The organism is Candidatus Zixiibacteriota bacterium (genome assembly GCA_034003725.1).
Lineage (GTDB): Bacteria > Zixibacteria > MSB-5A5 > GN15 > FEB-12 > WJMS01.
Genome location: JAVEYB010000005.1, coordinates 115,343 through 172,603, shown reverse-complemented (window position 1 = coordinate 172,603; position 57,261 = coordinate 115,343). Strand labels below are relative to the sequence as shown.

54 protein-coding genes and 1 pseudogene (2 of these 55 only partly in view) are annotated in these 57,261 nt (G+C 59.7%); 24 read left to right on the top strand and 31 right to left on the bottom strand.

What is annotated here, in order from left to right:
- On the top strand, positions 1 to 875 hold the 3' end of the coding sequence (locus tag RBT76_08145) for an ATP-dependent Clp protease ATP-binding subunit (protein ID MDX9857743.1). 1,588 nt of this gene lie to the left of the window's left edge; 875 of the gene's 2,463 nt are visible here — the last part of the coding sequence; its start codon lies off the left edge, out of view; the stop codon is at positions 873 to 875.
- Between the two features lie 219 nt (positions 876 to 1,094).
- The gene (rpmA, locus tag RBT76_08140; GenBank protein ID MDX9857742.1) at positions 1,095 to 1,364 is read left to right on the top strand and encodes a 50S ribosomal protein L27; all 270 of its coding nucleotides are present in this window, start codon (positions 1,095 to 1,097) and stop codon (positions 1,362 to 1,364) included.
- Positions 1,365 to 1,450: 86 nt separating this feature from the next.
- On the opposite strand, the gene RBT76_08135 is transcribed toward rpmA, so the two are convergent.
- A complete protein-coding gene (locus RBT76_08135; protein ID MDX9857741.1) occupies positions 1,451 to 2,545 on the bottom strand; it encodes a hypothetical protein in 1,095 nt (364 codons plus the stop codon).
- 179 nt (positions 2,546 to 2,724) lie between these two features.
- Positions 2,725 to 3,900 carry a hypothetical protein gene (locus tag RBT76_08130; protein ID MDX9857740.1) on the bottom strand — a complete coding sequence of 392 codons (1,176 nt, stop codon included), beginning with the start codon at positions 3,898 to 3,900 and terminating at the stop codon, positions 2,725 to 2,727.
- 166 nt (positions 3,901 to 4,066) lie between these two features.
- Between RBT76_08130 and RBT76_08125 the strand changes: the two genes are divergently transcribed.
- The 6 genes from RBT76_08125 (at position 4,067) to RBT76_08100 (ending at position 13,152) form a co-directional block, all read left to right on the top strand.
- On the top strand, positions 4,067 to 5,371 hold the full coding sequence (locus RBT76_08125; GenBank protein MDX9857739.1) for a M48 family metallopeptidase: 1,305 nt from the start codon (positions 4,067 to 4,069) through the stop codon (positions 5,369 to 5,371).
- 5 nt (positions 5,372 to 5,376) lie between these two features.
- Positions 5,377 to 7,674: a M1 family aminopeptidase gene (locus RBT76_08120; GenBank protein MDX9857738.1), complete on the top strand. Its 2,298-nt coding sequence runs from the start codon at positions 5,377 to 5,379 to the stop codon at positions 7,672 to 7,674.
- Positions 7,675 to 7,718: 44 nt separating this feature from the next.
- Complete coding sequence (locus tag RBT76_08115) at positions 7,719 to 10,295, top strand: hypothetical protein (GenBank protein MDX9857737.1); 2,577 nt, start codon at positions 7,719 to 7,721, stop codon at positions 10,293 to 10,295.
- Positions 10,296 to 10,393: 98 nt separating this feature from the next.
- Positions 10,394 to 11,785: a class II fumarate hydratase gene (fumC, locus tag RBT76_08110; GenBank protein MDX9857736.1), complete on the top strand. Its 1,392-nt coding sequence runs from the start codon at positions 10,394 to 10,396 to the stop codon at positions 11,783 to 11,785.
- 284 nt (positions 11,786 to 12,069) lie between these two features.
- Entirely contained in the window at positions 12,070 to 12,516 is a 447-nt protein-coding gene (locus RBT76_08105; GenBank protein MDX9857735.1) for an NUDIX domain-containing protein, read from the top strand.
- Between the two features lie 168 nt (positions 12,517 to 12,684).
- Entirely contained in the window at positions 12,685 to 13,152 is a 468-nt protein-coding gene (locus RBT76_08100; protein ID MDX9857734.1) for a methylglyoxal synthase, read from the top strand.
- A gap of 158 nt (positions 13,153 to 13,310) precedes the next feature.
- Here the strand turns inward: RBT76_08100 and RBT76_08095 are convergent, their stop codons facing one another.
- Entirely contained in the window at positions 13,311 to 13,523 is a 213-nt protein-coding gene (locus RBT76_08095) for a TOBE domain-containing protein (GenBank protein MDX9857733.1), read from the bottom strand.
- A 64-nt stretch (positions 13,524 to 13,587) separates the two neighbouring features.
- Here RBT76_08095 and RBT76_08090 point away from each other — a divergent pair, with 64 nt between their 5' ends.
- From RBT76_08090 to RBT76_08075, 4 genes are all read left to right on the top strand, one after another.
- Positions 13,588 to 13,980, top strand: a complete 393-nt coding sequence (locus RBT76_08090; GenBank protein ID MDX9857732.1) for an NUDIX hydrolase — start codon at positions 13,588 to 13,590, stop codon at positions 13,978 to 13,980.
- 45 nt (positions 13,981 to 14,025) lie between these two features.
- On the top strand, positions 14,026 to 15,702 hold the full coding sequence (locus tag RBT76_08085; GenBank protein MDX9857731.1) for an NFACT RNA binding domain-containing protein: 1,677 nt from the start codon (positions 14,026 to 14,028) through the stop codon (positions 15,700 to 15,702).
- Between the two features lie 233 nt (positions 15,703 to 15,935).
- Positions 15,936 to 16,526 (top strand): TetR/AcrR family transcriptional regulator, encoded by a 591-nt coding sequence (locus RBT76_08080; GenBank protein ID MDX9857730.1) that lies wholly within the window; start codon positions 15,936 to 15,938, stop codon positions 16,524 to 16,526.
- A gap of 276 nt (positions 16,527 to 16,802) precedes the next feature.
- Complete coding sequence (locus tag RBT76_08075; GenBank protein ID MDX9857729.1) at positions 16,803 to 16,994, top strand: hypothetical protein; 192 nt, start codon at positions 16,803 to 16,805, stop codon at positions 16,992 to 16,994.
- Positions 16,995 to 17,132: 138 nt separating this feature from the next.
- On the opposite strand, the gene RBT76_08070 is transcribed toward RBT76_08075, so the two are convergent.
- The 3 genes from RBT76_08070 to ispG all read right to left on the bottom strand — a co-directional run bounded on the left by RBT76_08070 (position 17,133) and on the right by ispG (position 19,801).
- Complete coding sequence (locus tag RBT76_08070; GenBank protein MDX9857728.1) at positions 17,133 to 17,609, bottom strand: hypothetical protein; 477 nt, start codon at positions 17,607 to 17,609, stop codon at positions 17,133 to 17,135.
- A gap of 193 nt (positions 17,610 to 17,802) precedes the next feature.
- Positions 17,803 to 18,411 carry a diheme cytochrome c-553 gene (locus RBT76_08065; protein MDX9857727.1) on the bottom strand — a complete coding sequence of 203 codons (609 nt, stop codon included), beginning with the start codon at positions 18,409 to 18,411 and terminating at the stop codon, positions 17,803 to 17,805.
- Between the two features lie 298 nt (positions 18,412 to 18,709).
- Positions 18,710 to 19,801 (bottom strand): flavodoxin-dependent (E)-4-hydroxy-3-methylbut-2-enyl-diphosphate synthase, encoded by a 1,092-nt coding sequence (ispG, locus tag RBT76_08060; GenBank protein MDX9857726.1) that lies wholly within the window; start codon positions 19,799 to 19,801, stop codon positions 18,710 to 18,712.
- Between the two features lie 60 nt (positions 19,802 to 19,861).
- On the opposite strand from ispG, the gene RBT76_08055 reads away from it, so the two are divergent.
- On the top strand, positions 19,862 to 20,251 hold the full coding sequence (locus RBT76_08055; GenBank protein ID MDX9857725.1) for a hypothetical protein: 390 nt from the start codon (positions 19,862 to 19,864) through the stop codon (positions 20,249 to 20,251).
- A gap of 78 nt (positions 20,252 to 20,329) precedes the next feature.
- Here the strand turns inward: RBT76_08055 and RBT76_08050 are convergent, their stop codons facing one another.
- Positions 20,330 to 20,713 carry a YraN family protein gene (locus tag RBT76_08050; GenBank protein MDX9857724.1) on the bottom strand — a complete coding sequence of 128 codons (384 nt, stop codon included), beginning with the start codon at positions 20,711 to 20,713 and terminating at the stop codon, positions 20,330 to 20,332.
- Positions 20,694 to 21,365, bottom strand: a complete 672-nt coding sequence (locus tag RBT76_08045; GenBank protein ID MDX9857723.1) for a ribonuclease HII — start codon at positions 21,363 to 21,365, stop codon at positions 20,694 to 20,696. The genes RBT76_08050 and RBT76_08045 overlap by 20 nt, the downstream gene beginning before the upstream one ends.
- Positions 21,366 to 21,487: 122 nt before the next feature.
- Here RBT76_08045 and RBT76_08040 point away from each other — a divergent pair, with 122 nt between their 5' ends.
- Positions 21,488 to 22,081, top strand: coding sequence for an RsmD family RNA methyltransferase (locus RBT76_08040; protein MDX9857722.1), 594 nt, complete (start codon positions 21,488 to 21,490; stop codon positions 22,079 to 22,081).
- Positions 22,082 to 22,088: 7 nt separating this feature from the next.
- On the opposite strand, the gene RBT76_08035 is transcribed toward RBT76_08040, so the two are convergent.
- The 16 genes and pseudogenes from RBT76_08035 to RBT76_07960 all read right to left on the bottom strand — a co-directional run bounded on the left by RBT76_08035 (position 22,089) and on the right by RBT76_07960 (position 38,243).
- Positions 22,089 to 22,496: a hypothetical protein gene (locus RBT76_08035; GenBank protein MDX9857721.1), complete on the bottom strand. Its 408-nt coding sequence runs from the start codon at positions 22,494 to 22,496 to the stop codon at positions 22,089 to 22,091.
- A gap of 71 nt (positions 22,497 to 22,567) precedes the next feature.
- Entirely contained in the window at positions 22,568 to 22,960 is a 393-nt protein-coding gene (locus RBT76_08030; GenBank protein MDX9857720.1) for a hypothetical protein, read from the bottom strand.
- 160 nt (positions 22,961 to 23,120) lie between these two features.
- Entirely contained in the window at positions 23,121 to 23,534 is a 414-nt protein-coding gene (rplS, locus tag RBT76_08025; GenBank protein MDX9857719.1) for a 50S ribosomal protein L19, read from the bottom strand.
- 24 nt (positions 23,535 to 23,558) lie between these two features.
- Positions 23,559 to 24,314: a tRNA (guanosine(37)-N1)-methyltransferase TrmD gene (gene trmD / locus RBT76_08020; protein ID MDX9857718.1), complete on the bottom strand. Its 756-nt coding sequence runs from the start codon at positions 24,312 to 24,314 to the stop codon at positions 23,559 to 23,561.
- Positions 24,315 to 24,328: 14 nt separating this feature from the next.
- Entirely contained in the window at positions 24,329 to 24,853 is a 525-nt protein-coding gene (rimM, locus tag RBT76_08015) for a ribosome maturation factor RimM (protein MDX9857717.1), read from the bottom strand.
- 221 nt (positions 24,854 to 25,074) lie between these two features.
- Positions 25,075 to 25,323: pseudogene (gene rpsP, locus RBT76_08010) on the bottom strand (30S ribosomal protein S16).
- Between the two features lie 26 nt (positions 25,324 to 25,349).
- Positions 25,350 to 26,684, bottom strand: coding sequence for a signal recognition particle protein (gene ffh, locus RBT76_08005; GenBank protein MDX9857716.1), 1,335 nt, complete (start codon positions 26,682 to 26,684; stop codon positions 25,350 to 25,352).
- A gap of 255 nt (positions 26,685 to 26,939) precedes the next feature.
- Positions 26,940 to 27,761: a prolyl oligopeptidase family serine peptidase gene (locus RBT76_08000; GenBank protein MDX9857715.1), complete on the bottom strand. Its 822-nt coding sequence runs from the start codon at positions 27,759 to 27,761 to the stop codon at positions 26,940 to 26,942.
- A gap of 157 nt (positions 27,762 to 27,918) precedes the next feature.
- A complete protein-coding gene (locus RBT76_07995; protein ID MDX9857714.1) occupies positions 27,919 to 28,731 on the bottom strand; it encodes a PASTA domain-containing protein in 813 nt (270 codons plus the stop codon).
- 81 nt (positions 28,732 to 28,812) lie between these two features.
- Positions 28,813 to 30,180, bottom strand: coding sequence for a 16S rRNA (cytosine(967)-C(5))-methyltransferase RsmB (gene rsmB, locus RBT76_07990; GenBank protein ID MDX9857713.1), 1,368 nt, complete (start codon positions 30,178 to 30,180; stop codon positions 28,813 to 28,815).
- Positions 30,181 to 30,185: 5 nt separating this feature from the next.
- Positions 30,186 to 32,690: a TIGR03960 family B12-binding radical SAM protein gene (locus RBT76_07985; protein ID MDX9857712.1), complete on the bottom strand. Its 2,505-nt coding sequence runs from the start codon at positions 32,688 to 32,690 to the stop codon at positions 30,186 to 30,188.
- An 81-nt stretch (positions 32,691 to 32,771) separates the two neighbouring features.
- Positions 32,772 to 33,770, bottom strand: a complete 999-nt coding sequence (gene tsaD / locus RBT76_07980; protein MDX9857711.1) for a tRNA (adenosine(37)-N6)-threonylcarbamoyltransferase complex transferase subunit TsaD — start codon at positions 33,768 to 33,770, stop codon at positions 32,772 to 32,774.
- Positions 33,751 to 34,695: a CdaR family protein gene (locus RBT76_07975; protein MDX9857710.1), complete on the bottom strand. Its 945-nt coding sequence runs from the start codon at positions 34,693 to 34,695 to the stop codon at positions 33,751 to 33,753. The genes tsaD and RBT76_07975 overlap by 20 nt, the downstream gene beginning before the upstream one ends.
- 105 nt (positions 34,696 to 34,800) lie before the next feature.
- Positions 34,801 to 36,273 carry a hypothetical protein gene (locus RBT76_07970; GenBank protein MDX9857709.1) on the bottom strand — a complete coding sequence of 491 codons (1,473 nt, stop codon included), beginning with the start codon at positions 36,271 to 36,273 and terminating at the stop codon, positions 34,801 to 34,803.
- Positions 36,270 to 37,469, bottom strand: coding sequence for an amidohydrolase (locus RBT76_07965; protein MDX9857708.1), 1,200 nt, complete (start codon positions 37,467 to 37,469; stop codon positions 36,270 to 36,272). Before RBT76_07965 ends, RBT76_07970 begins: the two co-directional genes overlap by 4 nt.
- Positions 37,470 to 37,493: 24 nt before the next feature.
- Positions 37,494 to 38,243: an endonuclease V gene (locus RBT76_07960; GenBank protein MDX9857707.1), complete on the bottom strand. Its 750-nt coding sequence runs from the start codon at positions 38,241 to 38,243 to the stop codon at positions 37,494 to 37,496.
- 362 nt (positions 38,244 to 38,605) lie between these two features.
- Between RBT76_07960 and RBT76_07955 the strand changes: the two genes are divergently transcribed.
- From RBT76_07955 to RBT76_07930, 6 genes are all read left to right on the top strand, one after another.
- Entirely contained in the window at positions 38,606 to 39,091 is a 486-nt protein-coding gene (locus RBT76_07955) for a metal-dependent transcriptional regulator (GenBank protein ID MDX9857706.1), read from the top strand.
- A gap of 19 nt (positions 39,092 to 39,110) precedes the next feature.
- Complete coding sequence (locus RBT76_07950) at positions 39,111 to 40,034, top strand: zinc ABC transporter substrate-binding protein (protein ID MDX9857705.1); 924 nt, start codon at positions 39,111 to 39,113, stop codon at positions 40,032 to 40,034.
- Between the two features lie 2 nt (positions 40,035 to 40,036).
- The gene (locus RBT76_07945; GenBank protein ID MDX9857704.1) at positions 40,037 to 40,804 is read left to right on the top strand and encodes a metal ABC transporter ATP-binding protein; all 768 of its coding nucleotides are present in this window, start codon (positions 40,037 to 40,039) and stop codon (positions 40,802 to 40,804) included.
- 14 nt (positions 40,805 to 40,818) lie between these two features.
- Positions 40,819 to 42,138 (top strand): metal ABC transporter permease, encoded by a 1,320-nt coding sequence (locus RBT76_07940; GenBank protein ID MDX9857703.1) that lies wholly within the window; start codon positions 40,819 to 40,821, stop codon positions 42,136 to 42,138.
- Positions 42,135 to 43,037, top strand: coding sequence for a metal ABC transporter permease (locus tag RBT76_07935; GenBank protein ID MDX9857702.1), 903 nt, complete (start codon positions 42,135 to 42,137; stop codon positions 43,035 to 43,037). Before RBT76_07940 ends, RBT76_07935 begins: the two co-directional genes overlap by 4 nt.
- 82 nt (positions 43,038 to 43,119) lie before the next feature.
- The gene (locus tag RBT76_07930) at positions 43,120 to 44,223 is read left to right on the top strand and encodes a hypothetical protein (GenBank protein ID MDX9857701.1); all 1,104 of its coding nucleotides are present in this window, start codon (positions 43,120 to 43,122) and stop codon (positions 44,221 to 44,223) included.
- A 790-nt stretch (positions 44,224 to 45,013) separates the two neighbouring features.
- On the opposite strand, the gene RBT76_07925 is transcribed toward RBT76_07930, so the two are convergent.
- On the bottom strand, positions 45,014 to 48,004 hold the full coding sequence (locus RBT76_07925) for a S8/S53 family peptidase (GenBank protein ID MDX9857700.1): 2,991 nt from the start codon (positions 48,002 to 48,004) through the stop codon (positions 45,014 to 45,016).
- A gap of 143 nt (positions 48,005 to 48,147) precedes the next feature.
- Here RBT76_07925 and RBT76_07920 point away from each other — a divergent pair, with 143 nt between their 5' ends.
- On the top strand, positions 48,148 to 48,660 hold the full coding sequence (locus RBT76_07920) for a DUF6125 family protein (GenBank protein MDX9857699.1): 513 nt from the start codon (positions 48,148 to 48,150) through the stop codon (positions 48,658 to 48,660).
- A 45-nt stretch (positions 48,661 to 48,705) separates the two neighbouring features.
- Here the strand turns inward: RBT76_07920 and RBT76_07915 are convergent, their stop codons facing one another.
- Both RBT76_07915 and RBT76_07910 read right to left on the bottom strand, forming a co-directional pair.
- Positions 48,706 to 49,167, bottom strand: a complete 462-nt coding sequence (locus RBT76_07915; GenBank protein ID MDX9857698.1) for a GNAT family N-acetyltransferase — start codon at positions 49,165 to 49,167, stop codon at positions 48,706 to 48,708.
- 17 nt (positions 49,168 to 49,184) lie between these two features.
- Complete coding sequence (locus RBT76_07910; GenBank protein ID MDX9857697.1) at positions 49,185 to 50,135, bottom strand: SDR family oxidoreductase; 951 nt, start codon at positions 50,133 to 50,135, stop codon at positions 49,185 to 49,187.
- A gap of 273 nt (positions 50,136 to 50,408) precedes the next feature.
- On the opposite strand from RBT76_07910, the gene thpR reads away from it, so the two are divergent.
- The 3 genes from thpR to RBT76_07895 all read left to right on the top strand — a co-directional run bounded on the left by thpR (position 50,409) and on the right by RBT76_07895 (position 53,624).
- Positions 50,409 to 50,993 carry an RNA 2',3'-cyclic phosphodiesterase gene (gene thpR / locus RBT76_07905; GenBank protein ID MDX9857696.1) on the top strand — a complete coding sequence of 195 codons (585 nt, stop codon included), beginning with the start codon at positions 50,409 to 50,411 and terminating at the stop codon, positions 50,991 to 50,993.
- Positions 50,977 to 51,396 carry a secondary thiamine-phosphate synthase enzyme YjbQ gene (locus tag RBT76_07900; GenBank protein MDX9857695.1) on the top strand — a complete coding sequence of 140 codons (420 nt, stop codon included), beginning with the start codon at positions 50,977 to 50,979 and terminating at the stop codon, positions 51,394 to 51,396. Before thpR ends, RBT76_07900 begins: the two co-directional genes overlap by 17 nt.
- A 104-nt stretch (positions 51,397 to 51,500) precedes the next feature.
- Positions 51,501 to 53,624: a S9 family peptidase gene (locus tag RBT76_07895; protein ID MDX9857694.1), complete on the top strand. Its 2,124-nt coding sequence runs from the start codon at positions 51,501 to 51,503 to the stop codon at positions 53,622 to 53,624.
- A 72-nt stretch (positions 53,625 to 53,696) separates the two neighbouring features.
- Here RBT76_07895 and RBT76_07890 read toward each other — a convergent pair whose 3' ends face one another.
- The 4 genes from RBT76_07890 to RBT76_07875 form a co-directional block, all read right to left on the bottom strand.
- Positions 53,697 to 54,305 (bottom strand): hypothetical protein, encoded by a 609-nt coding sequence (locus RBT76_07890; protein MDX9857693.1) that lies wholly within the window; start codon positions 54,303 to 54,305, stop codon positions 53,697 to 53,699.
- 75 nt (positions 54,306 to 54,380) lie between these two features.
- A complete protein-coding gene (locus RBT76_07885) occupies positions 54,381 to 55,148 on the bottom strand; it encodes an ROK family protein (GenBank protein MDX9857692.1) in 768 nt (255 codons plus the stop codon).
- 81 nt (positions 55,149 to 55,229) lie between these two features.
- Complete coding sequence (locus tag RBT76_07880; protein MDX9857691.1) at positions 55,230 to 55,727, bottom strand: ferritin; 498 nt, start codon at positions 55,725 to 55,727, stop codon at positions 55,230 to 55,232.
- Between the two features lie 192 nt (positions 55,728 to 55,919).
- Positions 55,920 to 57,261 carry the 3' portion of a T9SS type A sorting domain-containing protein gene (locus RBT76_07875; GenBank protein ID MDX9857690.1) on the bottom strand. It continues 92 nt past the right edge of the window, so 1,342 of the gene's 1,434 nt are visible here — the last part of the coding sequence; the start codon falls outside the window, past its right edge; it ends in the stop codon at positions 55,920 to 55,922.

The window sequence follows — 57,261 nt, the reverse complement described above, 5'->3', positions numbered from 1 at the left end:
TCGGCGACCCCCGCCGGCCGATCGGCAGCTTCATCTTCCTCGGCCCGACCGGTGTCGGCAAAACCGAGCTGGCGCGGTGTCTCGCCGAATTTTTGTTCGACGACGTCGACTCGCTGATTCGGATCGACATGTCGGAGTACATGGAGAAATTCGCGGTGTCGCGGCTGATCGGCGCGCCCCCCGGCTATGTCGGCTACGAGGAAGGCGGGCAGTTGACCGAAAAAGTGCGGCGCAAACCGTACTCCGTCGTCCTCCTCGACGAAATCGAGAAGGCGCATCCCGACGTGTTCAATATCCTGCTGCAGTTGATGGATGACGGTCAGTTGACCGACTCTTTCGGCCGCAAGGTGGATTTCAAAAACACCGTCGTGATCATGACATCGAACATCGGCACCAAGCGTCTGCGCGATGATCGCACGGTCGGGTTCGACGCCGATGATTCCGTGCTGACCTTCGACACCATGAGCAAGAAGGTCCGCGAGGAACTGAAGAAAACCTTCAACCCCGAACTGCTGAACCGAATCGACGAAGTGATCGTGTTCCACTCGCTGGAAAAGGATCACATCAAGCAGATCATCGAAATCCTCGTGGTCGATGTCGCCAAGCAGCTCGCCGAGAAGGGTATCAGCTTCAAGCTGACCGCCGAGGCCAAGGAATTCCTGGTGGAAAAGGGATTTGATCCGGCCTACGGCGCCCGGCCGCTGAAACGGGCGGTGCAGAAATATCTCGAAGATCCGCTGGCCGAGGAAATCCTGCGCGGGCAATATGCCGGCGATCTGGACCTGATTATCGGGGCCAGTACGGAACGGCTGACCTTTACGTTTAATCAGGCCGAGCCCAAAACGAGCAAGAAGGGCACGCCTGCGACGAGCTAGTCGAAAATTCGATTGACTGATAGAACCGCAAGCGGCCGGAATCATTTGATTCCGGCCGCTCTGTTTGATCGCCGCAACTCGTTGCGTAATAACAGGCTATTAATTCCGCTTGCCAAAACGGACCCATCTGCTATATTAGCAGGCTCCGGGGCCGAGCTGTGTCTCGAACCGCCGGATTCGGATGCGACAAAAAAGAATAGTGGATAAAGGACCAGCGTCATGGCTCACAAAAAAGGTGTAGGATCGTCGAAAAACGGTCGTGACTCCAATTCCCAGCGGCGCGGCACGAAAGTCTACGGCGGACAGTTTGTCTCGGCCGGCTCGATTATCGTCCGCCAGCTCGGCACGCCGATCAAACCCGGCGTCAATGTCGGGCTCGGCACCGACTATACGCTGTTTGCCAAGGTCGACGGCTTTGTTACGTTCGAGCGGGTCGGCAAGAAGGGTAAACAGGTTTCGGTGTACGCACCCGAAGAAGGCAACGCGTAAGCGACGCTGACGATCCGAAAAGCACGAAGCCGCTCTCTGGAATCAGAGAGCGGCTTTTTGTATGCGTGAGTCTCCTCTTGAGGAACTCACTCGAAATGCCCCAATCTTTCTAACTCTCCGGTTGCCCAGGGATGAGACAGCCACCCCCAAATGAGGGTTATTGAGAACGCGTCTCCCGACAAATCGGTGCCACCGGCCGTCCCGAAATTTACCGGATTAAACCGCAGTGACAGCCCGAGGTACTTTGTTCGCGTTCTGTTGTAAGCGAATCGATAGGTCCAGCCAACATTGAGGTCAAGTACGTCGGCATAGGGACGACTGCTGTTGTCACCGCTTTCAGCATGGCCGAGCCAGCCGTAGCCTATACCCAGCAGCGGACCAAGTGAATGCCGGTCCGACCTCAGCAACTCGTATGAGCAGTCGAGGCCGCAGTATCCGCCGAAGAAACTCCTGCCGCTGTCTGGTCGGTCGTTGTCCATGATGACGAATTCCTCGCGGGCGCGGAGGAATCGGAGAACGAGCGTGGCGTCAAATCCAAATCGGCCGGCATACAGCCCGGCCCTGGCGCCCAGTTCGGCTTTTGGTCCGAGCACATCGGCCTCGTCCTGTGGAATCCACGCTCCCACGATAATACCCAGATGCGCACGGAAGTTGTACTGCTCGGTACAAAGCTCCGCTACCCTCGTATCGTAGGCGTCTTGCAGGCATGGCTCGGGGCAGTCTCGTGCTTTAAGGTGGCGGAGAATGAATGAATCGTCACCCGTGAAATGTCGCAACCAGTAATGAGCGACTGTGGTGCTGTCGGTCTCACGGAGCAGTTCCTTTGCGAGAGAATCCTCAAAGTCGGCGTACCTCTGAGACGGTGGACCGTTGTATCTCCTTTGAATCCAGTCAGAGGGAACATAGTAGATCCCGAAACACCCGTACCCCGGTACATCACCGATGAGGGAACAGACGGTAAGCCTGTCACACAGTGTGCCATCGAAATCACCGTGCGAGATGGCGATGAGCTCTCTCAGCGACGCAAACGTTCTGTAATCGCATTCGGATTCTATGAAACGGATAAGCTGCAAGACCGAGTCCGACTGGCCGCGTTGATACATGTCCGGTATGAGCAACATCGCGTTGAACACATACTCGTCGCACTTCTCCGTCGACCGCTCGGTCAGCAAAGCATGCATGCCGGTGGTGTCCTCCTGTGCCAACACGCCTGAGACAATTGCAAATGACAACAGGCATACAATTGAATGAATCGGAACTCCCCGCATAGGAACCCTCCCGGAGTTGAACATCAGATCAGTCGACCCAAGTATAAGACCCAGGTACCGGGATGGGTAGTGGAAATCTACCTCGCGCGAGATCAATCATAGTACTTCAACCGGTCCAGCCGACTCGAAGCCGCGTTGCTCAAACCACCGTAAACCAGCTCAAGCGACACGGTATTGCCCGACAAATCAGTCCCACCACCGGTTGCATAGTTCACCACATTGTAGCGCCCCTGCAAACCGACATAACGGGTTCGCGTGCGGTTGCAGGCCAGCCGATACTCGGCGCCGATATTCAGGTTCAGCGAGTTCACGCCGCCGGTGCTGGTGTCGTCGTCTTTCGATGACCCATGCCCGAACCCATCAAGCCCGATTCCCCCGATCAGGCTGACCGCATGAACCTCCGACCGAAATGCCTCATACGCCAGGTCAGCGCCTACATAGCCGCCGAAAAAACTCCGGCCGCGATCCTCTTTGTCGTCCTGACGCACCACGTACTCCCGTTTGGCCTCGAGAAAGCGAAATATCAACGTCCCTTCGGCCCCCCATCGATCTCCCCGCCAGCCGATCTTGAACCCGGCTTCGGCCTTGTTGCCGAGCGCACTCGCGGCCTGCTGAGGCATCCAGATACCGGCAAGCGCCGCCAGATGAATCCTCCCCCGATACCGCCGCTCCAGCCAGAAGGCGATCTCCCGGTCATACGCTTCCTGAAGGCAGGTGCCGGGGTATGCTCCCCGGTGGAGTCTCTCCCTGATGAATGCGTAGTCGTACGTCAAGTTCATGATGATAACATACGCGACGCTGCTAGAGTCCGTCTCCCGAATGAGCCGGGTAGTCAGGCTGTCGACCAGCCGCGAGTAGGCCGAGGTATCGATCATCGGAATCCGCTCACCCCATACCAGAAGTGTGAGCCAGTCGGGAGACCGATCGCCCCGACGGTAGTAGCCGTGAAGCACGTGATCGATCAGGGCCGAGTCGCACAGATCACTCTCGTATTCCCCCGATTCGATCCGAAGCAATGTCTTGAGTCGCCCGAATGAGCTCGTCTCGCATTCCTGTTCGACGAAGTCAATCACCAGCCAGATCGAGTCCAGCTTCCCATCGTCATACAATCGCGGAATCAAGTCATGGGCATTTCGGATATAGTTACGGCAGGTATCGGGGCGCGTCGGTGAAAGAAGCGCGCGGAGATCGGGCTGACTCTGAGCGGAAACACTGACGGCGGCAAGACACAGTAGCAGCAATACGACGCACGGTATCGCTGGTCGCATGGAAACCCTCCCGGGGAAAAAACCTGCTTCGGCTGTCCACCTGTTCTACCGCGAATCATTCGGATGGTTGCTCATTTTGTTGACTTGGACACGCCCGGCACCCTAGTTTCCTTTCAAATCCTGAGCATATCCGTACGTCTCCTCATGAGACAGGGAGAAACCCGATATGAAGACTCTATATGCCGTAATTTGGCTGGCGGCGGGACTCGTCCTGCTCTGTGCCGGTACGTTGGTCGCTCAAGCCCCTGGGTCTGAACCCGTACCGGTGGAATCCCCGGCCGACGAGATATCCGTTCCTGCGACCGAAACAAGTCAGCCGGACGAAGACGCGATCTACCCGCTCTCCCCCGAACGCAAAGAGCTGCTGATCGCCTACTCCCAGTTCAACAATCTCTGGCGGTTTGTCTCTTTCGGGATCGGAATCCTCACGCTCGCTATTCTGCTGTTCACCGGGCTCTCGGCGAAGTTCCGGTCCTGGGCCTTCGCCGCCCGAAAACGTTTCTTCGTCATCTGGCTCTTTTTCATCATGATAATGGTCGCCGACTACATCCTCGGCTTCCCCGCCAACTACTACCGCAATTTTATGGTTGAGCATGATTTCGGTTTCTCCAACCAGACCTTGCAGCAATGGCTGACCGATGACCTTCTGAATCTGGCAATCGTGCTGGTCCTTGGCAGCATCCCGGCCTGGTTTTTCTACTGGCTGGTCGGTTACATGAAACGGTGGTGGCTGGCGTTTACGCTTGGCGCCATTCCATTTGTCGTGGTCGTGGTCGTGATCTCCCCGGTGTTCATCAGCCCGATCTTCAATGAGTTCACGCCCCTGAAAGATAAACAGCTCGAGTCCGAAATTCTGGCGCTGGCCGACAAAGCCGGTATCCACGGCTCCGACGTGTTTGAAGTCGATGCGTCCCGGCAATCGTCGAAAGTCAACGCGTACGTCACCGGGTTGTTCAACACCAAGCGGATTGTGCTGTACGACACGCTGATCAAACACTTTTCGCTCGACGAGATCCGGTTCGTCATGGGCCATGAGATGGGACACTACGTCATGAACCACATCTGGTGGGGGTTGGGCGTCCTGATCGTGTTTATGCTCTTTGCGCTCTGGCTGATGGACCTGTTGATTCATCCGGTGATCAGGATGTTTCAGGGTGCGTTCAAATTCGACAAGCTCGAGGATATCGCCTCGCTGCCCCTGGTGCTGATATTCGTTTCCATCATCACCTTTGTCTTCCAGCCGGTTACCAATTCGGTCTCGCGGTACATGGAACACCAGTCCGACATTTACGGCATGGATATCACGGGCGTGTCGGGCGAGGATGCCGCGCGTGCGTTCGACAAACTGTCGGTTTTCAATCTGTCCGACCCGAATCCGCCGGCCATCATCGAATTCTGGTTCTACTCGCACCCGGCGCTGAGCAAGCGTATGGCATTCGTGCAATCCTACGATTCACCGCCCGGTCCGTAAGCACCATGCGCTGGCTTCGATTGACAGCCCTGATCCCGGCTTTCTGCGCGGTCGCCGCCGCGAAACCGCCGGCCGACAGCTCCGTGTGGACCGAGGCGCTCCGGCAGATGCAGCAAGCCCGCCTGGACACGGTCGCGCTCGAGATCGACAGCCGAACCATAGTCCACCACAGCTATACGTTCCATATCGACTCCGGGACCCTGTACCCGGCCCGCCCGGTGCCCACCGAATCCGGACCCGTCCGCTGGGCGTACTATTTCCGAGGGCGGGCACGTTTCCGGTTCGTGCCGCCGGTCTCGATCGAGCGTGACCAGCTTCGGCGATTCTACGATGTCGACTCGCTCGACGAGGCGGTCGGCGAGGCCTTGTTTCTGTGCGACGACTCGATTCGCAGTCTTCTCGAAGACGATGGACTCCCGGTTCAGATGCGCCCGGAGAAGTCGGTCCGCGAGGCGTTTGATGAATTCCTGGAGCCGCTGGTGCAAAACGAAAATCACGCTTTCACCTTCTCTGCGCTTCGCTCGATTGTCCACCCGCGATCCGAGCCGTTCCTGCTGTCCATTGTCCGGATCAAGCGGCGCGGTCTCACGGCATACATGTACGACCCGTACCGTCGGGAACCGGTCAGCCTCTATCGCGACCACGACATCCCCGGCGAGCGGTTTATGGAGCTCGTCTGCAGTTATGTCAGCGATATCGATGAAACCTACGCGACCATAAACGGCGCGTCGACCGACCAGCTGCTGGTACACCACATCGATATCGACGCAACAATCAGCGGCGGGGGAGAATATCGCGGCCGCGCGACTGTCGCCTGCACCGTGCGTGACAGCACGGTGCAATTCGTTCCGATGGCGCTGCATGAGAAACTCAAGGTAGACAGTATCCGCAACGAATACGGCTTGCCCGTGCCCTTCATGCGGTACACCAGCGACTCGCACAAGTCCGAAGCTCTCTTCGTTCTGCTGCCCGACGTCCGGCACGCCGGAGACTCAATCAGCCTGTCGTTATTCTACCACGGCGATATCGCGAAGCGCGAGGTCGGTGAATTCAAAGTCGAAGCGGGCGCATCGTGGTATCCCCGTTACGGTCTCGATCAGCGGCACACGTACAGCCTGAAGTTTCGGACGCCCCGCGATGTTACACTCATCGCCTCGGCCGAGCTGCTCGATTCCGCGACAACCGGCGACACCCTGTACACACGCTGGACGGTCGATCGGCCCGCGCGTAACATCTCCTTCAATGTCGGCTGGTTCACGCGGTACGATTTTACCGATTCGGGATTGCCGCCGGTTGCGCTCTACTACAACGAGTGGCTCCACCAGTACATCCTCAAGGGGTCGGGCCGCAACGTATATAAAGACGTTGGGTCAGATGTTGTCGGGGCCGTGCGGCTCTTCTCGAAGCTGTTCGGTGCGTTTCCCTTCGAGCAACTTGTAATCGGGGAAATCATCTATCCCCACGGCGAGTCGTTTCCCGGATTCATCCATATGGGCGCCAATACGTTCGTCAGCACCGATCACTGGGGCGAAGACCACCTGTTCCGCTCACACGAGGTCGCCCACCAGTGGTGGGGCAGCTCGCTTGATTACCAAACGTATCACGACCAGTGGCTCTCCGAAGGATTCGCCACGTATGCATCGCTATTGTATTTGCAACAGGAGAAAGGCGACGAGCGTTATTATGATAAACTCGGTGAATATGCGGACGAGGTGATTTCGGCCCGGAAATACCTCTTTTTCGATGGTGCTGAGTCGGGTCCGATTATTCTCGGCCGGCGCACCGCATCGACCAGGACCGAAGGCGACTATGATCTGATCATCTATAAAAAAGGCGCGCTCGTGCTGCACATGCTTCGCACCTGCCTGACCGATTGGACCACCCGCGACGACAGCCGGTTTTTCTCGATGTTGGCCGACTTCTACGGCACGTACGCGGGTCGGGCGGTGTCGACCACCGACTTTCGCCGTATGGTCGAAAAACACACGCGGACCGACATGGGTTGGTTCTTCGATCAATGGGTGTATCATAACGAGTTGCCCGAATACCGGTTCGCTTACGATATTGTAGCAGATACGGTGTCCGGCGGGTGGCAGGCGAATTGCAGGGTCACCCGCGACGGCGGCTCGGAGTCGTTTTGCATGCTGATGCCGTTTGAAATTGAGTACGCGGATCGAAGTAAAGACTACGCGGCGAAATGGGTGGACGAGCGGAGTTCTCCGTTTTCGCTCTATGTCAAAAAACCGGTCAGAAAAATCAAGATGAACCCGTTTGCTGCGGTGCTGGCCCGCGTGAAACAGTGACGTGACCCGTAGCGTGCGGTTCTGAGACGGATACGATGAGGTTGATGATGAAACGATTGGTGATAGCGACGGCCGTCGCGGTGACGGTGGGTGCCGGTCTCGGTACTCAGGTTCTTGGAGCGACAGCCGATGAACTGGCGGCGGTGTACCGGGTCATGGAAACTCTTCCGTCCGCACCATCCGAAGTCTACGAGTTGTCGGATTACGCCCTCGAGCGTCAGGATTTCGCTCTGCGAATCGCATCGGGGCGGATGTACTTCTTCGAACCGGTGACGATCGACGGCCAATCCCGATTCTGGGGCGCGCTCTTCGTGGGCGACGCCCTGTTCCAGTTTGCGCCGCCGCTGCCAATCGAACAAAACCAGCTTCAGTTGTTCTTCAAGTCCGACTCACTGAACCGACCGACACGATACGCGCTGCTGTTGTTCAACGACTCCATTGCCGGCTGGATCAGGCAGGCCGGGACGGCGCTGCCGGATAACCCGCCGTGGGACAAAGAGGCCAACGGGAAACTAAAGGAACTTCACGCGCACCTCGTCCGCAACGAAGCCCGGATGTATCTGTTCGAGACGCTTCGCAACCTCGCCTTTCCACAGCGACGTCCGTTTCTGCTGGTCGACGCCGACCTGGACGACGCAACCCACGTATTCTATCGCTTTAATCCCGCCGACCGCGAGGAAGTGGCGCTGCTGAAAGACTACAAGCAGTTTTTCGTCTCGTTTTTCATGGAAGAAGTGTGCAGTTACTCCGTGTACGCCGATCGAACGCACCGTCGCATCAACGGTATTAACCGGGAGCGAATCAGGCCCACCCACTACGTTATCGAGAGCGTCGTCGATCAGGGTGGCGGCATGCGATGCCGGGCGGACATGCGCTACGAAACCCTGCTGAGCGAAACCCAGATGCTGCAGCTGGACCTCAACGAGGAGGCCATTGTCGATTCGATAGTTGACGGCGACGGCCGTTCGCTGCCGTTTTTGCGCTACACGGACTGGGGCAATAAAACCGACTCGTTGTACCTTTTTCTCGACCGGCCGATGAATCAGGAAGAGAGCGGAGCGCTGACCTTCTATTACGGCGGCAAGATCGTTGAGCGGCGCGAAGGTATCATGAACGTGGAAGCCGGCGACAACTGGTACCCGCGTCACGGTCTGATGCAGCGTGCGACGTTTGACATGCGCTTTACGACCCCCTCGGTGTTTGCGTTTATCGCTTCCGGCGAAAAGACCGAGGATCGGACGGCCAACGACCAGCGCATCACCCGCTGGGTGGTTCGCGATCCGGTCCCCGCCGTTTCGTTTACGATCGGGGAATTCGAGAAATACGACTATGCCACCGATGTCGCTCCGATCGAGCTGTATATCAGCGAGACGCTCAAGCGCGATGTCTCGCGTAACCTCCCCGACAACAAAAGACTGGGCGGGCGCCAGATGCGTCAGCGCGTCGCCGAAGATGTCAGCGGGGCGTTGAAGCTGTTCACACATTATTTCGGACCCTACCGACTGCCCAAACTGATTGTTTCCGAGACGCTCGTTCCGTTCGGCGAGAGCCATCCCGGTATCGTCCACCTGAACTGGGACGCGGTACACCTCGCCGACCAGTGGGGGGAACAGCGCCTGCGCCGCTCCAACCTGGTCGCGCGGCAGTGGTGGGGCGACGGCGTGCTGATCGACGGCTACCGCGATCGCTGGCTCAGCGAGAGTTTCGCCGTCTATTCCTCGCTGCTGTACCTGCAGGCTGCCGAAGGAAACGACCGTTTCTTCTGGTGGCTTCGCGAGTACCGCAAAGACATCGAGGCCATGAGCAAGTTCGTGGGAAGTGATCCCGCCCGCTCCGTCCCGATCGCTCTCGGGCGGCGCGTTGCATCGACCGAAACCGACTACAATATGAAGGCAGTCGAGCCGCTGGCCGAAGCCGGTATCGCCAGTGTCTACACGCTGCAGGAACACCGCTCGAATGTCGAGGTCGAGGAGTTTACCACGACTCTGGGCGGAGGTGACGACAACCCCGACAACGATCAGGCGGGAGTGGTGCGGTTCCGCCGCTCGCCGGCCGAAATCCTCGGCGGGCAGGACCTCGCGACCGCCGCCGGCCGGGAAGCGCTCATCGACACGACCATCTCGCTGCAGGAGCTGAGCATTTACCGCAAAGGGGCCTATGTGCTCCACATGCTTCGCAACATGCTGATGGATCTGCAGACACTCGATGACAGCCGGTTCTTTGCCATGCTGAAAGAATGGCACGAGATCTTCTACGGCAAACGCGCCACCACCGATGACTTCAGGCAAATCGCCGAGAAATACTGCAGCATGGATCTGGGCTGGTTCTTCGACCAGTGGGTCTACGGGTCCAGCATCCCCACGTACAAATTCTCGTATACGGTTACGGACGGCGACGACGGTACGTACCAGGCTGTCTGCGACATCACCCAGTCCGGCGTCGGGGAGGGCTTCCAGATGTTCGTGCCGGTGGAGATTGAGTTCAAAGGGGGCGGCAAAGCATACCTCCGGCTGTTGGTAGACCGCCCGCAGCAGACCATCACACTGCCGCCGCTGGCCAAACAGCCGAATCGGATCACCCTGAATCCGTTCGAATCGGTCCTGGCGCGGGTGGAGCAGTAACCGGCCTTTTTGCCCCGCAATCTGACTTGCCCGGCCGTCGCTTTCCCGTATATTGGGCGGGTTGTTATGTGAATTCTGTGACAAAGCAGGAGAGCGCGATGGATTTCCGGACAGAAACCGATTCGATGGGCGAGATACAGGTTCCGGCCGACCGGTACTACGGAGCTCAGACCGCCCGGTCCCTCAAGAACTTCCGCATTGGCGGCGAACGCATGCCCCGCGAATTGATCCGCGCGATGGGCATACTCAAAAAGGCCGCCGCGCTGGTCAATATGGAACTCGGCACCCTGCCCAAAGAGAAGGGTGATCTGATCGTCCGCGCCGCCGACGAAGTTATCGATGGCAAGCTCGACGACCATTTCCCGCTGGTCGTCTGGCAGACCGGATCCGGCACCCAGACCAACATGAACACCAACGAGGTGATATCCAATCGGGCAATCGAAATGGCCGGCGGTGAGATGGGCTCCAAGAAGCCGGTCCATCCCAACGACGATGTCAACAAGGCGCAGTCCTCGAACGACACCTTCCCGACCGCGATGCATATCGCCGCGGTAGAAGAGATTCATCGCAGGCTTATCCCCATGGTGACCCGGCTCCGCGACACCCTTCACAAGAAGTCGGTGGAGTTCAAGGACATCATCAAGATCGGACGTACGCATCTGATGGATGCCACGCCGCTGACACTCGGGCAGGAGTTCTCCGGATACACGCAGCAGTTGACCAACGGACTGGCCCGGATCGACGACTGCCTCAAACGGCTTTATCCGCTGGCGCTGGGCGGCACCGCGGTCGGCACCGGCCTCAACACTCATCCGGAGTTCGCGGAACGATCCGCCAAAACGATCGCGCGTTTGACCGGCAAACCCTTTGTCACGGCGCCGAACAAGTTCGAAGCGCTGGCGTCACACGACGCGATTGTCGAAGCGTCCGGCGTCATGAAGACCATTGCATGTTCGCTGATGAAAATCGCGAACGATATTCGCATGCTGGGCTCGGGTCCCCGCTGTGGAATCGGCGAACTTCTTCTGCCTGCCAACGAGCCGGGCAGCTCCATTATGCCGGGCAAAGTCAACCCCACGCAGTGCGAGGCGATGACGATGGTTGCGGCGCAGGTGATCGGCAACGACGTAGCGGTTAATATGGGCGGCGCCACCGGGCATTTCGAACTGAACGTGTTCAAGCCCGTCATGATCTATAATCTGCTCCAGTCGATTCGCCTGATTGCCGACACGTGCGAGATGTTCGACGAAAACTGTGCGGTCGGTATCGAAGCGAACAAGACCAACATCCACAAGAACCTGCACGGCTCGCTCATGCTGGTCACGGCGCTCAACCCGCATATCGGGTACGACAACGCGGCCAAGGTCGCCAAGAAAGCGTATTCCGATGGCTCCACACTTAAAGAAGCGGCCGTCGCGCTGGGTCTGCTGACGGCGGACGAGTTCGACCAGAAAGTCCGGCCGGAGAACATGATTGGACCGAAAAAGTAGCGCGACGCTACCGACGCCGACAGTCATGTCATCGCAAACCCCGCCCGTTCCGGCGGGGTTTTTTCACTCGCCTTACCGGTGTACAAAGCATGTCGGTTTTCGGAAATGGACCTCGGCTCGGACGCAAAAGCACGGGCGGGATGACCGTCGACAACCTCCGGATGAACGTCGGCGACTCTACCATTCTCCGGAAGCTAACCGACATGACAATGGCGCGGTCCGCCTGCACGTACGCCGCCCACCGACTACTTGCACCTATACACCTTAGTTAATACATTTCTCTCATGCGCCTCCCCATCCAAATCGCCGTCTATGTCGTCCGACCGCACGGCGATACCTGCCAATACCTCATGCTCCACCGCGTCCTGAAGCGCCTTTCTTTCTGGCAAGGCGTGACGGGCGGCGTTGAATCGGGGGAGACGATCGAACAGACTGCTGCCCGTGAACTTGCCGAAGAGACCGGATTGCCTGCCGACACGCTCCGACCCATCGGCTACACCTACACGTTTCCGGTCGACGAATTCTTCAAAGACATGTACGACCAACCGGTCGAGACCATCACCCAGCATGTCTTCGTAGCGACCGCACCGTCCGACTTCGAGCCTGCACTCGATCCGAAAGAACATGACGACTACCGATGGTGCCTGTTCGGTGAAGCGCTCGCCTTGCTGTACTGGTGGGATGACAAGGAGTCGATCAAGCGGGTGGAGGCATTTCTGCGCGGGGAGTGAGATGGTGTCCGGGGTCCGCCCCCACGGTTCGTCCACCCTTGGCGGACTCCGCGTTCTGCAGGCCCGCCCCCGGTGACGACATCCTGCGATACGTCTTTATTCTCGCCCGACGCCCCTTTGCCGTTGTATCGTGAAGTTCAAAGACATCAACCTCCCGGAGTTTGAACAATGGCCGATCTGAAAATGCACACGCCCTCGCGCAAGCGCATCGCGCTCGTGGCGCACGATCACAAAAAGCGCGACCTGCTCGACTGGGTTCATACCAACAAGCCCCTCCTCAAGGGCCACACCCTGTTCGCCACGGGGACGACCGGCGCCCTCCTCAAACACGAAACCGGGCTCGACATCACGACCTTCAACTCCGGCCCGCTCGGCGGCGATCAGCAGCTCGGCGCGAAGATCGTTGAAGGGGAAATCGACACCCTGATCTTCTTCTGGGACCCGCTCGAAGCACTCCCGCATGATCCCGACGTGCGCGCGCTCCTGCGCGTTGCCGTCATCTGGAATATCCCGCTGGCATGCAACCGCATCACGGCCGATTTTTTGATCGCATCGCCGATTATGACCGAAAAGTATGAACGAACGATCCCGGACTACGAGGATTATCGAAAATCGCGAGCTGAGCGGAAGTTCTGAAAGGGAACCGAAAATCGGCCCATTAATGAGAAAGCGGGCGGGGCATCCTGCCCCGCCCGGCAATCCGACTATGCGACGCGGACCCATCCCTCAGGCCTCACGAACGCACACTCCTTAAACGTCAAAACCCGGCTGCGGGTTTCCCTCTTTCAGGCCGACTATCCCTCTTTTACCGGGAGAACATGGATTGCCTTGACGACGAGCATCACCTTGTCTCCCTTCTTGAGCTTGAGGTCGTTGACCGACTCGACCGTCAGTACCGAGGCCATGTCATGCGGCGCGTCGACCCGGAACTTGGCCAGCGCCATAATGTCACCTTTTTTTACCGACGTGACGGTCGCTTCAATCTTGTTTCGTGCACCGTGTTTCATAAGTTGCCTCCGTGCGATGATAATGGTACCAGCTCCAAATAACACCGTTCGGAAGGATTCGCCAGTGAAATCACCCGCCCTCACCGTCGGCGCGGTTATCTTATACCCCGATGGCGATATCGTGCTGATCAAGCGCGGTCATGCCCCGTTTGCCGGGTCTTGGGCCCTGCCCGGCGGATTCGTCGAAATAGGCGAGACCGTCGAACAAGCCATCGTCCGGGAAGCCCGCGAAGAAACGGGACTGGATATCCGCCTCGAGCGTCTGATCGGCGTGTACTCCGACCCCGCGCGTGATCCTCGCGGCCATACGGTTTCGGTTGTCTTTCTCGCGGCGCCGGTCGGCGGGTCGCTTCGCGCCGACTCCGATGCCGCCGATACCCTGAAAACATCGGACTGGCGATCGCTTTCGCTGGCGTTCGATCATGCAACAATCCTGACCGACACGTTCGATCGATAGCATCGCCTGCTTGAGTCCGATGGCCCCCGCACGTATATTCGCCCTATGCAAACGGCACTCCACATCCTGTCTCTCGTCGGCGAACTGAGCCGCGAAATTGTCGGCGGAAAGATCGTCGCAACGGAGTTCTTCAAAAAAGAACGCGCGGCTTTCTTCGTCGTGAAAAAGGATAAAACCGTTCAGACACTCGCGTTCGTATTTCATCCGGCAGGGTCCGGAGTCGTGTTGGCGCCGGCGCGGAAAGTCCGCCCGGATACCAAAGAGAAACCGTGGCCGATATTCGGACTCGACGGTTCGCTGGTCTCCGGCGTTGAGTTCCCAGCGCTCGACCGCATCTTCTACCTGTCACTCCTGCGTCCCGACAAATCCACGGTCCGGCTCGCCTTTGAAGCTATCGGACCCAACGGCAACGTCTGGCTGCTCGACGAATCACACGGCCTTCGGGGAACCCTGCGCAACCGCGAATACAGTGACGGCTCCCGCTATGAGCCGTCACCCCTTCCGGCGCATCGGCTCAATCCGCTCCAGATGACCGATGATAATCTCGCAACCCTTCTCCGCACCGTCACCGGAGCCGGTCTTCTTGCCATCGTGGATAAGCACATTCTGGGGTTTAATCGGACGATGGCTCTCGAGGCCGTTCGCCGGGCCGACCTGGACTTTGCCGAGCCGGCCGACCTGCGCGCGGAAGATATCAGCGCCCTGCGTGCGATCCTCGCCGAGATGGCCGGTCGTTTTGTCGCGGCGGATACCGGCTATCTGTACCAGATTCGCGGTGGACTGGAGGCCTATCCTTTCAAGCTGAAATCGCGCGAGGAACAACCCGAGAAGTTCAAGACTCTCTCACTCGCGGTGCTCGAAGTAATCCAGCGTCGACAGGTGAGCAGGGAGGAGGAAACCGAACAGCAGTCGGTCCTGCAGGCGGTCGGACGTGCGGTCAAGCGGCTCGAGAAACGCCTGACGAATATTGAAACCGATATTGCACAGGCCGCCGATTATGAAACGTTCAAAAAACTCGGCGAACTGCTCACCATCAACCGTCACCTGCTGCAAAAAGGCATGACGTCCATCACGGTGAACGACGTGTACGACGACCACACCGAGTCGATCACGATCAGTCTCGACCCGGCCCTTCCCCCTCAGGAGAACGTGGAATCGTATTTCCGCAAGTATCGCAAGGGCAGGGAAGGCCTCGATTTGCTGGTGAGGAGACGAGAGATTACTCGATCTGAACTCGACGAGTTGAACCGGATGCTGGCGGAACTGGAAGGCTCGTACGAGGCGGCCGCCCCTAAATACCGCGCGGAGATAGCGTCGCTGATGCCGAAGGAGGCCGCCAAAAGAGAGAGTGTGGCCCGCCTGCCGTATCGCGAGCACACCCTGTCCACCGGGCTGACGATATATATCGGTCGTGACGGCGCCGACAACGACCGCACGACGTTCGAATTCGCCCGCCCCTACGAATACTGGTTCCACACGCAGCAATGCCCGGGGTCACACGTCGTCATGAAGTTTCCCAACAAGTCCTTCGAACCGTCGAAACGCGAGATCGAGGAAACGGCGGCTATCGCCGCGTGGCACTCCAAAGCCCGCAATGACTCCCTCGTGCCGGTGATTTACACGCAGCGCAAGTATGTCCGCAAACCCCGCAAAGCTAAGCCGGGACTGGTTACCGTCGAACGGGAAACCTCGGTGATGGTCGAGCCACGCCCCGCCGAGTAAATCGCGCCGCCTTCGCTCCGCCCCAATTTCGTGATATTTTTCACATAATGCGCGGCGTTATCGGCCATCGGCAACGCATCGAGACCATGCGAGGATTTCTTATATTGTTGCGTATAAATTAGTTATAGAATCACAGTGGTCGATTTGCAGCCCCGAGAATAGATAAATCGGACGATTTTCGTTGACAGGTTGACGATATCTGGTTTAGTTAGTCCTAACTTACAAGGACTGCTATGTCGACTATCGACCGAAAAGCGCAACTTGTCGCGGAAGCGACCCGACTGTTCAGCCGGCGGGGATTCGACGAAGTGACGGTTAAAGAACTTGCCCGCGTCTGTGGCATCACCGAACCGGCGGTGTATCGGCATTTTGTATCCAAAGACGCCATCTACGACGCGGTGCTGGATTCGCTCGAGGAGCGGATGGATTGCGGTCCGCTGTTCGCGCGACTGGAATCGGAGAATGACGTCGAAGTGCTCTTGCACGCGGTCGCGACGCACGTCATCACGTTCTTCACCCGCCACGATGATATGCACCGCCTGTTGCTGTTTTCGGCCCTGAAGGAGCACACCAAGGCGCGGAAGGTCTACGACGTCATCCGCGGCACATACGTGCGATTCCTCGCGGCGCAACTCGACCGTCTGTATCGGGCAGGGGCGATCGTGGAAAAGAACAACGAAATCACGGCCCGCTGTTATATCGGGATGGTGTTCGACTGCGCACTGGGCCGGACGCTCTGGCGGGGGATGCAAGGCAAGTTGTTCGGGCCCGAAGAGGTGGTCGCAAACAACGTCCCGATTTACGCACGCGGCCTCCGCAAGTAGACTCCTCTGCAGTACCGCAAGGGAGCTGGAGCACACCCCCTGAGAGGATCGCATGGTCGGGTTTGACCGTGCTGGCCGGGTACGAGCGTATCAACCGGTACAGCTACCCTCGCGCGGCCCGTTCGAAGCGCGCCGACGCGAAATACTCGGTCGCGACCTGTGCAATTCGCCGGCTCCGTTCACGTTTTTTTACGAGCGGGAGGCACTCCGGTATCAGCCGATCACGACTGCGCTGACCGACGAACACGAAACAGGCAGGACTTCACGTTTGAAGAGATGAACGGGTACTCCGATTCCGACTACACCCTCATGCGGCTGACATTCGGCGGCGAATTCACCCTCGCCCCGAATGTGGTCTGGACCGCCGACCTCGACTACGCGGACCTCACCGACAACCAGCCCTGGGTCTACGCCGAAGGGACCGGTTCGATGATCATCGTTTGGTCAGGTGTACGGTTCAACTTCTAAGCACGACTCTGTTTAGCCGACAGAAAAGCCGCCTGGTTTGCCGGGCGGCTTCTTCTGTCGCATTTGTTGGCGATCTCTCACGGCCTATGCAGGGCTGCGCTGTTGTCTCACGGGTATACGACCGGTCGTTCAGCCCGATCACCCTGCGTCCGGCGTGAGCGGCGGTGGTACGAAATCCTGGCGGATTTCCGGATGACGAATCTCTCCGCCGAGGTTGGCCGTGTATGCCATCCACCCGGCCGCGGCGATTGAGGCCAGCAGAATGATCACCGCGGCGGTGATACGAAGACGGTTCATGAACCGAAACACCCAGAGCCCCGCACCAGCAAGCACGCCGACTGCAATCATAACCACCAGCGCCTTTTCTCCCGCCTCCTCGTGCGCATGGATGTACTTCTCGTCGATCCCCGGCAGGCGTTCGATAAGGTCCTCGGCCCCATCTCCGCTGACGAAGGCGGGGACGGTCGTGACCGCGGCGACGATAAACACCACAAAAGCCGACCGGATCAGCGTGTCCTTTCGTGCCAGCAGGCCCACCAGCAGAAAACCGCAGCCGAACAAAGTCGCGATGACCGGTACATGATTAAAGATCAAATGAAGATGCGCCGCGTTCATGATTCGACTCCTTGAAAGACGGGTGCGTGCTGAGCACAGTTAGTCTGGTTGGCCGCTCGATGTCAAGGATCAATCCCAGCCCTTCCGCGCGCTCGCCCGGGGGACGATGTATTACACAAAAACCCGCGACCGCCCGTTAAGGGCCGCCGCGGGTCATGTGTGATTCATCTCCCGTCGCTGACAGGTAATATCGTTACTGAGCGGTCACCGGGGGGACCGGCTGCGGTACCATGTTGTCGATAGCCGGCAGCGACTTCATATATGCGAAAATCGCCTTCAGGTCCTCTTCCGGCATGTTCGACAAATTCTGCCACGGCATCGGCGGCAGAATCGGCCGACCGGCGCCGAGATGCTTCCCGGTTCTCATGGCCTTGATGAATGACTCCTCCGTCCAGGCGCCTGAACCGGTCACCTGATGAGGCGTCAGGTTGGCCGCATAGGAGATCCCCCACGGCCCGGCCCACGCCGTTATATTGAGATTGGTCCGCACCATCCAGCCGTGCGGATCAAACGGCTCCGGCGTAAGCGGCGGCATCGTTTCGCTGGCCGGATGCCCCGACAACAGACGTGTCGGATCCGGCTGCGGGACGCCGTCAACCATCACCTTCGGCGAATGGCAGTCATGGCAGCCGCCCACGGTCACCAGGTACTCGCCGCGTTTCACCGGATCGGACTGCGCGGTCTTGGCCTCGCCTGTCGTGCTGCACGCAGCCACGAACGCAAGCACCGCCAGCGCTCCGGCGCACAACAGCACCGCAAAAAATCGACCTTCATGAATCCGACACAACAAACCGTGTTGCATGAATGGACTCCGCGTAAGAACTATGGGTTTTTGGATTGTGCGTCGGCTCCGGCCGCCGCCGTCCGACGCGTGCTCTACACAAAACAATCAACTCAACCGGGTACGCAATCTCCGGGGGAAGAGTTGCATTCCCGGCCCAAAAAATAGACGCAAATTATCCATAAAAAATACACGCGACGCCAGTCTAAAAATGAGGATTTTATATACCCTGTTTTACGATATTTGGCCGCCGGCCCCACCCATAAAAAAACGGCCGCGGTTGCTGCCGCGGCCGTGGCAATATCTGACAATTCGCCCGTCACCCCCGGGGAATCTTCTCTCCCGTCATCGATTCAATCTCGTCCAGAAGCCGACTCTCCAGCTCCGCTTCCTTGAATCGGGCTACCACCTCGCCCTTTTTGATAATCATCCCCTGACCCGCGCCCCCGGCAATCCCGACATCGGCCGCCTTCGCCTCCCCGGGACCGTTCACCGCGCAGCCCATAACTGCCACTTTCAGCGGTTTTTTGATATGACGCGTCTTGGCCGAGATGGACTCGGCCAGCGGGATCATGTCGATCTGGCACCTTCCGCACGTCGGGCAGGCAATCACCTCGACCCCGTCCGGACCAAGACCGCACGAAGTCAGAATCTGTTTGGCGACTCGCGGTTCGTGAATCGGGTCCGCCGCCAGCGACACACGAATCGTATCCCCGATACCGGTCATCAGGATCGCCCCGATCCCCACCGAAGACTTGATCGTACCCGTCTCGAGAATTCCCGACTCGGTTATCCCGATATGCAGGGGATAGTCGCACTCCCGGGCCAGCATGTGGTACGCCCAGAACGCCGTATGCGTATTGGTGGATTTCACCGAAATAACGATATTCTCGAAATTCATATCTTCGAGAATATGCACCTCGCGGAGCGCCGCCTCGACAAACCCGCGCGGATCGTCGTGACCGTGCCTGGCGAGCACATCCTCCGGCAGCGACCCCGAGTTGACGCCGATACGGATGGGAATCTCCCGCTCCTGGGCGGCTTTGGTGACTTCGCGTACCTTCCACTCCGCGCCGATATTCCCGGGATTGATCCGTATCTTGTCGAACCCGGACTCGATCGCCTTCAGCGCGAGCTTGTATTGGAAATGAATGTCCGCGACCAGCGGCCCCGTTATCCGCTCGCGGATCGCGGGCAGGCAGTCGGCAGCCTGGTGGTTGAGCACGGACAGCCGCACGATATCACAGCCCGCCTCAAACAGGTCGGTGACCTGCTTGACCGTGGCGTCCACGTTGCGCGTGTCCGTCGTGGTCATCGACTGGATCGCGATCGGAAAACCGCCGCCGATAATAACGTCGCCGATCTTGACCGCGCGGCTCTTGCGCCGTTGTATGGGATACGTCAGTTCCATGCAGTTTCCTTGACCGGGGTCAAACGAGCACGTAATTTATACCTGTAACGCAGAAAATCAATGGAAAGTTGGCCCCACATTATCTGGTTTAAACGAATTCTGCCCTTTGTCCTGATCGCTGCCGGGTGGTTTGGATGGCGCTTCTACGACCAACAACGCGAACGCGCGACTGCCCGGGCCGAACTCGACAACGCGCTGGTAACCGCCCAGCTATGGGTCGCCGCGACCAGGTACCGCCACGATCCCGCCCGGTACGAAACCTACCGCGACTCCCTGCTGTCCGCCCACGACCTGACCGATGACCAACTGACGCGCTTTCTTCGCCGGTACGAGAACTCCGACGATGACCCGTCGGCGTTTACCAAGCGGGTCAACACCTGTGTCGACTCGCTAATCGCACTGGAGCGGGGAGGGGTAGCCGCACACCCGGATACGTCCGGCTACGAGTAGACATCCCGCCGTCATGACCGAAGCCATGCCTGACGGCCGGTTGGGTTCCGCCACCACGCATTCCGCCTCTGCCGCGATCTAATCGGTGAACGGAAAAGCGTCGGGGTAATGTTCGAGTCGTCCCTCGAAGAACGTCACCACATCAAAGCGGCAGTCGCAGGTATCGATTCCTTCTTCGACCATGTAGGCTTGCGCCGCGGAAGACAGGTTTTTCATTTTGGTCGCGTCGATCCGGGCCGCCGGGTGACCGAATTCCTGCGACATCGACGCTTTCACCTCGACAAACACCAGCAGTTCGGCGCGGCGGACAATCAGGTCAATCTCCTTGTGGCCGCTTCGCCAGTTGCGCGCCACAATCGCAAACCCCTGCCGCTGATAAAACGCCGCCGCCTGATCTTCGTATCGACGACCCACGCGCTGCTGCCGGGAAGGTGGTTTTTTCTTATCCTTTGAAGAGCTCATACTGATCGAGCATTTCGGCGACCGGGCGAAACGAGCGCCGGTGTATATCGCAGGGACCAAATTCCCGCAGTTCCCGAAGATGCTCGGCCGTGGGGTACCCTTTGTGGGCGGCAAAAGAAAAGTGGGGGTAGATGTCCTGGTAGCGCGACATGATGCGGTCGCGGGTGACTTTCGCCACAATCGAGGCCGCGGCGATCGCGCGACACCGGCTGTCGCCCTTGACGATAGCGTACTGCGGCTGGCTGAGATTCGGCACCGCAAATGTGCCGTCCACCAGCACGACGTCGGGTGTCTGCGCCAGGTCCAGTACCGCTTTGCGCATCGCCATCAGGCTGGCCCGAAGGATATTCATCGTATCGATCGCGGCATGATCCATAATGCCGACCGCCGAGACGATGGAATCGTCGGCGAGTTCTTCGAACAGACGGTCGCGCTGGTCCGCGGTCAACTGCTTGGAGTCCTGCAATCCCTCGATTGCGCAGTCTGTCGGCAGGATGACCGCAGCCGCCACCACCGGCCCGGCCAGGGGGCCGCGCCCGGCTTCATCCACTCCGCAGAGATTCTTGTACCCGCGCTCACGAAGCATGAACTCTATGTCGATCTCAGCATCGAACGCGGCCAGTCGCGATCTTGACGTGGTAGGGTGAGCCATTTGGTTCTACATACCTCACGCAGGGTTCGATTTCAACAAATTTCACGTATTCACAGTATCGACTTGTTACGCGAGATTTCTTACTTTGCGGAGCCGGTCCGTCCGCCGGAAATGGCAGGGAAATGAAAAAACAGTCTGAAACGCCGCAGTTTGAGTTCACGATCATTGCCGGCACACTGAAGGGCCGACGCATCACCGCGCCGGATTTGGGGATTACGCGCCCGCCGCTGAGTCGTCTGAGAAAGTCTATCTTCGACTTTCTCAAGCCATATCTCGAGGACGCTCGCTACCTCGATTTGTTCAGCGGAACCGGATCGTACTTGTTTGAGTCCGTTTCCCGGGGGGTAGCCACTGCGGTCGGTGTGGAGCTGCATCCCGCACTGGCAGCCGCCATCAATGCGCAGGCCGGGCAGTTCAATATCGCCGACCGGTTACGATGCCTCGAGGCCGACGTGCGCTGGGCGGTGCCATCGCTGGCCGACACGGGGGAGCAGTTTGATATCATTATGGTGGCGCCGCCCCAATACCAGGGCTGGATTGACCGCACCCTGGAAATCATCCGGCGCACCACCATCGCGACCCCCGATACGCTCATACTGTGTCAGCACGATACGTCCGAGGTGAAACATCTTCGGCTGGAAGGGTTCGAAATCCTGCAGCGCCGCAAGTACGGCAACACGACATTCACGGCGATGCGGATGGAAAAGAGGGGCTGAGCTATTGTCACCGCCGGGCGGCGCGGTGTGTCCGGCGGTTGCCAGGTTTCTCTCGCATTCTCAGCAGAAACCGGCGGAATGGAGCGTAGCGGCACTCGTTCCGGCACACCGCGAGGTCTTCGATATGCGTGCAGTGCCCCGCGCAGTCGGCAGTGCCTGTCAGTATATTCTGCGGTATCGGTTCTTCAATACACGTGCGAAATGCCATCACATCCACCAGGAATGTCGTGCCGCAACCGGCGCACTCGTGGTTGAAATAATAGTAATTGAGAGTGGCGTCTTCCGGGTCGATCGACATGCCGATCGGCTCCACCTCGGAGTTGGTGAGGAAGTCGCCGAGCGTAATCCATCGCCCGCAGCACGGGCATTGCTTGAGCCGTGTTTCATCACTCGGCATGGGCCTGGCGTTGTCCATAATCATTGTATCGACCAATTCAACGCACTCCGCAGGCCGAGGTACTCACTTTCCTGCGTCTGCTCCGGAATTCACCCCGCGAGTTCAAACGAGAGCGCCCTGTCTCCGACCCTCGCGTCATTGTCGAAAATCTCCAGAAACAGCCGGCGGATCGGAGCGAAGCTGCATTCGGGCCCGCACGGGGTCAAATCGACCACATCGGTGCAGTGCCCCGGACAAGAACCCGGCCTCCCCGACCTCGGGACCTGCGGCCGTGCAATGATCGCCGGACTTATCTCCCGCGTGGGAATGACAAACGCCGTCTGGCACGTCGGCATCGCGTGAAAGAAATGGAGGTAACCATGTTCGTGATTCTCGGGATCGACATTGAGCCCCAGCGGGCGGATTGCAGGATCGTTGATGATCGATGACCACGAAAACCACTCCTTGCATCGGGGGCACTTCTTCAGGCGATGCAGCTTCATAGATGACCCCTCACACATGATGAATTGAACGTCCACCGTGTTATTCGGAGTGTGATCTCGTGCGCCTGACTGCGCGAACCTAGACACGCCGCAAAAAGAACAAAAAAACACCCCGAGATTGCTCGGGGTGTTTCAAGCCTGAATAGGACAAGCGGACTCTTTATTCTTTGTCCTGCCCTTCCTCGGAATGCGATGCCGAGGCGGTACCGCCGCCGGCCAGTTTCTGGGCGTCGGTAAGCTGTTCTTTGATACGAGCCGACTTGCCGGTCAGGTCGCGAAGGTACGACAGCTTCTTGCGACGAACCTGTCCTTTGCGGACCAGCTCGACCTTGTCGATATTGGGCGAAAGCAGCGGGAACACGCGTTCTACCCCAACGCCCGACGAGATCTTGCGCACGGTGAACGTTGCGCCCGTGCCGCCGCCGCGACGACCGATTACCGTTCCCTGAAAGACCTGGATACGCTCTTTGTCGCCTTCCTTGATCTTCACATGGACCTTGACCGTGTCGCCCGAGCTGAAATCGGGAAGATCATCCCGCATATAGCTCTGTTCGATCTGGGCAATCTGTTTCATCGAATCATCCTTTCCGTATATCACTCATTTCTTTTTTTCCATAACACTGCGGGCATATCGCCACTCGTCTTCCGATAAATCGGCGCGCTCGAGCAGCTCCGGGCGACGCTCGGCGCATCGGGCGATTGCGGCGCGACGACGGTACTGCCGTATTCTGGCATGGTCGCCGGAGAGCAACTCGTCCGGCACCGTCAGACCCTCATATTCGGCGGGCCGGGTGTAGCACGGCGATCCAAGCAGCTGATTCATGTACGAATCCTCCAGCGCGGATTCGAAATTGCCGAGCACTCCCGGAATCAGCCGGCCGATCGCATCTACCATCACCGCGGCCGCTGGCTCGCCGCCGGTCAGCACGTAATCACCGATGGACACTTCCTCGATGTCGTACAACTGCAACACGCGGTCGTCGACCCCGAGGTAATGCCCGCAGATGATTGTCACGCGCTCGGCAAGGCTGTACCGCACCGCATCGTCCTGCACCAACGGTTTGCCCGCCGCCGACGTCAGCACGAGATGCTCGCGCCGATCCGCGGCGGCCGCCCCGCGATGAGACCACCCCATCGCCGTCAGGCAGCGGTCAAGCGGTTCGACTTTCATCACCATACCGCCGCCTCCGCCGAACGGGGTGTCATCGACCGTGCGATGCTTGTCGACGGCATAATCCCGCAGGTTGATAATCTTTATGTCAAAGAGCCCGTTTTCAACCCCCTTGCCGACCAGCGATTGCTTCAGCGACAGGCTGAAGTAATCCGGAAAAAGGGTGACTATCTCAAACGTCATCTTGTCACTCGCCCTCAGGCGTCGTCAAACAACCCGGCCGCGTCGATCACGATCTTCTTGTGCGCGATATCGATCGACTTCACGTAGTGCCGAACCGCCGGGAACAGCACGTCGCTCCCGTCTTCCCGCCGTATCACGTACGCGTCGTTGGCCGGGTATTGCCGCACGTCGACAATCTCGCCCAGCCGCCGCTCCGTTCCGACTTCGTACGCCACGCACCCGACCAGGTCGAAAATGTAGTAGCTTCCCGACGGAAGCTCCACCACCCTCTCACGCGGCACCGCCACGTGACGGTTCGTGAGACGGGCCGCATCTTCGAGCGTCATGATATCGACAAACCCGATCACCGGCTTCCCGCCGATCAGTCGCGACGAACGAATCTCGTATCGCTCCCAGCGGCCGCGATTCTCGACGAAAATCTCGGTGAGATCGAGAAAGCGGTCCGGAAAGTCGGTCAACGGCGTGATATACAACTCGCCGTGCACGCCGCGCGTGCGACCCAGCCGTCCCACCGTGATGTACTGCTGCGCCTCGTTCACGAGCTGCTCCCTGTGACTGACCTCGACACGGCCTCAGGCGGTCACCCGCCCGGTGACGGTCATGTCGGAACCCGTTACGCTTCCGCGGGCGTCTCGCCGCCGGCCTCGGCCGTCTCCGTCGCAACCGCAGCTTTTTTCATGCGGCGTGTCTTTTTCGGACGCTCTTTGATCTGCGTCTTGATCGTCACCGTCGAAACGTCCTCGCCCTTCTTGGCGCGAAGATACTTCTCCGTAAACCCGACCTGCGTCATCAGCGAACTGACCGTATCCGAGGGCACCGCGCCTTCGTCGAGCCAGCGCGACATGAGCGCCTCGTCGATTTTCACCTCCGCGGGCCTGGTCACCGGGTTGTAGGTGCCGATCGTCTCGAGAAACCTGCCGTTCCGGGCGCGGCGCGAATCAGCCGCCACTATCCGGTAGTACGGCTGTTTCTTCTTGCCCATCCGGCGAAGTCTGATGTGTACTGCCAACCGTTTTCTCCTTCTGGTTCGTTGACTTATAGCGGGGGCATACCGCCCGGAAGCGATAACCCCTTCAGTTTCTTCTTATTCTTGCCCAATTGCGCGAACATCTTCTGCATGGCGCTGAACTGCTTCAACAACTGATTCACCGCCTGCACCGTGTTGCCCGATCCCATCGCGATCCGCCGCTTGCGCGAACCATCGATTATGCCCGGCTTGCGGCGCTCCTCCACCGTCATCGACTTCACGATCGCCGCCATCCGCTCCATGTCGCGCTCATCGACCTGAATCCCCTTGAGCTGTCTGCCCAGACCGGGAATCATGCCGAGTATATTCTCGAGCGGTCCCATCTTTTTCAACTGCGTCATCTGGTCGAGAAAATCCTCGAAATCGAACTGCGCCTTGAGCAGTTTCTCCTGCATCTTCGCAGCCTGCTCGATGTCGATCGCCTCCTGCGCCTTCTCGACAAGGGAGACGATATCGCCCATGCCGAGAATTCGCGAGGCCATCCGGTCCGGATGGAACGGCTCCAGATCCGACGGTTTCTCGCCCGTCGAGGCCAGCTTGATCGGACAGCCCGTTACCTTGCGAATCGACAGGGCCGCACCGCCGCGCGCATCGCCGTCGAGTTTCGACAACACCACGCCGGTCAGGTTGATCTGCTCGTGAAACTGCTGCGCGACATTCACCGCGTCCTGGCCGGTCATGGCGTCGGCCACCAACAGCGTCTCATCGACCGTGACCTGCTCCTGAATCTCCTGCAACTCCGCCATCAACTCGGTATCGATATGCAGGCGACCGGCGGTGTCCAGAATGACCAGGTCGACAAAATTCTTTTTCGCGTACGCCACCGCCTCGCGACAGATCTCCGGCGGCTTTTTGCCCGTCAGGTGGAAATGCTCCACCGCGAGCTGATCCGCAACCATCTTCAACTGCTGCACCGCCGCCGGGCGGTAAATATCGGCGGCTACCAGAAGCGGCTTTTTGTTCTTCCGCTTCGCCATAAGCGCGATCTTGCCGCACAACGTCGTCTTGCCCGAACCCTGCAGGCCGCACACCATGTAGACCGTGGGATGTTTGTCGATCGGGTGAAGGTCCACCGCTTCTTCACCGAGCAGCTTCACCAGCTCGTCGTGAACGATCTTCACCATCTGCTGGCCCGGCTCGATCGACTCGAGCACCTTCGTGCCCAGCGCCTGCTCCTGCACGGCGGCCACGAACTCGCGCGCCACTTTGTAATTGACGTCCGCCTCGAGCAGCGCCTGGCGAACCTCGCGCATGCTGTCCTTGACGTTTTTCTCCGTCAGCTTACCGCGGCCGCGAAGCTGCTTGAAAATGCCGTCGAGCTTGTCTGTCAGCGAACCAAACATAATCCGTTCATACAAAATGCTGCCGGGCAGACGTATCCCGGCAGGCCGTCTTTACGAAGGCGATTTTTCCGGTAAGCGTACCAACGGTTTACCAGAGCCAACTAATATATGGATTGTGACAAAATAGGCAAGGGGTTTATGGGGCTAAAAGGCGCTCTTCGGCCCTCGTAAGTGCCTGAAACAATTATCGTTACAGCTTCGATGAGATTAATCTGGGGCGGATGCGTGTCCGGCCCCTCACCACCGGACCTACACTCACAACAAATGCCTCTCCAGCCACTCCTTCCGCAACTCGTCGATTCGCTTGTACGAGCCGTCCTTCAGCGCCACATGCCCGCCCCCCTCAATCCGCTCATACCGATACGGCACGTCGTATCTGTCAAGCTGCTCGATCAGCGACTCGGTCTGTGACATCGGGACTATCTTGTCCTCCGTACCGTGCATCAGCAACAATGGCGTAGTTTTTGGCAGTTTGTCGGCGAAATGGATAGCGGAGATACTGCGAATCGCGTGCGCCTTCTCGGCCTCGCTCAAATCCGCCAGCAGACGGTCGGTATACGTACGAAATGATTCCGAATACTGCCGGATCGCCTCGATATCCGAGACCCCGGCGTGCACGATCGCACAGCGAAACCGATCGTCGCGGGCCAGCGCCCGGTAGGTGGTCATCCCGCCGCGACTGGCCCCTTCGATTGCTGTGCGGCTCATGTCACACTGCGGCAACTGCTCGGCGACCAGAAGCATGTTCAGCGCGTCGTCGACATCCCTGCCGCCCCAGTCCTCCTCGCCCTCGCCGCCTTTGTTGCCGCGATACTGCGACCCCACCACGGCGATCCCCCAGTCGGCGGTACTGCCGAGAATCAGCCACGACGTCAGATCGTCGAGCGCCCCGCGGTCGCCATGCCCGCCCCGACTCCAGAGCAAAACCGGAAACGGACCATCGCTTTTGGGCAACGCAATCACGCCTTTGACTTTGAGACCGTCGGAGATATAGGTGATCTTCTCAACCGTCACACGCTCAAGGATCGAGCCATCGTACATGCGTTTGAAGGTCTGTTCGAATATTTTCGAGAGCACAAGCGGCTCGCGGTCAATGAGAGTGCCGGTTGAATCTGTCATGGGGGGAAGGTAGGGGAGAGGCAATCGAGGTGCAAGTGCAGGTATCTTCGGGCGACGTTCTGTCGGATGCTGGCAAGAGCGCGATCGGCGCTCGAGCGACATCCGACAGTGATCGTCACGGCGTCGCGCTCACCACCAGGTCAATCTCCGTGTTCACGTCAAGCTCCGCCCCCTCAGGCTCCGACTGCTCCAGCACCGTCTCCGGCAGATAGTTCTCGTCAGTGCGATAACTGACCACCCCCACCTTCAACAGCTTTTCCTCGAGCTTCAGCTTCGCCTGCGACAGCGGCATCCCGGTAATGTCCGGCATGTACGTGAAGTTTGATGCACGGCCGCGATTGACCATCAGGTTCACCGGCGCACCGAGTGGAATCTCCGTTCCGACCGCCGGATACGAAAACACCACCACGCGCTCAGGGATCGTGTCGGAAAACGCCCAGGCGATGTCACCGAGCGCCAGCCCGGTCGCCTCCAGATCCAGCATCGCCTGGCGGACCGATTTGCCCGCCAGATTCGGAATGATCACCATCTTCTTTCCGAGCGATACGACAAACTTGATCGCGCGGTCAGCCTTGACTTTGGTTCCCGCCGCCGGGTACTGGTCGAGAATCACCCCGGCTTCCTTGCCCGGCGAGTACGTCTCGCTTGCGATCTCGTAGCGCAAATCGACCTGCGCCAACTCGGCGCCGGCCTGCTCCACGGTCAGGTCGCGGTAGTCGGGCAGCGGAAACTCGTCGCCATGACGGGTCATGATCGGCATGACGATCTTGTCGAATATCAGCACGATCGCCAGAAAACTGACAATCGGAACGACAACCCGAAGGACGACCTTGCGTTTGGTCGTGCCGTACGGAAGCCACCGGGTGAGAAAACCGATCCGGCTGCTCGCCGAACCCTGCTGAAGTCTGCTGGCGCGCGGTCTGTCCATATATCCGTTATACAATATCCGTTCAAAGAGAAATCGTTTCAATGCTGGGCATTGACGCGGCCCGATGCAACTTAAAACAAATCACGGGTTCAAGGTCCGCCTGAGACGCGCGCAAAAAGCGCCGTCGAGATCTTCGATATACGGGTAGGTCTTGACGAATCCACGGTCGTTGACGATCGTCTCATCGAAAAACTGAGCGGCCGAATCGATCTCGAACTCCTTGTTCCGAAGCAGGAACTCCTCGACAATCTGGTCGTTCTCCGCGCGAATGATCGTGCAGGTCGAGTAAACCAGTACGCCGCCGGGCTTGACCAGTTTGGCGGCGCGGTCGATCATCTTGGTCTGGATGTGACTCAAGTCAACGATGTCTTTTTCCGTCTTGGTCCAGCGAAGGTCCGCATTCTTGCCCGCCGTTCCCCATCCGGAGCAGGGAGGATCGAGCAGGACGCGGTCGAACTGCTTGCCCTTGAATTCGGTCATGTCGCACAAAACCGGCGCAACGATTTTGATCCCGAGCCGCTCGGCGTTTTGCACCACGAGCTTCAGCCGCTCGGCCGACTTGTCCAGCGCCGTCACCCGGCCCTTGTTGCGCATGCGAATGGCCGCATACGTGGTTTTGCCGCCGGGGGCGGAGGTCAGGTCGATCACGTTGCCGCCCGGCTTCGGGTTCAGCAGACGGACCGGCAGACCCGCCGACTCATCCTGAACGAACACCTTCCCCGTGCCGAGCAGGACTTCCTCCAGCGGAAGCCCGCCCTGATGGATGTGAATGAACTCGGGCAGATACCGCCCGAAAGAAAACTCGACTCCGGCCTCCTGCAGCGCGTGTGTGACCTCGTCGGGTTTCGCCCGAAGGAAATTCACGCGGTAGGTCACCTGAGGAGGCTGGTTGTAATAGTGCAGGAGCTTCTCAGCGTGCTCGAATCCGAACTCATCGAGGCAATACTTGACGAAATAATCGGGATAGCTGTAATAGTCCGCGAGATGCGTGCACGGATCCGTGCCCTTGTCCGCAAACGTCACTTTGCCCGGTTCGCGAAGCCGCGCCCGCATGACCGCGTTCACCAGCCGCGACAACCGATCATCGGTGAAATGCCGGCTCAGATTTACGGACTCGGATACCGCGGCCGCGTCGGGCACGCGGTCGGTGAAGATCAACTGGTAGAATCCGAGACGGAGAACCTGACGGATCTTCGGGTGAAGCTGCGCGGCCGGCCGGGTCAGATATGGATCGATCTCGTGGTCGAGACGGCGCCGCATTTTGGTCACCCCGTTGACGAGCTGCTGGATAAAACGATGATCGAGGGGGCGAAGCTGTCGGCCCGCCGTCACCGCCTTGATGGCCTCATCGGTCTGCGCGCCGTTTTCGATTTTTTCGATCGCCTCGACTACCAGCGCCCGCACCGGGTCGTAGCCCAATTTCTGCCGTATACCGTCCTGTCCGTCCATCGTCCCTACGCCTGCAGCCCTTCGACCATGGTCTGTTCGTCGATCACCCGGTACAACCCGGTGCGGTGACACGTGACCGCTTCGGTCGGCACGGTCAGCCCGTCTGTCAACTGCTCCAGGACCTCGCCGGGCCGCGCATACCCGCCCTCGCCGATCCCCAGCAACAACTCGAGAGCATCATCCGTCAGCTTCACTTCATAGACCGCCGGCCGGATATCGACCTCCTTGGTCGCGTCCTTGCCCTTGCGGTGCACCACGACCGTGTCGCGCGACACTAATGCAGCCACCTGCTCCCCGAGCAGTCCGGTATCGCTCCAGTAGGCCGCGTCGATCCGGTACCGGGCGCGATTCAGAATCGACGTCAGCGACGCTGACTTCGCGTGCACCACGCGGGCTTCATAAAGCTCGATACCGGGCGGAATGGCGCGGCGAAGCTGCTCCAGCATCGGCGGCGAAAACACCTGGTCCATCGTGATCTCCACCAGCTCGGCGTCCGACGTGTACCCGACCGTGAGCGGCGGTCCGAATGACAGCTTCATGGTCGGGTTGAAGCCCTGCGAGTATGCGACCGGAAGACGGGCGCGCCGGATCGATCGCTCCAGTAACCGCAGCGTATCGAGATGCGACATGTACTTGAACCGGTCGGTGCGCCCCCAGCGAATGCGTATCTTCGTCTTCGTCGGCTGTACCAGCGTGCGCGCCGCGAGCTTCTTCTTGCCGCGACCGAACGCCCCCGCCGAATCGACTTCCTGTTCCACTGTCGCTTCGCCGGGCTGCACCGGTACGTAGTCCCTCAGTTTGAGCGACGTGCGCTGGCGTTCCTCGCGAAGATGATCTTTCGATGGCCCTTTGTGGATATGGTCCCACGGCAGGGGACGGTCGAATCCGATCGCACGCAGGTTCTGCTCGATGTCGATTCCGGTCTCCGCGAATGCCTCCTGCCACCTGTCCCACTGAAAATGCTCCGTCCAGGCATCGAACCGGCAGCCCTTGCGGAAGGCAGCCTCGATCGCCCCGGCCACCGTGCGGTCGCCGCGCCCGATTATCGTTACCAGCTTCGCAAGAATGGTGCTGTTGTGCCGAACGGTCGTCGTACTCGTGCGAAGCTTCCGACGGACAAACTGTATGCGCTCGAACAACTCCTTCTCCGGAACCGATTCGTCCCACTGGAACGGTGTGTGCGGCTTCGGCACAAACGGCGACAGCGTCACGATTATGTTGCGCTTGCCCGCGTAGTCCCGGGCGATACCGTGGATCGTGCGACACATGTCGACGATACCGAGCAAATCATCCTGCGTCTCGGTCGGCAACCCCACCATGAAATAAAGCTTGATCGTGTTGACACTCGTATCGAACGCGAGCCGCACCGTGTCGTAGATCGCCCGGTCGGGAAAGTCCTTGCGAATGAACAAGCGAAGCCGCTCGGTCCCCGCCTCCGGGGCGATCGTCAGGCTGCCCACACGCATCCGGTTCACCGCAGCAAGCAGCCCCGTACTGATCGTTCCCGGTCGAAGCGAGGGCAGGCTCAGCGATGCGCCGTACGCTTCCAGCCGTCGCGACAGCTTCTGCGCAAGCTCCTCGATTTGCGGATAATCCGACGACGACAACGACAAAAGCGTCACTTCCGAATACCCGGTCGCGTCGAGCTGCTGCTGAACCTGCGCGAGAATATCGCCGACCGGGCGATGACGCACCGGTTTGTATATCGGCCCCGCCATGCAGAAGCGGCATCCCTGCGGGCAGCCGCGCATGATCTCGATCCCGAGGTGTTCATGCGCGATTTCAACCAGCGGCACCAGCGGCTGCCGGGGGTAATACTCCGGCTTCAGCTCCGGCACCAGGCGCGCGGTGATGCGCGGGGGAGCGAAATCCACGCGCGGCGCGCGATTGTCGTCATAAAATGCCGGTATGTACACCCCCTCCACGTCGCGGCACAGCCGTTCCAGCTTCTCGAGTCGGCTCGCCCTTTTCATCTCGTGGAGCAGCGCCAGCATGTGCGGCAAGCCGACCTCGCCGTCACCGATATAGAACAGGTCGATAAACGGCGCCAGCGGCTCGGGCGCGAACACGCCCGGCCCGCCCGCCATCACGATCGGATGCTCGTCGGAGCGCTGATCGCTGTGAATCGGCAGCCCCGCCAGATCAATCATGTTCAAAACATTCGTATACACCGTCTCGTCAACCAGCGTGAATCCGATCGCATCGAACTCCGAAGCCGGCCGGGAAGACTCCAACGAAAACAAGGGAATCTGCTTCTGGCGCATCAACGCCTCGGCGTCGGCGTCCACCGCAAACACCCGTTCGCACAGGAACCGCTCGTCCCTGTTCACGAGATGGTACAGCGTCTGCAACCCGACATACGACTGCCCCAGCTCATATTTGTCCGGATATGCATGGAGATAACACGTCCGCCCGGCGGGGTCCTTGACGATCTGGCCTATTTCGCCGCCGGCGTATCGACCGGGCTTGATGACAAAGGGGAAAAAAGTGTGGTCGAGTCGAGTTCTCATCAATTGTCGTAAGTGCTACGGTTTCCTGTACAGTGCGGCTATCGCGCAGACAATAGCGCATTCGCCCGGCGATCGCAAGCTTTAGTCGAGCGGCAGGTACGGTACCGCGTCGACCACAAACTCGGTCTTGCCCCACTTCCGATACCGGAAATACCCCGCCGCCGCGATCATCGCGGCGTTGTCGGTGCACAGAGACAGCGGAGGGACGAAGAACCGCTTGCCGGCCCGCGACAACTTCTGCTGCATCACCTCGCGAAGACGGGAATTCGCCGCCACGCCGCCCGAAATCGTGACATCGGAAATCTGTCGTTCCTGCGCCGCCTGAACGGTCTTGTCCACAAGGACCTCTACCACCGCCTCCTGAAACGAGGCGGCGATATCGGCCAGACGGCTTTCCCGCTCTGCCTCGGGGAGTTTGTCGAGATACTGTGTCACGGCCGTCTTGAGACCGGAAAATGAGAACCGGTATCCGTCGTGCCGCATCGCGCGCGGAAACCTCACGTACTTCCGGTCGCCCGTTTTTGCCAGGGCGTCGAGCGCCGCGCCGCCCGGATAGCCCAGCCCCATCACCTTGGCGACCTTATCGAACGCCTCGCCCGCCGCATCATCGACCGTGCGACCCATGATCTCATACTCCCCAAACGACCGCACATGGACCAGCATGGTATGCCCGCCCGAGACGATCAGCGTCAGGTGATTGTCATTCAGATCCGGCGCCGCCAGCAGGTTGGCGGCCAGGTGCCCTTCCATATGGTTTACGGCTACAAACGGCAGATTGAGCCCCCACGCCATCCCTTTCGCGAACGACAACCCCACCAGAAGCGGCCCGACCAGCCCCGGACCCATCGTGGCGGCGATCAGTTGAATGTCGTCGCGACCGACCCCGGCATCGGCCAGCGCCTGACGGTAGATAGGCAGGATCGTGCGAACGTGCTCGCGGCTGGCAACCTCGGGTACCACGCCGCCGAACCGGGTGTGCACGCTCTGCGAGAGTATCGCGTTCGACAGCACCCGCCGGCCGCTGTCGACCACGGCCACCGATGTCTCATCGCACGATGTCTCAATGCCCAGCGTCAGCATCGCTCTCCGGGGACGTTACGATGCGAACCGAATCCGTGGAAACGCTCCGGATTCTGAACGCGGGAGGACAGTCAACCTTCAGACCCGCCTTGCCGGATTTCGCCCGGGCGCGGTAGTTGGCTGATGCAGTTACGACCCCTGTCTCCAGAAGGTCGACATCCGACGGCGGGCCGGTAATCTCGATCCGAACCGTTGCCGGCTGTGACGCGACTTCCTGGTTCGGCGGGGCGTTGAATATGCGAACCGGCACGGACTCGAAAACGCGTGTCTTCACCGGCATGACATGCAGATTCACGGTCACGGACTCGGGCGCAACCGACAGCCCGTGCATCGGCGGACTGTCCAGCGCCAGCGTGAACACCACGTCGTCGCGAAGACCCTTGAGCTGCTTTGCTTCGGTTGCGATATCGTGGAACCGGCGGATCACCGAACGCGGTCCGAACAGAATAGCCGAATCCGGCGAGATGGAAAACGGCGTCACGATAGCGTAACCTTCGTCGGCTTCAGCTATGAAATTGGGCGTCACGGGCAGGGTGATGTCGGCGAGTATATCGATATTGAGCGTCACCTGCTTTGGTCCGACCACGTCCTCCAGCGCGAGTTCGCCGGTCAGTCCGACCAGCGCAACGTTATTCGCCGTCAGCGCGACCTGGTGCCGCCCCGTCGTGTATTGCGAGGCATTGATTCGCAGGCCGCGGTCCCGCCACTTCTGGCGCAGGAGCTGTTTCCCTGTCGCCGAGACGGTGACCGTCAGCGTGTCCGGCGGCGGCGATGCCAGCGTCAGCGAATCCCCAAGCGCGACATCCGTCACCGGCAGCCGCATCTCGTAGGAGTAATCTTTCTCCGTCGCCACATGCAGCCAGACCAGCAATCCAAGGGCAATCGCCGTCAGTTTCAGCCAGAAATTGTCGAGCAGCTTCCGCATGGTTCTCCGGATCGAGAGAAAGACGTTACCCTACATACACATATCGACCGAAGACTACGATAAACAACCATCGGAATCAATACAATTTCCGCGGCCGCACTCTCCTCAGTCAACCCGCTCGGGATTGTCCCAGAGAAACCTCGTGAGCCCGCGGCTTGTGCCGATCCAGAGATACCGTCCGTCCATCTTAAGGCTGTACACCGTACCGTCGGCGATTCCGTCCTCGACCGTGAACTCCCTGGAGAAGGGCTCGTCCCGATCGTGAAAGATCAGCGTCACCCCCCGGTCCGACGAGAGCGCCGCCACTTCGTCGTTCACCGCCAGCGCCCGCCCGCCCCGTCTCGCGGTGATCTCATGGTACGGCACGATATCGGCCGTGCGGAGATTGACCCGCACCACGCCGTCGTCCGACGCCAGCCAGAGAACGTCGCCGTTTCGCTCGATATCGTACACCGGGCCGAACAGCACGCTGGTCGGATCCTCGAATCGCTGCAGTGCGCCGTCCGACAAACGGTACCGGTACGCCCCCGACTGCGCGCCTATCCAGACATACCCCATCGCCGGCTCCATGTCGTACACGACCTGGTTGGCCAGTTCCTGCGGCGACACATAATAGATCGAGTCTCGCCCGAAACTGATCACCGTCAGGCCCGCCGCTGTGCCGACAAACAGCGAATCGCCGACTATGCGCAGACTGATAACATTGTCATCCGACAGTCCCCGGCGGTAGTCGTAGTGCTCGCGGACCGTCATGTTGTCGCGGTCGAGTATGTACAGCCCCAGCGGTGTTCCGAAGTACACGAACTCGTCATCACCCTCCAGACAATTGACATCGGTGGCTCGGATTGTGTTTGTCAGCCCGGTTTCGTAGTATTGGAATGAACCGGTGCGAAGATCGAAAGCGCTGATGCCGCTGCGGACGTCGGTCTCTATCGCCCCGGAAACCCAGAGCGTGCTGTCCTCCAGCCATATCGCATTCACGCGCCGCTGCAAAAGCCCGAACGGCAGCAATTCAAGGGCATTGGTCACGGCGTTGGCCCGGGCCGCGCCATACCCCCACGTGCCGATCCACAGCGTACCGGCGCCGTCGTCGAGCACGTCGGTCACCTGGTAGGCGTTTCCGTCCGGATCGATCAAATCGCCGTTCCCGGAGTAATTGTAACCGAACGGCGGCATCATGTTGCGCGGGATAGGGAGGTGGCGTATGTCGCTGTTGTTCACCTGCGGCATGTCGATCAATGAGTACCAGGCGTCCAGCGTCACGTCGTACTCGTAGTAACTCACCGGCGTCTCGATAAAAAGCCGCTGATCGAATACGTCGACCCAGACGCGCAGTACCTCGGTAACTTCCCGAGGAAGCACCAGCGGATCGTCCCAGCGCTGCAGGTCCTTGTTGTAGCGAATGACCCCGTTCGTGGTCGCGAAATAAACACGTTTCATCGAAGCCGTGACGTAATTGATATAATTGTAATCGGTAAACGTCACCGCCTGCCGGCTCAGGCGAACCGCTCCCGCGCCGGATGCGAACGCCACCACGAACAGCAGCGCAGCCGACACCACTCCGATTCGCCGCATCATCGTGTGCCGCCTATCGCGTCGAGTGCCGATGCCGCCAGCACCGCGGTGCCCACCGGCATGGCCGCCTCATCGACGGCAAACTCCGGCGAGTGCCACGGCTTGTCCGCCTTGATCTTCTTGTTCATCGTACCGAGTCGAAACATGGCGCCGGGGACATGCTCCAGATAACAGGCGAAATCCTCGCCGCCCAGTACCCGTGGCGTCTCTTCCAGTTTCCCCTTGCCGAACATCCCTTCGAATGAACGGGCCAGAATCCTGTTAGCGCGAGGGTGATTCGAAAGTACCGGGTACTCGGCAACCGGTCGAAGCTCGAATGTCGCGCCGCGCGCCTGACAGATGCCTTTCGCGGTGCGACCGATCAACGCCGGCAGTCTCTTGAACGCGGTCGTCGACAGACTTCGAGCCGTTCCCACGAGCCGGACTTCCTCGGCGATCACGTTGCGCGCCGTTCCGCCGCCGATCTCCCCAAACGTCACCGCGATCGGCTCCACCGGGTCAATCTCCCGCGATACGATCGTCTGTATCGACGTCACGATCTCCGCTGCGACGACGATAGCATCCACGGCTGCATGCGGACGCGCCGCATGACCGCCGCGCCCGCGTATGATCAAGTCGAAATCGAAAACCGACGCCATCGTGGCGCCGTCGCGCAGGCTGATCCTGCCGGTGGAAAGATGCGGGTCGACATGAAGGCCGAATATCATGGAAACGCCCCGTAACGCGCCGGCCGCTATCATCGGTCGCGCCCCGCCCGGCGGCATCTCTTCCGCCGGCTGAAAGACAAACCGGACCGTCCCGGGCAGCAGGTCACGCAGCTCGGACAAGACCGCCGCCGCCCCCAATACCGTTGCCATGTGGACGTCATGTCCGCACGCGTGCATGCAGCCCGGATGCTTCGACTCGTACGGCACACCCGAGCGCTCGACAATCGGCAGCGCATCGATATCGCTGCGGATGGCGACCACCGGCCCGCCTTTCTTTCCGCGCAGCTCAGCCAGCACACCGGTCTTCATCTTCAGCGGCAGAAGCGCAAGCCTCATGCCTGTGAGCTGGTCCTTCAACCACGCCGTGGTCTTGAACTCCCGGTTGGAAAGCTCCGGATATTGATGAAGGTGGCGACGCCACCCGACTTGTGTTTTCGCGATCTTTCGTGCGGCGGCCATGATTTGGGCGGCGACAGGGTCGTGTTTGGTCATAGGTGCCTGCTTCGGTTGCACTGGTCAGCCCTCCGACTGGTGGTCGGGATACTTCCGGTCTTCCATATGTCGTTTATACTTGTTTGCGAGCAAATGGGCCAATCGCATCGGCTCCGGCAGCCGAAAGCCCGTAAGAGACTGCCACACGAGCCGCCGGGCGTCGGACAAATCGCACCGGTGTCCCGCCGAGATATACAGGGGTTTGACGCCTTCCTTCGTCCGAAGCGCATAGCCGACCGTCTCCCGCTCGATCCGGATGGACTCGCAACTTCCTCGTCCGGTGGCAACGGGCCGGTGTCGCCCCGCCAGCAGCCGGCGGCTGCACCCGATTGTGCACAGATCCATAACGACGCCGATCATACTGGCCATCCCGCATCGGCGCATGTGCGATCTGCCATGCCCATGTACCAGTGCAACGTCGGGCCGGCTCGGCAGGTTCGCCAGCGCCTCCAGCACCGCCGGGCCCTCTCGAAAGTAAAACAATCCGGGAACGTACGGGAACACAACTTCTTTCCACGCCGATGACCGCCCGATTTCTTCCAGGGAGGGATACCGAAGCAGGACCGCCGATGCGTATATCCGGGTCGCCCCGGTACCGTACGCGGTCTCTATACCTGCTATCGACGCCGGCGTTTCTCGATTCGGACCGACCACAACCCGCTCCGCCAGCCGCCGCTCGATCGCCAGCGCCTCAGCGATCGTCTCCGGCCACTCGTGCATCCCGCCCCGCGGCGGCCGTTGATCCGTCGCCGGGCCTGTATTATCCGAGTACATGATTCGTCCCGGAACAGCCATTGCTGCCAACAGAAGCGTGTTGAGTGATAACTTTCGACTCCGTTCCGTCGGGTGGTATCCCAATGGAGTGGGCGACCGCCGACCGAAGCCATTGCATACCGATGGCGGTACTATCGGGCGCTGTCGGGCGACCCCGCCCGGGCAGCGCTCACTATGGCACTTTTCGATACGTCCAATAAGCGGGAGTCCCGCCGTGTTGTCAAGGCGGCCCGGCCCCGTTGGTATAATAGGCAACATGACTCCATAAAATAGATTTTGGTTGACGGAACCCGGCCGGGATATGATCTTGTTCCATACTTACCCACGGGTAAGTCAACGCCACTACCGACCATGGAGGATCGATGTTAACGGCCGCCCAGCAGGACTATATCGAAGTGATCTATCGGCTTGAGCAGGACGCGGGCGACACCGGCGTGCGCGTGACCGCGATCGCCGACGCGCTCGGCACGCGCCTGCCGACCGTCAGCCGCACCGTGCGCAAACTCGCGATCCTGAAACTGGTCACCCATGACGCCCGCCGGGAAGTGGCGCTCACCGCCGGCGGCCGGCGCATCGCACGCGAAATCGTTCACCGCCACGAAGACCTCGTGCGCTTTTTCGTCCTCGTCCTCGGCCTCAGCGAAAATGAGGCCGAGCGCGATGCCTGCCAGATCGAACACGGACTGTCCGGCAAAGCCTCGCAGCGACTCCACGAGTTCCTCGAACATGTGCAGCAACTGACCGCCGATAAACGCCGCGTCGTCACCGGCTACCTGCGTACGGCCAGCCCGAAAGCCAGGGACTTTGAAAACCTGCCGGACCGTCGCATCGACGGGTGGCGAAAATAACCGCACCACAGGATGTAACATGAAGTTCCGTGCTCTCGTAACCGTCGTCGCACTCGCGATTCTGGCTGTCGCGGGCTGCGGCCCCGAACCGCAACAAAACGCGTCCACGCGTCTGAAAGTCGTCGCCACGACTGGTATGATCGGCGACGCCGTGCGCCTGATCGGCGGCGATAAGGTAGAGCTTGCCGTGATGATGGGTCCCGGCGTCGATCCCCACCTCTACAAAGCAACCAGCGGCGATATCGACCGCTTCAACCACGCCGACGTCATTCTCTACAACGGCCTGCATCTCGAAGCGAAACTCACCGACGTCTTCCGGAAAATGTCCCGCCAGAAGACCGTGGTAGCTATCGCCGATGCGCTGGACAGCGCCGAGCTTCGCTACCCGACCGGCGCCGAGGGCCAGCCCGATCCGCACATCTGGTTCGATCTGGTGCTTTGGCGGCAGGCGGTGGCGCAGGTCACCGAAACGCTCGCTGCAGCCGACACCGCCAACGCCGAATACTTCCGGGCCAACGGCAAAGTATACGACGATTCGCTCGCCGCCCTCCATGACTGGGTAGTCCAGCAGATCGCAACCATCCCGGCCGACAGCCGCGTGCTGGTGACCGCCCACGACGCCTTTGAATACTTCGGTCGGCGCTACGGACTCGAAGTCCGCGGACTTCAGGGTATCTCCACCGTCACCGAGGCCGGCCTGCACGATATCACATCGATGGTGGACTTTTTGGCAGGTCGCGCCATCAAGGCCGTTTTCGTGGAGTCATCGGTACCCCGAAACACGATTGAGGCGGTCGTCGACGGCTGCCGCGAACGCGGCCACACGATAGCCATCGGCGGCGAGCTGTTCTCCGATGCCATGGGCTCTGCCGGGACTCCCGAGGGCACCTTTGCAGGAATGGTCCGCCACAACGTCAACACAATCGTAACGTCGCTGAGGTAACCATGGGCACCACCGCCGCGCCCCCCATCGAGGTGCACGATCTCACCGTCGCCTATCGCAAGAAACCCGTTCTCTGGGATATCGATTTCGAACTGCCCGAAGGAGCCCTGGTCGGACTGGTCGGTCCCAACGGCGCCGGAAAGTCCACCCTGATCAAGGCCATCATGGGTTTGTTGCCCGTGCTCTCCGGCTACGTACGCATCTACGGCCAGTCCCTCGAAGCACAACGGGAGCTGGTCGGTTACGTCCCGCAGCGCGAAACCGTGGACTGGGACTTTCCGGTAAATGCCCTCGATGTCGTCACTATGGGGCGGTACGGGCGCATGGGCCTGTTTGCTCGACCCTCCCAACGCGACTACGAAATCGCCATGGCGTGTCTCGACAAAGTCGGCATGGCCGATTTCGCCCGCCGCCAGATTTCCCAGCTCTCCGGCGGCCAGCAGCAACGCGTGTTTCTGGCCCGCGCCCTCACACAGGACGCCTCGATCTACCTCATGGACGAACCCTTCGCCGGCGTCGACGCCGCCACCGAGCAGGCCATCATCGACCTGCTCAAGGACCTGAAAACCCGGCAGAAAACCGTCATGGTCGTCCATCACGACCTCAACACGGCCGAAGAGTACTTCGATTACATCATGCTGTTGAATATGCGCCTGGTGAAATTCGGGCCGACCGCCGAGGTCTTCACCCCGGAAAACCTCCGCCTCACGTACGGAGGCAAGCTCCAGCTGCTGACACAGGCGGCGGAGAAGATGGCCCGCCAGGCATAACAGGCGTCAATGCCATGAACGAGTACTGGGAACTGACCATTCGCTTTTTCTCGCTGGCCGACGCCAACGTGCGCTGGGTTGCCGCCGGCTCGATCCTGCTGGGCGCCGCTGCAGGTTCACTCGGCGCGTTTGCCTACCTGCAGCGCCGCTCGTTGTTGGGCGACACTTTGTCCCACGCGGCGCTGCCCGGTGTCGGTGCGGCCTTCCTGCTGGCCGGGCACAAAAGCCTCCCCGTCCTGCTCGTGGGCGCCGCTCTCTCCGGCTGGGCCGGAGCGCTCGCCGTCAACGCCATCACCCGACTCAGCAAAATCAAGCAGGATGCCGCGCTTGGCATCGTCCTCACCGTCTTTTTCGGACTGGGTGTGGTGTTGTTGACCCACATCCAGAAAAGCGGCGCCGGTACGCAGGCCGGTCTCGACAAGTTTCTGTTCGGACAGGCCGCCGCCCTGAGCGGCGGCGATGTCGCTCTGCTCGCCGCCGTCGCCGCCGTCCTGCTCTTCATGCTGACCGCCGGCTTTCGCTCCTTCAAGATCATTTCCTTCGACCCCGCTTTCGCCGCATCGATCGGCATGCCGACCGGCCTGCTTCAGTTTCTGCTCACCACCATGCTCGTGGTCGCCGTGACGATCGGACTGCAGGCCGTCGGCGTCGTGTTGATGGCGGCTCTCCTGATCACCCCGGCTGCCGCCGCTCGACAGTGGACCGATCGCCTGGCCCTGATGGTTGTACTCGCGGGAATATTCGGCGCCGCGGCCGGCCTGCTCGGCGCATGGGTGTCCTTTCTGGCGCCGCGCCTTCCTACCGGCCCGTGGGTCGTCGTTGTCATCTCGCTCATCTTCCTCGTCTCGATATTGTTCGCCCCCGAACGCGGCGTCCTGTCGCGCCTCCGACGGCATCGAAACGGACGCGAAAAAATCGTCAGAGAACACATCCTCAAAGCTCTGTTCAAGTCGGGCGAATCAACTCAGGACTGGTCCGGCGCGCATGCCGTCCGCGATCTCGAACCGGTATGGTCGTTCTCTCCACGCGAACTCAACTCGGGACTCCGACACCTGGAACGACGCGCCCTGATTCAACGGCACAACGGCCACTACCGACTCACCGAGTCCGGGATTGCCGAAGGCGCCCGGATCATCCGGCGCCACCGCCTCTGGGAGCTGTACCTGACAACGTACCTCGACCTCGCCGGCGACCACGTCCACCGCGACGCCGATGAGTTTGAACATGTCATGACACCCGAAATGGAAGCGCAGCTCGACGAGCTGCTCAACCGTCCGGAGTACGACCCGCACCACCAGACCATACCGAATATCGGTCGGGAGGGAGTCTCATGAGCCCGGATCTCTGGGTCCTGCTTACCGCCGTCCTGGCCGCAGTCGCTTGCGGAGTAATCGGCTCGTTTTTGGTCCTCCGTCAGCACGCCATGCTCGGCGACGCCATCTCGCACTCGGTCCTGCCCGGTCTGGTCGTGGCGTTTCTGGTGACATCGAGCCGAGGCGTTATCCCGATGATCATCGGGGCGGCCGTCATGGGCCTCGCCACCGCCTACCTCACCGACCTGCTCGATCGCACCCGCCACGTCTACCGCGACGGCGCCCTGGGGATCGTGTTTACGTTTCTGTTCGCTGTGGGCGTTATTCTGATTGCCCTGTACGCCGACCAGATCGACCTCGATCAGGACTGCGTCCTCTACGGCGAGATCGCCTACACTCCCTGGGACCTTGCCTCCATCGGCGGCCGATCGCTTGGCCCCCGCGCCGTGTGGATCCTCGGCGGCGCCGTGCTGGCCAACATCGCGTTCATCGTCGCCTTCTACAAACAACTGAAAATCTCCTCGTTCGACCCGTCCATGGCACGGGCCGTCGGTCTCAATGAACGCCTCTGGCACTACCTGTTGATGACTATGATTTCACTGACCGTGGTGGCGGCATTTGAATCGGTCGGCGCCATCCTTGTGGTCGCCATGCTGATCGTCCCCGGCGCTACCGCTTACCTGCTGACTCACCGCCTGTCCATCCTGCTGGTGCTGTCGGGCCTCATCGGTGCGGCCGGTGCGATCGGCGGGTTTTTTGTCGCGAAAGGCCTCGATGCATCCATATCAGGCTCCATCACCGTCGTCAGCGGCATAATACTCGCCGTCACGATGGCTGCGCTGGCCCTCACTCGACGAATAAGTGCGCGCCGCTCCGCGAAGCTCTTGTCGGCCGAATTCGCACAGACGCTGAGAATGTGATACCTGGGCTGTTGACCGCGCAGCGATATCTGCCGTTATTGGTCCAAAACAGCGAACAAGATGTCCTCCGGGGGGAGCGGCCATGCCGACTACGGCGGCAATCCTGATATCCCGACAATCGCGATACCCCGACGGTTCAACCGGCTGGGTAAGACATGCTGCCCTCGCCGTCGACTGGATCCGGCACCGTGGATATACCCTTGTCTCCTCTGTCGGCCTGCAGACCTGGGAGATGATTACCTCGCTCGGATCGCTCGCACGCCTGCCCATGCACCTGCACGTGCCCTGCGGCGCCCACGATGATCCCTCCAGGATCGATGCCGATATCACCGCGCAGTTTGCGCTCGATCGGCGTTTGGTTTCCTTCCGGTGGGTAACCGTCGACTCGACCGCGATATCAAAACACGAACTCCTGCAGACACGTGATCGGTCAGTCATCGGCGCCGCCGACTTCCTCCTGCCGGTTGCGGTGCGAACGGGTGGCTCCATAGAATCGCACATCGCCACACGCCGCCCCGACCAGCTGCTGGATCGGTCCTTCCACTACGATGGGCAAGATCGATCGACTGTGAAAGGCTACGTGCTTGAGCCTGACAGATTGGACCCGGCCGTTGAATCCGCCGCCCGCGGTTTTCTCATTCACTGGACCCGAACGTCAAATGGCCCGTGGCCCGGAGAGCGTGCTGTCGACTACTATCGCGATGTCGTGCACTCGACGTGCTACCCGCGCTCGGCGCTGGATACCCTTCTACGCATCGCACACTCGCGCCTGCTGCGTCCGTCCGCCCGCCACATGCCCGGCAATACGCCGACCGTCTCCCTGAGCGGGCTCTCGCCGAACGACGCCGTGCCGCTGATGCGGTGGCGGACACGGTACGGGCAGATGAGCTTTGAACCATATGGTATCGGCATCCGCGAATCAGCCGCCCGTCGGCTGAGCGTCGTTCCGGTAACCTATTATGACGCCGACAACCGCCCAACAGGACTGCGCGGCGATACATGGATGACACAATCACGGGGGAGAATCACCGATTGGCGAAACGAAAATGAGTACCGACATCGAGGCGACCTGAACTTCTCCGACCTTGAACCGAGCGATCTCCGATTATTTTGCCGTCGCCCTGCAGAAGTACCTCGCCTCCACGATGCCACCGGCATCGATACATATGCTCTTTTCTCAGAGTAGACCCGGTTGCATTCTACGCGTCAACCATGTCGTAGACATCGTGCTTGTCGTACGTCCTCGTGCGCCACACAGCAATCCCCCGACCCGTGCGTGGTGTACGTCCCCGTGCACCACACAGCAATCCCCCGACCCGTGCGTGGTGTACGTCCCCGTGCGCCACACCGCAATCCCCCCGACGCGTGCGTGGTGTACGTCCCCGTGCGCCACACAGCAATCCCCCGACGCGTGCGTGGTGTACGTCCTCGTGCACCACACCGCAATCCCCCCGACGCGTGCGTGGTGTACGTCCTCGTGCGCCACACCGCAATCCCCCGACCCGTGCGTGGTGTACGTCCTCGTGCACCACGCGTCCCGCCGGTGCAGCGTCACGTGAGCCCCGAGTAGCCCGGGGTCGCCCATAGCTTGGCATGGGTTCTCTGACTAGACCTTCGTCGTCTGCGTCGTCACGCACGTGTCTCCGCAAATCAATCCCCCGCACTTTCGCTACGCCATCGATGGTAAAAACTTCACTACCCCCCTATGTAGAGACTGCGGCGCCGCATGGCGGCCGCGCCACCAAAAGAGGAAAACAAAAAAATGGGGGCCCCCTAAAAATGATAAAACGAACCTATTTCGATGTAACTCGCTCGCAATGAGACTTGTACAACGGTTTTTTTGTTCCGGGCGGTGCCATTGGGCGAAAGCAGCCGGACCTGTTCAGCCGCACCCATCCCGATCGCAACACACGTTGCGGCATGGGGATGCGCGGTATCTCACCGGCCGACCGAGGCGCGCGACAATTCGGCCGAACTTACTTCAGCAGAAGCATCTTGCGCGATGCCGAGAAATCGCCCGCCGTCACTTTGTAGAGATACGCACCCGATGCCAGTCCGCTGCCGTCCCATTCGATCACCACTGTGCCCGCGACCGAATGGCCGGCAATTTCATCCACTGTCTGGCCGAGCGCATTGAAGACCTGCAGGCGATACTCGCCGGCGCGCGGCACATCAAACGAGATCGTGGTGGTCGGGTTGAACGGGTTCGGATAGTTCTGACGCAGGGCAAAGGTCGATGGCACCTCCGGCGGATCGGGCTGGGCGACATCGGTCGCCGCCTTGATTTCGGCATACTTGACGGCCGACTGCGCGGCGGCCAGTTCGAGCTCACCCAGATTGTCGCCGGCGATCACGGCGAATGCGACCGTATCGCGCGCGCCGGGAGCAAGGTTCATCGGCCCCGCACCCATCACCTGAAGGAGATTCTGCCGTGCGGATGCAAACTTCGTGAACGACAGCGTATCGTTCAACAACTGCAGCGCTTTTTCCCGCTCGCTGAACCCGTCACCGCCGAACGAGGGTACGGCCACAAGACTGTCGAGAACCGTCTGCGCCGACGAAAACGTGCCTTCGAGCAGTTTCATTCCCCTGAAATGGCTCAGGTCCGGCGTGCCGAGACTCGCGTTGTACGCCATCCACGCGTACTCCTCAGTCGTATTGTAGCCGCCGGCGTTGTAGTTGTAGTCAAACACATCCCAGTCGAGCAGAAGCCCGAGGCGAACATTGCTGATCGTCGTGTCCTGTTCGTTGACGAGAATGTACCGAAGTATGACGAAATCATCGTCCGGTGCGGCGAAGCTGTAACTCTCCTGAATTATCCGCACGCCGATCGGATTGACCGCGTTGTCATCGATAAACGCCGACAACGACTGCTGGTCGGCCACCGGTCCGGGTTCGTAAAAACGCATGACGCCGTCGTTCGCCGGTTTGAAATCGTTATCCGATGCGTAGATGTAGCTGTGGAGGCCGCTCGATGCCTGCAGCAGCGAGGTGCTCAGGATCACCCCGGCTTCCCACAGGTAGTTGCTGCCACCCTTGTAGGTAAACCCCGCACCCTGCAGCGGCATCATCGAAAGCGGTCCCATCCCGTACGTGCCGAAATTCGAGACGCTGAACCGGATCGTCCCGTTGTCGTGCGTGACAACCGAGCGATAGCGACTGGGGGAGACCAGCACGCTCAGCGTCATCGGTATCGGGGCCTGACCGTCAATCGACAGATCAAACGGCAATGCGTAGATGGAACTGATCGGTACCTCGTCGGATACGGCGATCCGAATCGTCTGCGGCGCGCTCACCGTGTCACCTTCGCCGATCGTACCAAACGTCACCGAGCCGTTCAGCACGGTCAAAAGCGGGTTGGCGCTGGTCAGAAGGCCCGATACGTTTGCCGCGGCCGCACCCGTGTTCTGAAGCGTGAGGATGCCCTCCAAGGTATCGCCGGGGGCGACATCCGGGTGCGAGAACGCATATATCCGGACGTTGGGCTCGCTGTTGGTGACAGAAAGCGCGTTCAGCGCCGCCAGGCAGTCGACCTCGCCCCAGCCGCTCGAATCGTTCGCAGCGCCGGGGAAGTTGGTTCGGCTCGTCGATGTCAGGATAGCCGTCTTGATCTGATCGACCGTGGCATTCGGGTTTTTCTGACGAAGCAACGCGACAAGGCCCGCTACCTGCGGAGCCGAAAACGACGTGCCGTTCAAGCTGCTGTAGCCTCCGCCGGGCGTCGTCGTGCGAACCGCATACCCCGGAGTCACGACATTCGGCTTGTGACGGCCGAGATTGCAGTCCGATGGTCCCCGGGAAGAGAAGCTTGCGATTCCAACCGAGTCAGGAGCGAGTGGAGGACCGAAAACACGTGTCGCGCCGACAGCGAAGCAGTCTATCGAATCCAGCGCCCGGTTGGCGGGGTTGGCAATCGTCTGAGAACCCGGTCCGCTGTTGCCGGCCGCGAAGATATTCACGATTCCGAGAGCTTCCGTGTTCTCGATCGCATCGAAGAAAATGTCCTCGCAGCTGATACTGTGATCGTTGCGATTGAAGCCCCAGCTGTGGTTGATGACATCGGGTCGGTCGGCTACTGTGTTGGGGTTGCCGTCCGGGTCGGCTGCCCATTCAAAAGCCTCAAGGAGCGAGTGACTGACAGAACTTGGAAGATCAGTGACCGCCGCTGAGATCCACTGAGCCCCGGGCGCGACACCGGTCGTGTCGAACGTGACCGGGTCGCAGCCGACCGCTACTCCAAGCACCTGTGTTCCGTGAAACGCATTATAGCTGCCGGTCACCTGGTCGGGAAAGGTGTCCTGGTCGACCGGGTCAAACCAGGCCGCCCGCCAGTCGCCGTCGAGCCCTTTCCAGCGCGCCGCGTACCCCGGGTGGTCGCCGTCGATGCCCGAATCGAACGTGCATATCAACCGACCCTCGCCGGTATACCCGGCCGCCCAGGCCGAGTCGGCGCGGATGTAGCGCATGATGTTGCTGGCGGCGTTGACCTCCATCGCCGACGACCCCGCCGTGCGGCTGTCCTCGGGGACGATCGACCTGATCTCCGGAGACAGGTAGATCGTCTCGACATCGGATCGCGAGGCGAGCGTCGCCAGTTCGCCGGCCGCAACGCGCGCAACCACGGTGTTGGAGATCCAGAAGCTGTGGATATCGCGTGCCAGCCCGCGTTGCTCCAACGCGCGAAGCTCGTCCAGCAGGCCCTGCTGCGAACCGGCGTGATCGGATTTGAGACGTTGTATGATCGACGCGTGTCGCGCCTCGGCCGACAAAGAACTCTCACTCGCCATTCGCTTCACCTCGGCCCGATATCCGGCCGAAGGCAGCTTGATCCAGACCGTGATCTCCTCATCGAGTGTCTTCGATGCCAGAGCGTCGGCGAGGTCACTAGCGAGTTCACCGGCCAGAAGACGTGCGGAGAAGGCCGATACACTGCACAGGAGGCACAACCATATGGCGAGCTTTTTCATCCGATTCTCCCTAGGATAGACGTATCACCGCGTTGGGTATGCAATGCAATAAGATAAACCTCGGACAACGACTTGTAAAGCGCGCGCCTCTGTCGTACTTTCCGAGTCAAACAGACAGGACCGTCAATTCCGGGAGGTTGTTGATGGCTGCGGAGACGAATCAGCCGAGTGTTGACCTGCTGAAAGGAATGCTCGAAGATTTCGCCAGGAACTGGCTCGCGCACGACGGGCTCTGGTTTCAGGCGGTCGAGCGGAAGTTTGGAATGGAAGCTGCTATCGAGTTGGACACGGTCGCCTGGGAGAAGTTCACGGTGATCGAAGCTCAGCGGATCATGGCGCGCCACGGCATCGCCGAAAACTCCGGGCTCGATGGCCTCAAAAAAGCGCTCGGATATCGCTTGTACGCCTTCCTGAACAAACAGGAAGTCCGCAACGAGACACCGAATTCTTTCGAGTTTTATATGGTCGATTGCCGCGTGCAGTCGGCTCGCAGGCGCAAACAGATGCCGCTCTTCCCGTGCAATTCGGTCGGCCTGGTGGAGTATGCGGGGTTCGCCCGGACGGTTGACCCCCGTATCAGGACCGAGTGTATCGGCTGCCCGCCCGACCCGCAGGCCGGAAGAGACTTCTACTGCGGCTGGCGGTTTTCAATCTGACTGGCGAGACCCTGACCTGCACTACCGCAGGACCGCGCCGCTGTGTCACTCCGGGACGTCGGGGATCAGCAGCCTGGTCATAAGCACGCGGTCGTGACATTCAAATCCGGCCCGGGAATAAAGAGCACGAGCGGTCTCGCGGTGATGTTCGACCTCGAGGTGCAGCGCCTTCACGCCGTTATCGCGACAATACGACTCGGCAAGCTGCAGGGCTTCGCGGCCCAGTCCAAGGCCCCGATGCGACTCCGCGATGTACAACTCGTCGATGAACGCATCGCGCCCCCGATACTCGAGACTGAAACCAAGCGTGACCGCGAGGTAGCCGACCACGCGGTCGCGTTCGCATGCCACCCAGAGCCGGCCAAGACGGTCATCGCCGATAAGCGCCGAGACGGCCCCGGCGGACTCGACTGCGTCGAACCGATAACCGTCCTCGCGGTAGTAATCCCGCTGGAGCAGAAGGACGGCGGCGAGATCGGAATCGGTTGCCGGTCGAAATCGCCGCATGAGGAGGCTCCGGAGTGTTACGACTTGACGGGAGTGCGCTTGTTTTCCTCGGTGAAAAACGTCACCGTCCGTCGCAGCCCTTCCTCGAAACCGACCTTGGGCTCGTAGCCTCTGGCTTTGAGTTTGTCGATCGAGGCAAACGAGTGTTTGATATCTCCCGCCCGGGGAGGCGCGTATTTCGCCTCGATGTCGACTCCGAGGATTTCGCGGAGCTTGTCAAGCAGGTAGTTCAACGTAAACTGTCCGCCGCACGCGACATTGAAAAAGTCGCCGGCAACACCGTCGGCGGTCGCGGCAAGCAGGTTGGCGTCAACGCAGTTATCGATATAGGTGAAGTCCCGCGACTGCTCGCCGTCGCCGAACACGGTCGGCGGTTCGCCCTTGGTCAGGGCCGCGATAAATTTGGGAATCACCGCCGAGTAGTAGCTGTTCGGGTCCTGATGGGGGCCGAAGATGTTGAAATACCGCAGGCAGACGGTCTCGAAGTTGTACAGGGAGTAATAGACTCGTGCGTAATACTCGTTGGTCAGCTTGGTGATCGCGTACGGCGACAGCGGAGACGGCGTCATACCTTCGTGTTTCGGCAGCTCGACGGTATCGCCGTAGACCGACGACGACGACGCCATTACCATGCGCTTTACACCGGCGTGGCGGGCGGCTTCGAGCACGTTCAGCGTACCGTCGATATTGACCACGTTGGAGGTCAGCGGATTGGCCACGGACCGAGGCACTGACGGCAGCGCGGCCTGGTGCAGGATGAAATCAATCCCTTTGACGGCCCTGGTGACGGTCCAGTAGTCGCGAATATCACCGTCGATCAGTTCAATGTCATCGACGAGGTCAACGATGTTCTCCTGACGTCCGGAAGAGAAGTTATCCAGAACCCGGACGGCCTGTCCTTTTTGGAGCAGTTTCCGGACGATATTCGACCCAATAAACCCGGCTCCCCCGGTGACGAGGTACTTCATGGCATATGTCCTTCGTAATTGATGTCCTTGCCAGTAATGTCGGCGCGGACCGCGTACTATTTACTAACGGGTTGCCGATGCCCCGATTCAGCAAGAGATAATCCACGATGGAATCTTGGAAGGCAACAGTTTAACGATACTGTAATGGAGTGAATCGGTCAAGGATGATTGTGGCGGGCGGGCCCCGTTTTTTGGCCGGAATTACGCTGGCAGTGGAACCGGTGATCGGCTATCTTGCGACTCATATGCGTGGGTGCAGTTTGGGAGACGGGGATGTATAGTCTGTTTACCGCGGTACCGCTACCGAAAAGCGTTCGCGATCGGCTGGCATCCATGTGCTTGGGACTCCCGGGCGTGCTGTGGGTCGATCCGGAACACATGCACCTGACGATCCGCTATATCGGCCAGGTTGATGGGGGGCAGTTTGAGGACATACGATTGGCGCTGGAACATGTCACTTTCGACCCGTTCGAGCTGACGCTGGAAGGTATCGGCTTTTTCCCTTTGCGGCGGCGACCCGAGAAAATCTGGGCTGGCGTGCAGAAAAGTGATGGCCTGGTGCACCTTCGGATACGGGTTGATGCGGCCCTTCGTCCGTGCGGGGTGACTCTCGATACACGAAAGTACCTTCCGCACGTCACAATCGGACGATTCGGTCCGGGGCCCGTCAAAAACGACAACCCCCAGCGGTTGGCATCATACCTCTCGCAATTCAGCCTGTTTCGAACCAATCCGTTCGCGGTAGACCGATTCGGGCTGTATTCCTCGGCCCGTTCCTCAGCCGGGCCGAGCTACTTGGCCGAGGCGTGGTATCCGCCTGATGCAGAAGGAGAGCTATCGGATGAAGCACTACCGTAAGGAGATGTGGTTCTCCATCCCGGACCGACGCGGGTTTGTCAACATTTCCCGCGACGTTCAGCAGGCGGTCGACGACAGCGGAGTGCGCAACGGCCTCGTGCTGGTGAATGCCATGCACATCACGGCCTCCGTTTTCATAAACGATGATGAAGCCGGCCTGCATGATGACTATGATCGTTGGCTGGAGAAACTCGCGCCGCATGCGCCGGTCAACCAGTACCGCCATAACGCTACCGGGGAAGACAACGCCGATGCACATATGAAGCGGCAGATAATGGGGCGTGAGGTGGTGGTGGCCATTACCGACGGGAAGCTGGATTTCGGCCCATGGGAACAGATCTTCTACGGCGAATTCGACGGCCGCCGCCGCAAGCGTGTCCTGGTGAAAATCATCGGAGAATAGTCATTTCGGTAAACTTTCCGACCGAGCCCGCGTACGTGTAGACTATGTTACCCGGAATCGACGGAATCAGCGAGCAGCATAGAGGCTGAAACAAAGGAAGGGATATGGTAACTCGACGGCTGTATGCATTGATCGGTGTATCGGCGCTTGTTCTCGCGCTTGGCGTCATGCTTGCCTGTTCGACAACAGTGACGCCGCCGAAGGCGCGCATCGAAGCGAAAGTCGATACCCTGTTCGGAGTGGAATTGGTCGACAATTATGGGTGGCTGCGAAATAAAGAGAACCCGGAAGTGATCGACTACCTGAAGGCGGAGAACGAGTACGCCGAGTCCGTGATGGCCCACACGGCGAAGGTCCGCGAGGATCTTTACAACGAAATGGTCGGCCGGATAAAGGAGACGGATCTTTCCGTGCCGGTCCGCGACGGCGAGTACTACTACTACACCCGCGACGAGCAGGGGAAAGAGTACAAAATATACTGCCGCAAGAAAGGTCAGGACGGGACTGAAGAAATATTGCTGGATCTGAATAAGGTCGCCGAAGGGAAAGACTATTTGCTGCTCGGTGCGTTTGAAGTCAGCCCGAACCAGCAGTTGCTGGCATACGCGTACGATACGGCCGGCAACGAGGAGTACACGGTTCAGTTCAAAGATCTCGCGACAGGGACGATGCTGGGCGACGTAATCAAAACGACATCGGGTGATATCGTCTGGGCGAACGACAATAAGACGGTGTTTTATACCACCGAAGACGATACCTACAGGCCCGACAAGGTGTGGCGTCACACCCTGGGTTCAATGGCGGCTGATTCGGTGATCTTTCGCGAACCCGATGCTGCGTTCTATGTCGGGGTCGGTCGCACACGCAGTGACCGTTACATCCTGATCGGGACCGGCAGCAACACTACCAGCGAGTACTGGTATCTCGATGCCGACAAACCCAACGCGGCACTCAGCGTGATTGAGCCCAGGAGCCACAAGGTCGAGTACAGCGTTGATCATCACGGCGACTACTTCTACATCACGACGAATGCCGACAGTGCAGTGAACTTCAAGCTCGTGAAGGCCCCTGTTGCCAAACCCGGTAAGGCGAACTGGGTTGATGATATAGCGCACCGCCCGGAGATCAAGCTCGACGGGGTCGATTGTTTTGCGGACTACATGGCCATTTTCGAGCGGCGCAACGGCCTGCAGACGGTCAGTATCCGTACGGTGGCCGATGGCTCGGTCGAACCGGTCCAATTCAATGAGCCGACTTATTCGGTTTCGCCCGGCGATACCCCCGAGTTCAACAGCACGAAACTTCGCTTGAACTTCCAGTCGATGGTGACGCCGCGCACGGTATACGACTACGACATGTCAACCCGCACGCTCGAAATGCTCAAGCAAACCGAGGTGCTTGGCGGTTTCGACCCCGGTCAATACGCCCAGGAACGTATATTCGCGCCTGCTCGCGACGGCGCCGACGTGCCGATGTCGATGGTTTACAAGAAGTCGTTGTTCAAGAAGGACGGAACCAATCCGTTGTATCTGTACGGGTACGGCGCCTACGGCATTAATTCCGACCCCTGGTTCTCGTCCGTCCGTTTGTCGCTTCTCGAGCGAGGTTTCATTATGGTAATCGCTCATGTTCGTGGCGGCGACGAGATGGGACGGCAATGGTACGATGATGGCAAGCTGCTGAAGAAGAAAAACACCTTCACGGATTTTATAGACTGTGCAGACTACCTGGTGTCGCAGCGGTATACGTCACACGATCGTATGGTCATCAGTGGCGGGTCGGCCGGCGGCCTGCTGGTCGGCGCTGTCGTGAACATGCGGCCTGATCTGGCAAAGATCGCGGTGGCCGACGTCCCGTTCGTCGACATCATCAACACCATGCGTGACGAGACAATTCCGCTGACCGTGATCGAATGGGAGGAATGGGGAAATCCAAACGAGGAGGAGTATTTCCACTACATGCACTCCTACTCGCCCTACGACCAGGTCACGGCACAGGACTATCCGTACATGCTGGTTACGGCGGGTCTTAACGATCCACGGGTGGCATACTGGGAACCCGCCAAGTGGGTCGCGAAACTCCGTACGACCAAAACCGACACCAACACGCTGCTTTTCAAGACCGTTATGGAGGGTGGGCATTTCGGAACATCCGGCCGATACGCCCAACTCAAGGAGATCGCGTTTGAGTACGCCTTCATTTTCGACGTACTCGGCGTGGAGATGTAAAGCGCGGGATAGCTCGGTGCTCTGAGGGGGACGGTCCACAACGACCGTCCCCCCTTCAGCATCATTCAGATTTCAGTTCGTTGTCGAGGAATTCAACAAAACCGAGCGCACTCGAACTCGTTCCGTATACGTAGGCGGCACCAACTCCAGAATTTCTATGCGGACGGGTCCTGTCCCCGGCGCAAACGTCCACCGCACGCGCGTGGACAATTCATACATCCAGGCCCGGTAGCGTTCACCCGCCACGGATATCAGGGAATCTGCGGCGACTACTGCAACCGCAATAGTCCGGTCATCGTATCCGCTGTAATAAGAATCGCCGGCTGGTGCGGGGAACTTGAACAAGAGTGACGGCGGATCCGCTTCCCACTCGTACGTGTCGTACACTCCGTCGTCGGCATTGCTCCACCAGAACCGCCAGGACTCGGCACCCGGACCGTCGAGCGACCTTGTCACCACCACTTCGTACCAATCTGTGCCCAGCCAGGTAGTCTGTTTGGCGACGTAAATCGAGTCGATGGCGCCGTCAATCGCGGTACCGTTGTCGTCGTACAGCTGACTGTCAAATCGCCACGTATTCCCGATCGCGAGCGGAAGCAGGTCCGGTGAACCGACCGGGGACGGGGAAGAGGTTGATTTGGTCGGTGCATCGTCGGTACATGCTGTCAGAACCGAGATCATGATTGCACAACATAGAAGGGCTTGGAGGCCGCGGCTCACGTGTATTGATTGGCAGTATCGCATAGGCGGCACCGATCATACGGGCAGGTCGACGGCCAGTGCGGCTCCCAGAATGCCGGCGTTGTTGCCGAGCGCCGCGCACTCAATACGCGCGCGCGTGTTCAGGTAGGGCCGGAACGACGAGAAGTTTTCGCTGACCCCACCGCCGAGGACGATTAGGTCGGGACTGACGAGTTTCTCTATCTCTTCAAGGTAGCGGTTGAGTCGCGCTGCCCAGGTGGGCCAGTCGAGATGTTGCCGGGTGCGAACCGATGCAGCGGCCAGCTTTTCGGCGTCGTCGCCGAGAAGCTCAATGTGTCCGAACTCGGTGTTGGGAAAAAGCCGTCCCCGATAAAAGAACGCCGAGCCGATGCCGGTCCCGAGTGTCAACATCAGCACAACTCCACCGTCGTTGCCACACTCCGAGCGTGCTGCTCCGAACCGAAGTTCAGCGAGTCCTGCCGCATCGGCGTCATTAATCACGGCGACCCGGTCCTGTACGATCGACCGAATCAGCTCCATCGCGTTCACGCTCAGCCACTGCTTCGATACATTGGCGGCGGAGAGACACAGACCGCGTTTCACCACACCCGGATAGCCGAGTCCGACCGGGCCGTGCCACTCGAGCTCTCGGATCATCCCGGCGATAGCGGAAACAGCCTCATCTGGGCCGGTGTCGAGGGACGATTCCCGGCGGACCACATCGGAGACCAGCCGGCCGCCGGTTACGTCGACGATTGCCGCCTTGAACGAGCTGCCGCCGAAGTCAATACCGAGTATGTGATGCAGGTCGGGTACGTCCATGACAACACTCCGGGAGTCAAAAGAAAACGGTCGCTATCCAAGAAAGCGACCGTTGTGAATTCAGCAAGTCAATTCTGGCGACTAGTCTTCTTCCAGCATCCGGTAGACACGGTTTTCGAGCATGAGCAGTTGACCGGGGTTTTGCGTGAGTTTTACCATTCCCAGCAACTCAGTCATCGAAGCTACCTCTTCGACCTGCTCTTCGACGAACCAATCGGCGAGAACGCGTGTCGCATGGTCTTTCTCTTTGACGGCCATGTCGGAGATCTCGTTCCAGTCGTTGGTGACCTTCTTTTCGTGCTCGAGCGCGCCGTTGATGATCTCCTCAGCGGATTTGTACTTGGTCTTCGGAGCGTTCATCGCCGACAGCACGACCGCCGCGCCCTGGTCGACCAGGTACTTCGCGATCTTCTCGGCGTGCTCGCGCTCTTCTCCGGCCTGTTTGTGGAACAGCTTGGCAAAGACGGTGAGACCCATGTCCTCAAAGGAGAAGCTCATCTGCTGGTAGATCCAGAACGCATAGTACTCATTGTTGACCTGCTCATTCAAGCGGTCAGCCATTTTCTTCGAGATCATCATCGTCGTGTCTCCTTATCGTTCATTGCAGTGTGATCGTTTCATAGTGATTTCTGAAACAGGCGTGGCTCGACGCCAGTTCCTCAATAAGAATCAATCCGAGCGAAAAGCAAGCGGATTTGCCAAGAGGAGATGAGAAACCGGAGAAGTTTGCCTGTGATTCGCAAAGAGAAATGAAATTCGATTTCAGAATGACTACTTCACGAGCACCATTTTCTTCGAAAGACTCGCTGATCCGGTGGAGAGCCGATAGAGATACACGCCCGATGCAACCGGTCTGCCGTGATCGTCGGTCCCATCCCATTCCACCCGGTACCGGCCGGCCGGAAGGAGACTCTGTGTGAATTGCCTCACCGTGTGTCCAAGGATATTGAAAATGGCCAGCTCTACGGCAGACTGGCTCGTGAGATCGAATGTGATTGTGGTGCTTGCGTTGAATGGATTTGGGTAGTTCTGTTCCAACGCCGCTGCGGCAGGCAAACCCGACGACGATTGCTCGAACACGGCGGTCATAGCGTCCCCTCGGATTTTGACCACGTAAACGTCGGAGCCACCATAGCTGTACGAGTAAGAATACCCGGCCGCCAGCGTATTGCCGTCCGCCGTCGGCACGACCGCCCGGGCATAGTCGGATTCGGTGCCTCCAATCGTACGGGACCAGACGGGGTCGCCGTCGTCCGTGATACGCGTGAGTAATATGTCGATCTTCCCTGCGCCACTCGATTCGGATGTGCCGGCCAGAATCCACCCATGGTCCGGAGTAGCCGCCACTGCGTAACAGCGGTCATCTTTAGCGCCTCCATACCAGTTCTGCCATAGCAGCACACCGTCGGCATCAGTCCGCGCGACGTAGCAGTCATAGAAACCTGAGCCGTACGAGGCGGTTGCACCCGCGATCAGGAAGCCCCCGTCGGCCGCGGCCTCGACAGCCTGCCCGATATCGGCACGGGACCCTCCGTAAGTAGCAGTCCATATCGTGTCCCCCAACGTGTCCGTTCTGATCGCATAGATACTGCTGTACCCGTCACCGAATGACCCAGTGGATCCGACCACGATGTATCCGGGATTGATGCCGGCAACGGTGCGAACCGCCATCCCGGTTTCACCGCCGGTTCCGCCATACGTGCGCTGCCAGCGTACCAGTCCGTTTTTGTCGGTACGGATAAGCAGGATGTCGTCATATCCCGCACCGGAAGACGATGTCGTACCGGCGATGATAAAACCACTGTCCGGCAGACAGCGGACAGAATTGCCTATGTCGTCTGATGTACCGCCGAAACTGCGGGTCCACATCACGTGGCCGGTTCCGCTCACCTTAAACAGGCAGACGTCGCGACCACCGTTGCCGAAAGACTGAGTCGACCCGACCACCACAAAACCGTCGTCGGCCGACGATACAATGTCGTAGGCGTGATCGCTGGAGCTGCCGCCCCAGGTAACCGACCAGAGCGTATCGCCAAGCGAGTCGAGCCGCAGAACATAGGTGTCATAATCCCCGGCGCCGAACGAAAACGTAGAGCCGGCCAGTACAACGCCA

What these genes read in the sequence shown, in the direction of transcription:
- RBT76_07900 (MDX9857695.1), top strand. Translation starts at nt 50,977, where the DNA reads ATGAAGCACTACCGTAAGGAGATGTGGTTCTCCATCCCGGACCGACGC.
- RBT76_08035 (MDX9857721.1), bottom strand. Translation starts at nt 22,496, where the DNA reads ATGGACAACGCCAGGCCCATGCCGAGTGATGAAACACGGCTCAAGCAA.
- RBT76_08120 (MDX9857738.1), top strand. Translation starts at nt 5,377, where the DNA reads ATGCGCTGGCTTCGATTGACAGCCCTGATCCCGGCTTTCTGCGCGGTC.
- RBT76_07940 (MDX9857703.1), top strand. Translation starts at nt 40,819, where the DNA reads ATGAACGAGTACTGGGAACTGACCATTCGCTTTTTCTCGCTGGCCGAC.
- RBT76_07925 (MDX9857700.1), bottom strand. Translation starts at nt 48,004, where the DNA reads ATGAAAAAGCTCGCCATATGGTTGTGCCTCCTGTGCAGTGTATCGGCC.
- RBT76_08105 (MDX9857735.1), top strand. Translation starts at nt 12,070, where the DNA reads ATGCGCCTCCCCATCCAAATCGCCGTCTATGTCGTCCGACCGCACGGC.
- trmD (MDX9857718.1), bottom strand. Translation starts at nt 24,314, where the DNA reads ATGACGTTTGAGATAGTCACCCTTTTTCCGGATTACTTCAGCCTGTCG.
- RBT76_08070 (MDX9857728.1), bottom strand. Translation starts at nt 17,609, where the DNA reads ATGAACGCGGCGCATCTTCATTTGATCTTTAATCATGTACCGGTCATC.
- ffh (MDX9857716.1), bottom strand. Translation starts at nt 26,684, where the DNA reads ATGTTTGGTTCGCTGACAGACAAGCTCGACGGCATTTTCAAGCAGCTT.
- tsaD (MDX9857711.1), bottom strand. Translation starts at nt 33,770, where the DNA reads ATGCTGACGCTGGGCATTGAGACATCGTGCGATGAGACATCGGTGGCC.
- RBT76_08095 (MDX9857733.1), bottom strand. Translation starts at nt 13,523, where the DNA reads ATGAAACACGGTGCACGAAACAAGATTGAAGCGACCGTCACGTCGGTA.
- RBT76_08115 (MDX9857737.1), top strand. Translation starts at nt 7,719, where the DNA reads ATGATGAAACGATTGGTGATAGCGACGGCCGTCGCGGTGACGGTGGGT.
- RBT76_07880 (MDX9857691.1), bottom strand. Translation starts at nt 55,727, where the DNA reads ATGATGATCTCGAAGAAAATGGCTGACCGCTTGAATGAGCAGGTCAAC.
- RBT76_08030 (MDX9857720.1), bottom strand. Translation starts at nt 22,960, where the DNA reads ATGAAGCTGCATCGCCTGAAGAAGTGCCCCCGATGCAAGGAGTGGTTT.
- RBT76_07910 (MDX9857697.1), bottom strand. Translation starts at nt 50,135, where the DNA reads ATGAAGTACCTCGTCACCGGGGGAGCCGGGTTTATTGGGTCGAATATC.
- RBT76_08130 (MDX9857740.1), bottom strand. Translation starts at nt 3,900, where the DNA reads ATGCGACCAGCGATACCGTGCGTCGTATTGCTGCTACTGTGTCTTGCC.
- RBT76_08045 (MDX9857723.1), bottom strand. Translation starts at nt 21,365, where the DNA reads ATGGCTCACCCTACCACGTCAAGATCGCGACTGGCCGCGTTCGATGCT.
- RBT76_07965 (MDX9857708.1), bottom strand. Translation starts at nt 37,469, where the DNA reads ATGACCAAACACGACCCTGTCGCCGCCCAAATCATGGCCGCCGCACGA.
- RBT76_08040 (MDX9857722.1), top strand. Translation starts at nt 21,488, where the DNA reads ATGAAAAAACAGTCTGAAACGCCGCAGTTTGAGTTCACGATCATTGCC.
- RBT76_07930 (MDX9857701.1), top strand. Translation starts at nt 43,120, where the DNA reads ATGCCGACTACGGCGGCAATCCTGATATCCCGACAATCGCGATACCCC.
- RBT76_08075 (MDX9857729.1), top strand. Translation starts at nt 16,803, where the DNA reads ATGAACGGGTACTCCGATTCCGACTACACCCTCATGCGGCTGACATTC.
- RBT76_07970 (MDX9857709.1), bottom strand. Translation starts at nt 36,273, where the DNA reads ATGATGCGGCGAATCGGAGTGGTGTCGGCTGCGCTGCTGTTCGTGGTG.
- ispG (MDX9857726.1), bottom strand. Translation starts at nt 19,801, where the DNA reads ATGGAACTGACGTATCCCATACAACGGCGCAAGAGCCGCGCGGTCAAG.
- RBT76_08050 (MDX9857724.1), bottom strand. Translation starts at nt 20,713, where the DNA reads ATGAGCTCTTCAAAGGATAAGAAAAAACCACCTTCCCGGCAGCAGCGC.
- RBT76_07920 (MDX9857699.1), top strand. Translation starts at nt 48,148, where the DNA reads ATGGCTGCGGAGACGAATCAGCCGAGTGTTGACCTGCTGAAAGGAATG.
- rplS (MDX9857719.1), bottom strand. Translation starts at nt 23,534, where the DNA reads ATGAAACAGATTGCCCAGATCGAACAGAGCTATATGCGGGATGATCTT.
- RBT76_07960 (MDX9857707.1), bottom strand. Translation starts at nt 38,243, where the DNA reads ATGTACTCGGATAATACAGGCCCGGCGACGGATCAACGGCCGCCGCGG.
- RBT76_07945 (MDX9857704.1), top strand. Translation starts at nt 40,037, where the DNA reads ATGGGCACCACCGCCGCGCCCCCCATCGAGGTGCACGATCTCACCGTC.
- RBT76_07890 (MDX9857693.1), bottom strand. Translation starts at nt 54,305, where the DNA reads ATGATCTCGGTTCTGACAGCATGTACCGACGATGCACCGACCAAATCA.
- RBT76_07885 (MDX9857692.1), bottom strand. Translation starts at nt 55,148, where the DNA reads ATGGACGTACCCGACCTGCATCACATACTCGGTATTGACTTCGGCGGC.
- RBT76_07895 (MDX9857694.1), top strand. Translation starts at nt 51,501, where the DNA reads ATGGTAACTCGACGGCTGTATGCATTGATCGGTGTATCGGCGCTTGTT.
- rsmB (MDX9857713.1), bottom strand. Translation starts at nt 30,180, where the DNA reads ATGGACGGACAGGACGGTATACGGCAGAAATTGGGCTACGACCCGGTG.
- RBT76_08125 (MDX9857739.1), top strand. Translation starts at nt 4,067, where the DNA reads ATGAAGACTCTATATGCCGTAATTTGGCTGGCGGCGGGACTCGTCCTG.
- thpR (MDX9857696.1), top strand. Translation starts at nt 50,409, where the DNA reads ATGTATAGTCTGTTTACCGCGGTACCGCTACCGAAAAGCGTTCGCGAT.
- RBT76_08080 (MDX9857730.1), top strand. Translation starts at nt 15,936, where the DNA reads ATGTCGACTATCGACCGAAAAGCGCAACTTGTCGCGGAAGCGACCCGA.
- RBT76_07955 (MDX9857706.1), top strand. Translation starts at nt 38,606, where the DNA reads ATGTTAACGGCCGCCCAGCAGGACTATATCGAAGTGATCTATCGGCTT.
- RBT76_07935 (MDX9857702.1), top strand. Translation starts at nt 42,135, where the DNA reads ATGAGCCCGGATCTCTGGGTCCTGCTTACCGCCGTCCTGGCCGCAGTC.
- RBT76_07950 (MDX9857705.1), top strand. Translation starts at nt 39,111, where the DNA reads ATGAAGTTCCGTGCTCTCGTAACCGTCGTCGCACTCGCGATTCTGGCT.
- RBT76_07915 (MDX9857698.1), bottom strand. Translation starts at nt 49,167, where the DNA reads ATGCGGCGATTTCGACCGGCAACCGATTCCGATCTCGCCGCCGTCCTT.
- rpmA (MDX9857742.1), top strand. Translation starts at nt 1,095, where the DNA reads ATGGCTCACAAAAAAGGTGTAGGATCGTCGAAAAACGGTCGTGACTCC.
- RBT76_08065 (MDX9857727.1), bottom strand. Translation starts at nt 18,411, where the DNA reads ATGCAACACGGTTTGTTGTGTCGGATTCATGAAGGTCGATTTTTTGCG.
- RBT76_08135 (MDX9857741.1), bottom strand. Translation starts at nt 2,545, where the DNA reads ATGCATGCTTTGCTGACCGAGCGGTCGACGGAGAAGTGCGACGAGTAT.
- RBT76_08085 (MDX9857731.1), top strand. Translation starts at nt 14,026, where the DNA reads ATGCAAACGGCACTCCACATCCTGTCTCTCGTCGGCGAACTGAGCCGC.
- RBT76_07975 (MDX9857710.1), bottom strand. Translation starts at nt 34,695, where the DNA reads ATGCGGAAGCTGCTCGACAATTTCTGGCTGAAACTGACGGCGATTGCC.
- fumC (MDX9857736.1), top strand. Translation starts at nt 10,394, where the DNA reads ATGGATTTCCGGACAGAAACCGATTCGATGGGCGAGATACAGGTTCCG.
- RBT76_08100 (MDX9857734.1), top strand. Translation starts at nt 12,685, where the DNA reads ATGGCCGATCTGAAAATGCACACGCCCTCGCGCAAGCGCATCGCGCTC.
- RBT76_07995 (MDX9857714.1), bottom strand. Translation starts at nt 28,731, where the DNA reads ATGGACAGACCGCGCGCCAGCAGACTTCAGCAGGGTTCGGCGAGCAGC.
- RBT76_08055 (MDX9857725.1), top strand. Translation starts at nt 19,862, where the DNA reads ATGGAAAGTTGGCCCCACATTATCTGGTTTAAACGAATTCTGCCCTTT.
- RBT76_07985 (MDX9857712.1), bottom strand. Translation starts at nt 32,690, where the DNA reads ATGAGAACTCGACTCGACCACACTTTTTTCCCCTTTGTCATCAAGCCC.